Origin of the sequence: Sediminivirga luteola (assembly GCF_014639315.1) — a bacterium.
GTDB lineage: Bacteria > Actinomycetota > Actinomycetes > Actinomycetales > Brevibacteriaceae > Sediminivirga > Sediminivirga luteola.
In genome coordinates this window covers 112647-159675 of sequence record NZ_BMFY01000010.1, presented here as the reverse complement: position 1 = coordinate 159675, position 47029 = coordinate 112647, and the positions used below count along the sequence as shown (strand labels likewise).

Annotated in this window: 42 protein-coding genes and 2 tRNA genes (1 of these 44 running past the window's edge); 19 read left to right on the top strand and 25 right to left on the bottom strand. The window is 68.2% G+C overall.

Annotated features, from left to right (window positions below):
* Positions 1-36: 36 nt before the first annotated feature.
* The 3 genes from IEW13_RS12090 to IEW13_RS12080 all read right to left on the bottom strand — a co-directional run bounded on the left by IEW13_RS12090 (position 37) and on the right by IEW13_RS12080 (position 2402).
* A complete protein-coding gene (locus IEW13_RS12090) occupies positions 37-501 on the bottom strand; it encodes a hypothetical protein (protein ID WP_188551170.1) in 465 nt (154 codons plus the stop codon).
* Positions 498-854, bottom strand: coding sequence for a Cd(II)/Pb(II)-sensing metalloregulatory transcriptional regulator CmtR (gene cmtR, locus IEW13_RS12085; RefSeq protein WP_188551169.1), 357 nt, complete (start codon positions 852-854; stop codon positions 498-500). Before cmtR ends, IEW13_RS12090 begins: the two co-directional genes overlap by 4 nt.
* A 270-nt stretch (positions 855-1124) precedes the next feature.
* Positions 1125-2402 (bottom strand): DUF445 domain-containing protein, encoded by a 1278-nt coding sequence (locus IEW13_RS12080; protein ID WP_188551168.1) that lies wholly within the window; start codon positions 2400-2402, stop codon positions 1125-1127.
* 371 nt (positions 2403-2773) lie between these two features.
* Between IEW13_RS12080 and IEW13_RS12075 the strand changes: the two genes are divergently transcribed.
* On the top strand, positions 2774-2980 hold the full coding sequence (locus IEW13_RS12075) for a hypothetical protein (RefSeq protein ID WP_188551167.1): 207 nt from the start codon (positions 2774-2776) through the stop codon (positions 2978-2980).
* A gap of 88 nt (positions 2981-3068) precedes the next feature.
* Here the strand turns inward: IEW13_RS12075 and IEW13_RS12070 are convergent, their stop codons facing one another.
* Entirely contained in the window at positions 3069-3443 is a 375-nt protein-coding gene (locus tag IEW13_RS12070) for a VOC family protein (protein WP_188551166.1), read from the bottom strand.
* Positions 3444-3522: 79 nt separating this feature from the next.
* Between IEW13_RS12070 and IEW13_RS12065 the strand changes: the two genes are divergently transcribed.
* The gene (locus IEW13_RS12065) at positions 3523-3981 is read left to right on the top strand and encodes a MarR family winged helix-turn-helix transcriptional regulator (RefSeq protein WP_188551165.1); all 459 of its coding nucleotides are present in this window, start codon (positions 3523-3525) and stop codon (positions 3979-3981) included.
* 194 nt (positions 3982-4175) lie between these two features.
* Here the strand turns inward: IEW13_RS12065 and rplI are convergent, their stop codons facing one another.
* The 7 genes from rplI to IEW13_RS12030 all read right to left on the bottom strand — a co-directional run bounded on the left by rplI (position 4176) and on the right by IEW13_RS12030 (position 11929).
* On the bottom strand, positions 4176-4634 hold the full coding sequence (gene rplI, locus IEW13_RS12060) for a 50S ribosomal protein L9 (RefSeq protein ID WP_188551164.1): 459 nt from the start codon (positions 4632-4634) through the stop codon (positions 4176-4178).
* Between the two features lie 18 nt (positions 4635-4652).
* Positions 4653-4889, bottom strand: coding sequence for a 30S ribosomal protein S18 (gene rpsR / locus IEW13_RS12055; RefSeq protein WP_188551163.1), 237 nt, complete (start codon positions 4887-4889; stop codon positions 4653-4655).
* Between the two features lie 27 nt (positions 4890-4916).
* Positions 4917-5495, bottom strand: a complete 579-nt coding sequence (locus IEW13_RS12050; RefSeq protein ID WP_188551162.1) for a single-stranded DNA-binding protein — start codon at positions 5493-5495, stop codon at positions 4917-4919.
* Positions 5496-5556: 61 nt separating this feature from the next.
* Positions 5557-5847 (bottom strand): 30S ribosomal protein S6, encoded by a 291-nt coding sequence (gene rpsF, locus IEW13_RS12045; RefSeq protein WP_188551161.1) that lies wholly within the window; start codon positions 5845-5847, stop codon positions 5557-5559.
* A 124-nt stretch (positions 5848-5971) separates the two neighbouring features.
* Positions 5972-7405, bottom strand: coding sequence for a glycosyltransferase family protein (locus IEW13_RS12040; RefSeq protein WP_188551160.1), 1434 nt, complete (start codon positions 7403-7405; stop codon positions 5972-5974).
* 268 nt (positions 7406-7673) lie between these two features.
* Positions 7674-9953: a transglycosylase domain-containing protein gene (locus tag IEW13_RS12035; protein ID WP_229745128.1), complete on the bottom strand. Its 2280-nt coding sequence runs from the start codon at positions 9951-9953 to the stop codon at positions 7674-7676.
* 470 nt (positions 9954-10423) lie between these two features.
* Positions 10424-11929 (bottom strand): CCA tRNA nucleotidyltransferase, encoded by a 1506-nt coding sequence (locus IEW13_RS12030; protein ID WP_188551159.1) that lies wholly within the window; start codon positions 11927-11929, stop codon positions 10424-10426.
* 81 nt (positions 11930-12010) lie between these two features.
* Between IEW13_RS12030 and IEW13_RS12025 the strand changes: the two genes are divergently transcribed.
* The 7 genes from IEW13_RS12025 (at position 12011) to IEW13_RS12000 (ending at position 22130) form a co-directional block, all read left to right on the top strand.
* The gene (locus IEW13_RS12025) at positions 12011-12496 is read left to right on the top strand and encodes an NUDIX hydrolase (RefSeq protein WP_188551158.1); all 486 of its coding nucleotides are present in this window, start codon (positions 12011-12013) and stop codon (positions 12494-12496) included.
* Between the two features lie 3 nt (positions 12497-12499).
* Complete coding sequence (locus tag IEW13_RS17505; protein WP_229745127.1) at positions 12500-14878, top strand: DUF6049 family protein; 2379 nt, start codon at positions 12500-12502, stop codon at positions 14876-14878.
* A 2-nt stretch (positions 14879-14880) separates the two neighbouring features.
* Positions 14881-16551, top strand: coding sequence for a murein biosynthesis integral membrane protein MurJ (gene murJ / locus IEW13_RS12020; RefSeq protein WP_308420822.1), 1671 nt, complete (start codon positions 14881-14883; stop codon positions 16549-16551).
* 231 nt (positions 16552-16782) lie between these two features.
* On the top strand, positions 16783-19440 hold the full coding sequence (locus tag IEW13_RS12015; RefSeq protein ID WP_188551156.1) for a hypothetical protein: 2658 nt from the start codon (positions 16783-16785) through the stop codon (positions 19438-19440).
* Between the two features lie 169 nt (positions 19441-19609).
* Positions 19610-20587 carry a thioredoxin-disulfide reductase gene (gene trxB, locus IEW13_RS12010; protein WP_188551155.1) on the top strand — a complete coding sequence of 326 codons (978 nt, stop codon included), beginning with the start codon at positions 19610-19612 and terminating at the stop codon, positions 20585-20587.
* A gap of 22 nt (positions 20588-20609) precedes the next feature.
* Positions 20610-20930, top strand: a complete 321-nt coding sequence (gene trxA, locus IEW13_RS12005; RefSeq protein ID WP_188551154.1) for a thioredoxin — start codon at positions 20610-20612, stop codon at positions 20928-20930.
* A gap of 78 nt (positions 20931-21008) precedes the next feature.
* The gene (locus tag IEW13_RS12000; RefSeq protein WP_188551153.1) at positions 21009-22130 is read left to right on the top strand and encodes an N-acetylmuramoyl-L-alanine amidase; all 1122 of its coding nucleotides are present in this window, start codon (positions 21009-21011) and stop codon (positions 22128-22130) included.
* Between the two features lie 1296 nt (positions 22131-23426).
* On the opposite strand, the gene IEW13_RS11995 is transcribed toward IEW13_RS12000, so the two are convergent.
* The 8 genes from IEW13_RS11995 to rpmH form a co-directional block, all read right to left on the bottom strand.
* Positions 23427-24686: a ParB/RepB/Spo0J family partition protein gene (locus tag IEW13_RS11995; protein WP_188551152.1), complete on the bottom strand. Its 1260-nt coding sequence runs from the start codon at positions 24684-24686 to the stop codon at positions 23427-23429.
* Complete coding sequence (locus IEW13_RS11990) at positions 24683-25573, bottom strand: ParA family protein (protein ID WP_188551151.1); 891 nt, start codon at positions 25571-25573, stop codon at positions 24683-24685. The genes IEW13_RS11995 and IEW13_RS11990 overlap by 4 nt, the downstream gene beginning before the upstream one ends.
* A gap of 136 nt (positions 25574-25709) precedes the next feature.
* Complete coding sequence (gene rsmG / locus IEW13_RS11985) at positions 25710-26327, bottom strand: 16S rRNA (guanine(527)-N(7))-methyltransferase RsmG (protein ID WP_229745125.1); 618 nt, start codon at positions 26325-26327, stop codon at positions 25710-25712.
* A gap of 112 nt (positions 26328-26439) precedes the next feature.
* On the bottom strand, positions 26440-27006 hold the full coding sequence (locus IEW13_RS11980; RefSeq protein WP_188551149.1) for a Jag family protein: 567 nt from the start codon (positions 27004-27006) through the stop codon (positions 26440-26442).
* Positions 27007-27017: 11 nt separating this feature from the next.
* Entirely contained in the window at positions 27018-27992 is a 975-nt protein-coding gene (gene yidC, locus IEW13_RS11975; RefSeq protein WP_188551148.1) for a membrane protein insertase YidC, read from the bottom strand.
* A gap of 93 nt (positions 27993-28085) precedes the next feature.
* Positions 28086-28445, bottom strand: a complete 360-nt coding sequence (gene yidD / locus IEW13_RS11970) for a membrane protein insertion efficiency factor YidD (protein ID WP_188551147.1) — start codon at positions 28443-28445, stop codon at positions 28086-28088.
* On the bottom strand, positions 28442-28783 hold the full coding sequence (rnpA, locus tag IEW13_RS11965) for a ribonuclease P protein component (protein WP_188551146.1): 342 nt from the start codon (positions 28781-28783) through the stop codon (positions 28442-28444). The genes yidD and rnpA overlap by 4 nt, the downstream gene beginning before the upstream one ends.
* Before the next feature lie 27 nt (positions 28784-28810).
* On the bottom strand, positions 28811-28948 hold the full coding sequence (gene rpmH, locus IEW13_RS11960) for a 50S ribosomal protein L34 (protein ID WP_188551145.1): 138 nt from the start codon (positions 28946-28948) through the stop codon (positions 28811-28813).
* Between the two features lie 374 nt (positions 28949-29322).
* Here rpmH and dnaA point away from each other — a divergent pair, with 374 nt between their 5' ends.
* The 10 genes from dnaA to IEW13_RS11910 all read left to right on the top strand — a co-directional run bounded on the left by dnaA (position 29323) and on the right by IEW13_RS11910 (position 41787).
* Positions 29323-30987 (top strand): chromosomal replication initiator protein DnaA, encoded by a 1665-nt coding sequence (gene dnaA / locus IEW13_RS11955; RefSeq protein WP_188551144.1) that lies wholly within the window; start codon positions 29323-29325, stop codon positions 30985-30987.
* Positions 30988-31436: 449 nt separating this feature from the next.
* Complete coding sequence (gene dnaN, locus IEW13_RS11950; RefSeq protein WP_188551143.1) at positions 31437-32600, top strand: DNA polymerase III subunit beta; 1164 nt, start codon at positions 31437-31439, stop codon at positions 32598-32600.
* Positions 32600-33892: a DNA replication/repair protein RecF gene (locus tag IEW13_RS11945; protein WP_188551142.1), complete on the top strand. Its 1293-nt coding sequence runs from the start codon at positions 32600-32602 to the stop codon at positions 33890-33892. The genes dnaN and IEW13_RS11945 overlap by 1 nt, the downstream gene beginning before the upstream one ends.
* Positions 33893-33899: 7 nt before the next feature.
* Positions 33900-34427, top strand: a complete 528-nt coding sequence (locus tag IEW13_RS11940) for a DciA family protein (RefSeq protein ID WP_188551141.1) — start codon at positions 33900-33902, stop codon at positions 34425-34427.
* Positions 34428-34605: 178 nt separating this feature from the next.
* Entirely contained in the window at positions 34606-36612 is a 2007-nt protein-coding gene (gene gyrB / locus IEW13_RS11935) for a DNA topoisomerase (ATP-hydrolyzing) subunit B (protein ID WP_188551140.1), read from the top strand.
* A 205-nt stretch (positions 36613-36817) separates the two neighbouring features.
* Positions 36818-39436 (top strand): DNA gyrase subunit A, encoded by a 2619-nt coding sequence (gyrA, locus tag IEW13_RS11930; RefSeq protein WP_188551183.1) that lies wholly within the window; start codon positions 36818-36820, stop codon positions 39434-39436.
* Positions 39433-40080 carry a DUF3566 domain-containing protein gene (locus tag IEW13_RS11925; RefSeq protein WP_229745124.1) on the top strand — a complete coding sequence of 216 codons (648 nt, stop codon included), beginning with the start codon at positions 39433-39435 and terminating at the stop codon, positions 40078-40080. Before gyrA ends, IEW13_RS11925 begins: the two co-directional genes overlap by 4 nt.
* A gap of 74 nt (positions 40081-40154) precedes the next feature.
* A tRNA-Ile gene (locus IEW13_RS11920) sits at positions 40155-40228 on the top strand.
* Between the two features lie 171 nt (positions 40229-40399).
* Positions 40400-40472: transfer RNA gene (locus IEW13_RS11915), tRNA-Ala, on the top strand.
* 118 nt (positions 40473-40590) lie between these two features.
* The gene (locus IEW13_RS11910; RefSeq protein ID WP_229745123.1) at positions 40591-41787 is read left to right on the top strand and encodes a Fic family protein; all 1197 of its coding nucleotides are present in this window, start codon (positions 40591-40593) and stop codon (positions 41785-41787) included.
* Between the two features lie 92 nt (positions 41788-41879).
* On the opposite strand, the gene IEW13_RS17690 is transcribed toward IEW13_RS11910, so the two are convergent.
* The 6 genes from IEW13_RS17690 to kynA form a co-directional block, all read right to left on the bottom strand.
* The gene (locus IEW13_RS17690; RefSeq protein WP_188551139.1) at positions 41880-42230 is read right to left on the bottom strand and encodes a helix-turn-helix domain-containing protein; all 351 of its coding nucleotides are present in this window, start codon (positions 42228-42230) and stop codon (positions 41880-41882) included.
* A complete protein-coding gene (locus IEW13_RS11900) occupies positions 42157-43203 on the bottom strand; it encodes an ABC transporter substrate-binding protein (protein WP_229745121.1) in 1047 nt (348 codons plus the stop codon). Before IEW13_RS11900 ends, IEW13_RS17690 begins: the two co-directional genes overlap by 74 nt.
* A gap of 87 nt (positions 43204-43290) precedes the next feature.
* Positions 43291-44268, bottom strand: coding sequence for an alpha/beta hydrolase family protein (locus IEW13_RS11895; RefSeq protein ID WP_188551138.1), 978 nt, complete (start codon positions 44266-44268; stop codon positions 43291-43293).
* On the bottom strand, positions 44265-45182 hold the full coding sequence (locus IEW13_RS11890) for a PaaX family transcriptional regulator (RefSeq protein WP_188551137.1): 918 nt from the start codon (positions 45180-45182) through the stop codon (positions 44265-44267). Before IEW13_RS11890 ends, IEW13_RS11895 begins: the two co-directional genes overlap by 4 nt.
* Positions 45175-46437, bottom strand: a complete 1263-nt coding sequence (gene kynU, locus IEW13_RS11885; protein ID WP_188551136.1) for a kynureninase — start codon at positions 46435-46437, stop codon at positions 45175-45177. Before kynU ends, IEW13_RS11890 begins: the two co-directional genes overlap by 8 nt.
* 56 nt (positions 46438-46493) lie before the next feature.
* A protein-coding gene (gene kynA, locus IEW13_RS11880; protein WP_188551135.1) for a tryptophan 2,3-dioxygenase crosses the window boundary here: on the bottom strand, positions 46494-47029 show its 3' portion. Its footprint extends 346 nt past the window's final position; 536 of the gene's 882 nt are visible here — the last part of the coding sequence; its start codon lies off the right edge, out of view — the gene reads right to left on this strand; the stop codon is at positions 46494-46496.

The following is a 47029-nucleotide window of genomic DNA, read 5'->3' as shown; positions in this document are numbered from 1 at the left end:
CTACCGATCATCGAGGACCTCGACCCCTACCCACCCTCAGCTACGCCGCGAGTCCCGCTCCCCACCAGAAGTCCGAAGAGCCGGCATGACGATCAGGCTCAGGGCGGCGATGCCGATGCCGATGGGGCTGTGATCGACGTCTTCGACGCCGGTCAGGGTCAGTACGGCTTCGACCGTGATGTAGGCGGCCAAAAGGAAGAACGCCACGCCGATGGCCCGCACGGCCGGCTTCTCCCAGCGTTGCGGGTCTTTACGGGTGAACTGCCAAGCCACTGCTACTGCGGAGAGCACCTCGATCACCGAGTCCAGGCCGAATCCGATCAGCGCGGCAGAACCTGCGGCAGCCCCGGCACCAATGGCCACGACGGCTTCTATCACGTTGTAGCTGATGGTGAAGGCCACGATGAACCGCACCCGCCGGTGCAGGATTGCGCGGCGCTCAGCGGTGAGCGCCACAGCCGCATGGCTGTCCGCGGCCGGTTTGCGCTCGCCGCCGGTCACGGGGTCTGACCTGAGGTGCAGCATCCCTCGGGGCACGCCGGATCAAGGCATGCGGCGCCCTCATCGACCGCCAGCGTGGTCTCCACCAGCGCATTGAGTGCCGCCGTCAGGTGAGGGTCAGCGATCTCGTACCGGGTCTGGCGGCCTTCCGGCTCGGCCACCACGATTCCGCAGTCGCGCAGGCAGGCCAGATGGTTGGACACGTTCGTCCGGGTCAGTTCCAGTTCGCGCGCCAGTTTGGCCGGGTAGCCGGGCGCATCCAGCAGGGACAGCAGAATGCGGGACCGAGTGGGGTCGGCCATCGCCCGGCCCAGCCGGTTCATCACATCAAGACGCGAAGCAATAGTCAGCATACACTGACCATACAGTGGTGACTGACCAATCAGCAAGCACCGGCAATGCGGAAGATTACTGCAGTTACGCGATCGGTCGTCACGCGATCTTCTATCTGACTCGTGCGGATAGCGTTGATGTGGTCCGGATCCTGCGCCAGCGGACTTCGGCCACACCTGTGAGCACCCCTGTTTGAACGCCCTGGCGCATCAGCTCTCGCTTGAACACTGCGGCGCGTCAGTCCGATCCGGCCCCGCGAACGAGCAGCCCGGACCGGCGATCAGTGCGGCTCAGGGCAGCAGCAGGGTGACGGCGTGGATCGCCAGGCCCACGAGCGCGCCGATGACGGTGCCGTTGATGCGGATGTACTGCAAGTCCTTGCCGACGAACAACTCGATGCGGCGGCTCGCCTCGCGGGCGTCCCAGCGGGCGATCGTCTCGCCGATGACGCTGGCCAGCTCCGGCCCGAAGCTCTGCGCCAGATCCCCCAAGGTGCGCGCCAGCCGGTCATCCGCGCGAGCCTGGAAGTCCTCGTCGGCGCTCATCTTCTGCGCCAGATCGCCGATGATCGCCGCCAGCCGGGGCCGCAGGGCGCTGCCAGGGTCGTCCACGGCGCGGCGGAGGGAACGGCGGAAGCTCTGCCACAGCGCCAGGATTGCCTGCTCCGTCTCCGGGCGGGAGAGCAGGGTGCCCAGGAGCTCCTCCAGCTTCAGGCGCGTCGGCGTGTCCTGCTGCAGGTCCTCGGCCAGCCGCAGCAGCCAGGCGTCCAAGGCGATCCGCGCCTGATGGCGGGGGTCGTCGCGGACCTCCGCCACCCAGCGCAGCACCTCGCGGTGCAGGCGGCCGGCCAGCTGGTCGCCGAGCCAATGCGGCACCCAGGAGGGACGGCGCGACTCGACCATCTCCTCGATCACGCGGGGGTTGAGGCTCAGCCAGGTGTGCGCCTCGCCGATGATCAGGTCGACGACGCCGTGATGGGAGCCGTCCTGGACCAGGTCGCCGAGCAGGTCGCCCAGCACCGGCGACTTCTCCGCCTCGATGAGCTTGGGCACGATCACGCCAGTGGCCAGGTCCATCACGTCCCGGTCCTCGATCCGGTCCAGGGCATAGCCCAGGCCGGCGGCGATCCGGTCGGCGGCATACTCCTGGTTCTTCGTTTCGCTCAGCCAGGCCCCCGCCCGGGCGGTGACCCGGGTGCGCCGGATCTTGTCCTCCACGACATCGGCGCGCAGGAAGTTCTCCGCCACGAACGTGCTGAGCGATTCGCCCAGGGCGTCCTTGCGACGCGGGATGATCGCGGTGTGCGGGATGGGCAGGCGCAACGGGTGCCGGAACAAAGCGGTCACGGCGAACCAGTCGGCGATGGCGCCGATCATCGCCGCCTCGGAGGCACGCCCGACGAACCCCCACACGCCGGTGAGGTCCGTGAACAGGTGCGTGGCCAGGAAGACCAGCGCCGCCAGCACCAGCAGGCCCAGCGCCACCGCCCGCATCCGTCGCAGCGCGGCCCTGCGTTCGGCCTCGTCGCCCAGGGTCGGCACGGGCGTCGGCTGGAGGGTGTCGGCCATACCGCCAACTCTACGCGGCCACCGCACGACGAAGGCCGGCCCCCGGGGACCGGTCCGCGAGAGCGGCGGACGTCCAACCGAGTTGTCGGAGGCCTCGAAGACAAGGGCGTCCGATGACGGCCTATGACACAAATGGCTGCGCTATGCCGGATGAGGTCGGCGGCGAACGGGCCGATGCCGGTGACACAAGCGATTGATCGCGGGCCGTCTCCTCCGGCAGGGCGCGCAGACAGGCGTCGGTGAGGATGCCTTCGGCTGCCGCCTCGGCAGCAACCGCGAGGTACTCGGCCTTCCGTCCGGGCATCTCACGCCGCCTCGGGGACGCGAGTGCGTTGGGAGAGCACTGCCTAGCAGCCGGCGCCGTAGGGCGAATGGAATCCGCACGGCCGGAACCCGGGCAGCGCCGCCTGCGCGGCTGGGATGACCGGCTCCCGCCAGCCGGCATCAGGCCAGGCGTTCGCATTGATATTGAGGGACAGGAACAGGGCAACCTGTCCCGCGGCGGCACCCAGATCCCCTTCGCCGTTCACCTCGATCCTGGCCTGGTCGCCGTCCTGGGTGAATGGCGGCCGGAGTGAACGACTCCCCGAACTGCCTGCTCGTCTCCAGCGACCGCGGCTCGGCGACGTCGGAGAACCTGCCGATGCGACGCCATATGGATGGCTCCTACCCGGCGCCGGAGTGGATGGTGACGGTGTAGCCGTCCGGATCACGGAAAGCGAACTGGAGGCCGAAGGGGCCCTCGAACGGTTCCTGCGCGATCGGCACCCCGGCCTGGGTAAGGCGCGCGTGCAGTCCTGCCGCATCCGGGTTGTGGAACCAGACCCCGATGCCCGTGCCGAGGGGGCCGGCGTCGAGGTCGACACTGGGGAAGGGGTCGCGGACCGCGAAGGAGACTCCCCCGCCGGAGAAGACGACCGCGGCCGGGTTCGGGATGGGCAGCCGGTTCAAACCGATGAGGTCTTCGTAGAAGCGAGCGGAGACCTCGGTATTGCGGACCTGGAACGATACGAACGTCGGACCCGCAGTGGTGGTGGTCATGTGATGTTCCCTCTTTCCTATTGGGCCGCCTTGATGTCAACATACTGACACTAAAGCCGAGATGTGTCAAACTATTGACATGGACGAGATCGCACTGGCGCCCGAGCGAACCCCTGCGGAAGAGCTCGGGGTGCTGATCAAGGAAACTCAGGCGGCGCTCAACCAGCGCATGGCGGAGGTGCTGCGCCCCCTGGGACTCAGCGTCGCCCAGTACGCCTGCCTGCAAACGCTTCACGACAGCCCGGGAATCACGGGCTCTGAACTGGCCCGGCGGGTCTTCGTGTCACGGCAGTCCATGAACGTCCTTCTCCAGGGCCTGGAGAAGCGCGGCCTCATCGAGCGTGCTGAAGAGCCCGGGCCGCGACGTGAACGCAGCACGACCCTCACCCCGCACGCCGCCGTATTGCTCCAGAGCGCCCGTGCCGCCGTCGCCGAGGTCGCCGGCGCCATGACCGCTACCCTGGATCCCCACGAACGCGACCGGTTACAGGCCCTCCTCGTCGCCTGTCGCGACGCCCTGACGGACAGTCCCGGGTGACATTGACGCACGAGACCGTCCCCAGTCCGCCATGCAGGTGATGGTGGAGGCTGCTCTGGTCCGATCCGCAGCTGTCCCGGATGACGTCATGGAAGGTCTCGTCGAGACCGCCCGCCAACGGTAGCGGTACACAGAAGGCCGGCCCCCGGGACTGGGGACCGGCCTTCTTATGTCCGTGAGGTGTGCTCGCCCGATCAGCGGATGCCGACGACCTCGAACGGCGCGACGGCGGTGATGTCCTCGTGCAGGCGCACGGTGGCCTTGTATTCGCCCGGCTCCTTCACGTGCGTGGCCAGGGCCACGGCGCGGCGGTCGATCGTCACGCCGGTGGCGGCGGAGAGCGCCTCGGCCACGAGGGCCGGGGTGACCGCACCGAACAGGCGGCCGTTCGCACCGGCCTTGAGCTCCAGGCTGGTGGAGGACTCCTCCAGCTTGGCCTTGAGCGCGAGAGCCTGGTCGCGGTCGGCGATCTCGCGTGCCTTCCGCGCCTTGCGCTGCGTCTCGATCTGCTTCTGGGCGCCCGGGGTCCAGCGGGTGGCCCAGCCGCGCGGGATCAGCAGGTTACGGGCGTAACCGGCCTTCACCTCGACGATGTCGCCATCGGCGCCGAGCCCGTCGACTTCCTGGGTGAGGATGATCTTCGTGGTAGCCATGTCTCTTCCTCTCCCTGATCAGCGAGCGGAGCTCGTGTAGGGAAGCAGAGCCATCTCGCGGGCGTTCTTGACGGCCTTCGCGATCAGGCGCTGCTCCTGGACGGTGACACCGGTGACCCGGCGCGCGCGGATCTTGCCGCGGTCCGAGATGAACTTCCGCAGCAGGGCGGTGTCCTTGTAGTTGATCTTGGCGATCTCGCCGCGCTTGAGCGGGTTCGCCTTCTTCTTGGGCTTCCGGACTTCCGGCTTGGCCATGGGTTACTCCTTGCGTGATTCTGGTGTCTAGAAGGGCGGCTCATCGGAGCTGGGGTTGCCCCAGCCCCCGCCGCTCTGAGGGTTGGACGAGGCCCACGGGTCGTCCTGCGGAGGCGGGCCGCCGTAGCCGCCCTGCTGCCCGCCGGCCGGCTGCCTGCCGTAGCCTCCGGACTGCTGGCCTCCGCCTTGGTTGTAGCCGCCACCCTGCGGGCCACCGCTGAAGCCGCCGCCACCGCCGCCGCGTTCGTTCCGTGCCACCTTCGCGCTGGCGAACCGCAGCGACGGGCCGACCTCATCGACGTCGAGTTCGAACACCGTGCGCTTCTCGCCCTCCTTCGTCTCGAAGGTGCGCGAGCGCAGCCGGCCCTGGACGATCACGCGCGTGCCCCGGGTGAGGGACTCCGCGACGTTCTCGGCCATGTCCCGCCAGGCGGAGCAGCGCAGGAACAGCGTCTCGCCGTCCTTGAACTCGTTGGCCTGACGGTCGAAGGTCCGCGGAGTCGACGCCACCGTGAAGTTGGCGACGGCCGCCCCGTTCGGGGTGAACCTCAGCTCGGGATCGTTGGTGATGTTTCCGACGACGGTGATGATGGTCTCGCCTGCCATTGAGGTGCTCCTGAAGGTGATCTCGCGAAATTGGCAGTGGCCGTACGGCCCGGGCTGGCTGTCAGGCGGCCTCGGGGCGCAGGATCTTGGTGCGCAGCACGGACTCGTTGAGGCCGAGCTGGCGGTCGAGCTCCTTGGTCGTGGCGGGAGTCGCGTGGAAGTCGACGACGGCGTAGTAGCCCTCGGTCTTCTTCTGGATCTCGTAGGCGAAACGCCTGCGGCCCCAGAGATCGATGTTGTCGACCGTGCCACCCTCAGCAGGGATGACCTTGATCAGGTTCTCCACCGTGGTGCCGAGATTACGCTCGTCCACCTCCGGGTCCAGAATGAGCATCAGCTCGTAGTGACGCAAAATTCACCCACCTCCTCTGGTCTGTCGCGGCCATGGTCGGTCCATGGCAGGAGGGAATATGCGTTGCTTCCGTGGAAGGCGCGTTCCGGCATGTCCGGCACGCATCTGCCCACAGACTTCACCACTATACCGGGTTCTGTCGATCCTCCGCCACCGGGGCGGCGCCGGTATCGCTCCGATGAGCCGGCCCCTGTGCCGGGTCCGGTGCCGGCGCCCGGCCTTCGCCTTCCAGCTCTACCGGGGACGCCGATGCGGGCCGCGCGCCGCCAGGCGTCCGTGCGCCGCGCATTGCCGCCACGCCGATCACGACGATGGCGACCAGCCGCAGCACGCACACCGGCCCGTAGATATGGGGCGGCAGACCCGCCTCTTCCGTGCGGGTATCGAGCAGGTAGAGCTGCTGCCCACCGGCGAAGAGGAGTTCGGCGGCCATCCACGGCAGCTGGATTCCCCAGTGCGGCACGGTCAGTACCGCGAACGGCAGCAGCCACAGGGAGAAGGATGGCGACGCGGACGGCAGCAGCAGCGCGGCACCGGCGAGTAGCGCGGTGGCTGGCGCCAGCACCGGGGCGGTCCCGCCGCGCAGCGCCATGGACGGCAGCAGGAGGGCGATCACGATGACCAGGGCCAGGATGCCGAAGACCGCCACCACGGTGGCAGCAGCGACGGGAACCTCGACGCCCAGCTGCGCCAGGATGCCCATCGGCGATCCGTCCTCGACCCGCACCTGGAACCAGGCCGGCAGCCATTCCCCGAACCTGCTGTCCAGGCCGAGCATGACCACCGCGGGCACGGCGAACGCCACAGCGAAGAGCAGCGTGTGCGTGCGCCGGGAACTCCCGTCCGCTGGCCCCTGCGCGTTCTGTCCGAGAGCCTGCGCGTTCTGTCCCAGCGCCTGCTGGCCGGGAATCGCGGAGTGCTGCGCCCACAGGCCCAGCAGAACCCCGGCCGCCACGAGCAGGGCGAGGGGGTTGATGGCGGCCGCGAGCGCGAAAAGCACTCCGGCCAGCACGGGGTTCCGGCCCTCGATCAGGCCGATGACGCCCCATAGGGCGAAGCCGATCGCGAGGGGGTCGAAGGAATGGACCACGGTGAAGACGATGACCGGGCTGAGCGCGAATGCCAGCACCCGCCAGGGCACGGCGGTCAGCCGCAGCAGCGCGATGCCCGCCAGAGCGAATCCGATCAGGTTGATCATCGCCACCAGGCTCGCGTAGGACACCGCCGACCACGCCGAGGCGCCCGAGAGAGCGGCCACCCATCCCAGCAGCGCCGCCCAGGCGGTGCCGCCGAGGCCCGTGGCCAGGGAGGGGTCCAGGTACTGCGCGATGAGCGGCGAGTGGCACAGATGCGCGTAGGTGCCCGCCTCGTCCGACCAGGCGGTGCCCATGCACGGCGCCTGAATCAGGACGCCCAGGAGCGCCATGGCCCCAAGCAGGCCCAGGATCACACGGGCCCGGATGCGCCCGTCCCGCGGCGTCACACGGGTGTGCGCGCCGTCAGGGCCTCCCAGCAGGGGCTGCACCCACACGGCCAGCGACGAGTTGCGGTCCGGCATGACTGTAAGACTACCGGCGGTCCTGCCCGCCGGCGCGTCCGCGCCGGACCACCGGAACGGGACGGAGGGCTCGCGCCGGCCTGCATCCGTCCGCAGGAGCCGGTGACCCGTGTCAGCACGCGGGCCCGCCGGGACGGTCTGGTCCACCTTCACTGAGATCACAGCAGCGAGGCTTCCAGCCGGGCACGCCGGGGACGGTCACATGCCGAGACAACGCGCCCAGCCCTTCAGCGTGCCGCGTCGGCCTACCCGTGAGCGCGCCGGGACGTCAGTCGCCGCCGATGCCGTTGTCCGGCAGATCCGGCAGCTGCGGATTCGGAGCGGTCGGCTGGGGGTTCGGCGGCTGCGTCGGCTGCTGGGTGGGACCGCCCCCGCCGCCCTCGTTGTTGCCGTTGCCGCCGGAGTCACCGGAGCCGTCGTCCCCGCCCTCGGAGCCGTTACCGCCCTCATCGTCGCCGGAGCCCTCGCCCTCGTCATCGCCCTCGGGCTCGGGCGCCTCGGTCTCCTCCGGGCGGCTCTCCTGACCGCCGGAGCCGGAACCGGTGCGGTTCCGCTGCGGCGGCGCCGGCTGGTCCGGGTTCGCCGGACGCTCCACCTGCGGCAGCTCACCGCGGGCCGGGAACTGCTCCACCGGCTCGCCCTCGAGGACATCGGCCATGTACTGCGTCCACAGCTGGACGGGGAAGGACCCGCCGGTGATGCTGCTGCGACCGCCGTAAGCTCCGATCGGGATCGGCTGACCGGCCTCGTTCTGCCGGTACATCGACACGGCGGTGGACAGCTGCGGCGTGTATCCCACGAACCACGCGGACTGGTTGGACTGCGAGGTGCCGGTCTTTCCCGCCACCGGACGCCCCAGGTTCGAGGCGTACGAACCGGTGCCGCCCTGGACCACCTGGGACAGGGCGTAGCTGGTCTCGGCCATGACCGCCTCGTCGAACCGCTGATCGCCCTCGTGCTCAGCCTCGTGCAGGACCTCGCCCTCGGTGTCCAGGACCCGTTCCACCGAGTAGGGCTGCCGGTACGAGCCGTTGGCGGCGAAGGTGGCGTAGGCGCTGGCCATCTGAAGGTTGGTCGGGCTGGGCGTGCCCAGCACGATGCTGGGGGTCTCCCGCTGCGCCTCCATGGCTTCCTCCGGGATACCGGCCCGCGCGGCCACATCGGCGGTGGCTTCCGGGCCCACCTGAAGGCTCAGCTGCGCATACGGAGTGTTCATGGACTGCTGTGTCGCGCGCAGCAGGGTGACGGTGCCGTAGCTCTGATTGCCGTAGTTCTGCACCGGACCGCCCCAACCGGTCGGGGACATCGGGCTGCGGCCGTCGTAGTAGTCAGTCAGCCGGATGCCGTTCTCGAAGCCGGCCACCAGCGTGAACGGCTTGAACGCCGAGCCGGCCTGCGCGACGTCCTGCGTGGCGGCGTTCTGCTGCCGCTCCAGGTAGTCCTCGCCGCCGTAGAGCATCTTGACCGCGCCGGTGTCGGGGTCGATGGTGCTCATCGCCACCTGGAATCCGTCCGGCTTGGGCTCGGGCAGGTCCGCGACCGCTTCCTCGGCGGCGCGCATGGCGTCGGCGCTGAACGTGCTGGTGATCTCCAGCCCGGCGCGGTTGAGGTAGTCCTCCTCATAGCCGAGCTGGTAGATCAGATAGTCCTTGACGGTCTGCAGCAGATAGCCGTTGGGGCCTTTGTACTGGTTGGCGTCGGCGCTGCGCGGCTGCACCTCCGGCAGTTCGGCGGCGTCCGCCTCGGCCTGCGTGATGTAGCCCTCGCGGACCATTCCGGAGAGCACGTAGCGGAAACGCTCCTCGTACACCTCCGGCTCCACCGCCGGATCCGCGGCGCCGGGCCGCTGGATCATCGCCGCCATCAGCGCGCTCTCGGCGAGGTCCAGTTCCGAGGCCGGCTTGCCGAAGTAGTCCTGCGCGGCCACTTCGATGCCGTAGTTCTGCCGGCCGAGGTAGATGGTGTTGAGGTAGTTGGCGAGGATCTCGTCCTTGGTCTGCTGCTCGTCGATCTTCAGCGCGATGAACATCTCCCGGATCTTGCGCTCCAGGGAGTGGTCGTTGGTCAGGTAGAAGTTCTTCACGTACTGCTGGGTGATGGTGGAGCCGCCGCCGGCGTAGTCGTCGGTGACGACGCCCCACACGGCGCGTGAGAGCCCGGTGAAGGAGATGCCGCGGTTCTCGTAGAAGCTGCGATCCTCGGCGGCGACGGTAGCCGCGCGCATCGGCTCGGAGATGCCGTCGATGTCCACCAGCACGCGGTTCTGCTCGCTGAAGGTGCCCAGCACGGTCTCGCCGTCGTCGAAGTAGACGGTCGAGGTCTCACCGGCGGCTTCCGGGTTCGGCTCCGGGACGTCCGTGACCGCGTAGCCGATGGTGAATCCCGCCACGGCGATGAAGAGCATGCTGAGGACGCCGATCAGGACCAGGCGGACGGTGGGGACCCACCGCATGACGCCGGTCTTGCCGTGCCGGGGGTAGTTCAGCAGATTCGGCCGCTGCCGCCCGCGCTTGGCGGCGGCTCCGGCGGGCTTCTTGCTGGGTGACACTCGGTTCCTCACTGGTGATGGTCGTCAGTCGGGCGGGACGTCGTGGAGACCTCCCACGGCACGAAACGTGCGAGAAGCGCCCTCACTCCCGTAGGAGGGGCGATCATCCGCGTGCCGGGTCTGGCGCCCTGGCACAAACGGAAACGACTATCCAGCATGACACGCCGTTCTGCAAAAAACCTGGGTACCCCACGCGCCCATGCCCGCCTGGTCGCCTCCAACCTCCCGGCCGAGCTCATCGCCCCTCCAGCCACGACTGAGGCCCGCAGTCCCATCGCCAACCCCCACCAAGTCTGAGCCCCAGTCCCATCGCCAACCCCCACCAGGGCTGAGGCCCCCCGACAGCCCGCAGGCGGGGCGGGGGTGGGGGTCGCAGGCGTGGATGGGCCTGGCCGTCCCGGCGAGGCACGAGCCGGGACTGGATGCCTGCGACCCCCACCCCCGGTCCGACCCCACACGAGACACCGGCCTCAGCCCTGCACAGACTCCCACCAGGCCCGCAACCGCCGCGCAGCCTCTTCCTCGCCCAGCGGCCCGTGCTGCATCCGCTCCTCCAGCAGGAAAGCGTAGGCCTTGCCCACCAGCGGGCCCGGGGGGATGTCCAGCAGCGCCATGATCTGCTTGCCGTCGAGGTCCGGGCGGATCGCGTCGAGCCGCTCCTTCTCCTGCAGCGCGGTGATCCGGCGTTCCAGATCGTCATAGGCGTGGGCCAGCCGTTCGGCTTTGCGCCGGTTCCGGGTGGTGACATCGGAACGGGTGAGGATGTGCAGGCGGCTCAGCAGAGGCCCGGCATCCGTGACGTAGCGGCGCACGGCGGAGTCGCTCCAGCCGGCGTCGCCGTAACCGTAGAAGCGCAGATGCAGCTCCACCAGCCGCGCCACGGCCTTGGTGGTGTCCTTGTCGAAGCGCAGCGCTTTCATGCGGCGGCTCACCAGTTTGGCTCCCACCACGTCGTGGTGGTGGAACGTGACCTGGCCGCCAGGCTCGAACCGCTTGGTGTCCGGTTTGCCGCAGTCGTGCATCAGCGCGGCGAATCGCACGATGAAGTCCGGGGACTCGATGTCCGGTTCCTGCCGTTCCAGTTCGAGGTCCACTGCCTGATCGAGCACCGTGAGGCTGTGCCGGTAGACGTCTTTGTGCCGCCGGTGCTCGTCCCGCTCCTCGCGCATGCGCGACAGTTCCGGCAGCACGTGGTCCGCCAGTCCCGAGTCCACCAGGACCTCGATGCCGCGGCGCGGATGCGCGCCCTTCATCAGTTTGACCAGTTCGTCCCGGACCCGCTCGGCGGAGACGATGCCGATCCGATCGGCCATGTCCCGCATCGCCGCGAAGACATCGGCGTCCACCGTGAATCCCAGCTGCGAGGCGAAGCGAGCGGCGCGCATCATCCGCAGGGGATCGTCGGTGAAGGAGTCCGCGGGCGCGCCGGGGGTGCGCAGCCGCCTGCTGAGCAGATCGCCGAAGCCGTCGTGAGGATCGACGAAGGTGAGTTCGGGCAGCCGGATCGCCATGGCGCCGATGGTGAAGTCCCGGCGGACCAGGTCGTCTTCCAGGCTGCTGCCGAAGGCCACCTGCGGTTTCCGCGAGTCCGGGTCATAGGCCTCGGCCCGGTAGGTGGTGATCTCCACCTGCTCGCCGGCCAGCCGCAGCCCGATCGTGCCGAACTCCCGGCCGATGTCCCAGTGAGCCTCCGCCAGCGGCTTGATGACCCGCAGGATCTCGTCGGGCGTGGCGTCCGTGGTGAAGTCGAGGTCCGGCATCGGCCGTCCCAGCAGCGCGTCACGCACGGAGCCGCCGACGAGGGCCAGTTCGAACCCGGCCTCGGCGAAGGCTCGGCCCAGAACGCCGACGGTGGCGTCGAGGTCGAGCAGGCGGGCGGCCAGGCGGGCACGCAGGGCGCGTTCGTCCGCGTCCGCGCGGCCGGTCGGGTTCTCGGTAATCTCGGGCTCCTCGTGATGGTTTCTCGCGCAGCACATCCTACCGTCGCGTGCCGCGCCGGCGGTCCGCACCGGCCCGTTCTCCACCATCCTGCCAGGAGGGACACGTATCCTTGACCCATGTCCGAACCCACGCCCAAGCCGGGTCCCGCGCTGACCCGCACCGCCGTCGCCGAGGAGGTGTCCGCCGGGGGCGTGGTCGTGGATTTCGCGGACGCCGGCCGGCCCGTCGCGATCATCGCGCGGATCAACCGGGCCGGCCGGCGTGAGTGGTGCCTGCCGAAAGGGCACCTGGAGGGCGCGGAGACGCCCGCCGATGCCGCCCGGCGCGAGGTCGCCGAGGAAACCGGCGTCACGGGGGACATCCTGGCGCCGCTGGGCCGGGTGGACTACTGGTTCACGGTCTCCGGGACCCGCATCCACAAGGTGGTGCACCATTTCCTGTTGCGTGCCACCGGCGGGGAGCTCACCATCGAGAACGACCCCGACCATGAGGCGGTGGACGTCGCGTGGGTCCCCATCGCGGAGCTGAGCGGCCGGCTGTCCTTCGCCAATGAACGGCGTATGGTGGAGGCTGCCCGGGCCAAACTGGACCGATTCTCTTAAACCATGACCTTGCGCCTCCTCCTCGCCGGTGCCGCCGCCCTCCTGGCGACGCTCACGGCCCTCGCACCGATGCCCGCCACGGCGGACCGCCCGGCGCACGCACACCCCGCCACCACCCAGAGCCCGGCACAGGACACGGCGCAGAACACGGTGGCGGGCACGGTGCAGGGCACACCGGCGGGCGCGGCGCCGCAGGACACCCCCGGCGGCGCGATCCTCTCGGTGGAGCTCACGGACGTCGCCGCGCGCACCGGCCCCGAGGAGTCCTTGCGCGTGCGCGGGGTACTGCGGAACACCGGTACCGCCGCGGTGGCGGATCCAGCGCTGACCCTCGGCCTGAACCCGCGGAATCTCTCCAGCCGCACCGCGATCGCCTCCTGGACGGGCAACCCGCAGAATCTGCAGGCGGTGGCGACCTCCCGGTCCCAGGGCGATGCGAGCGGCCAGGATCCCGCCCAGGGCGGTGCCGCCGCCGATGACGACGAGGACCTGCGGGTCCCCGAGCTGCCGGACGAGCTCGGCCCCGGGGAGGACATCGCCTTCGAGTTCTCCGTCCCGGGCGGGCAGCTGGGACTTCCCTCCCAGAACGGCGGCACCAACTGGGGTCCGCGGGGGATCAACGTGAACGCCGCCGGCACCGACACCACTGCGGGAACGCGCACCTTAAGCGCGAATGCCCCGGCCTTCACCGTCTGGTATCCCGATCCCGCGCTCGAGCCAACCCGGGTGAGCCTGCTGATCCCCTTCACCGCGCAGGAAGCCACCGGGCAGGACGGCCTCGTCCCGGCCGAGGATCTCGTCGCGGCGACGGCGAGCAATGGCGGCAACGGCGCGGACGGCATCGGGCGGCTGACAGCCCTGCTAGAGACCGCGGAGGCCCACCCCGAGGCGGCCCTGGCCGTCGACCCGCTCCTGCTCGCCTCGATCAGGCACGCGCTTGGCCAGGACAGCCAGGACGAGGACTCCACGCCCCAGGCAGGCGCGGCCATGCCGGCCGAAGAGGAACCCCCGGCAGAACCCTCCCCGCAACTGGAGGCCTGGTACGAGCAGTTCGTCGAGCTCGGGGCTGAACGCACCGTCATCGCACTGCCCTGGGCCGACGCCGACCCCGCCCTGCTCGCGGCCGGGCTCACCTCCGCCGGTGAGGACTCCCAGGACGAGAACCTCCAAGGTGCCCGGGCCCTGCTGGAAACCGCCGATGAGAGTTCCGCGACGATCACCGAAGTCTTTCCCGAAGCGCGCGAGGACGTGGCCTGGCCGGTCCTGGGGCGGGTCAGCACCCACGACCTGGACACCATCGCCGGCCAGAACCGGACCGTCATCCTCTCGGACACCCAGCAGCCCAGCTACCAGCCTTACACCGCATCAGCGCTCAGCAGCCTGACCTCCAGCAGCGAGGCAGGCGCGGGCCGCCAGCTTCAGACCCTCGTCGTCGACGCCGAGCTCTACGGCCTGCTCGGAACCATCGAGCCGGAGGGCACCGGCGCCGACTGGACCGGACGCGGCGCGGCGCTGTCCGCGCTGATGGCCCAGACCGCGGCCATCACCGCGCAGCGGCCCTTCGACCAGCGCACCCTGTTCCTCCCGCTCCCCCGCGAGCACACCGCCGGTGCGGCCGGCACCGCCGCGGCCGTCGACGCCATGGCCGCTGCGCCCTGGCTGGAACTGAGCGACCTGGACGGCCTGCTCGATCGCGAACCGGTCGCTCGCAGCCCGCTGGTCGAGGCGGACCCGGCGTCCGGGGAGCTGGCGCGTGAGCTCGCCGCCATCGGCGCCCAGGCGGCGGAGTTCAACAGCTTCCTGACCGAGCCCGACGAGGCGGATCGCACCATCGGCAGGGTGCTGCTCGAATGCGCCTCGGCGGCCTGGACCCGGCCGGAGGAGCACGACGCCTGCCTGGAGCGGGCCCGCGAGCGCGTGGACGCCTGGACCTCCGCGCTCCACGTGGAGGAGGGCTCCCCCGTGCTGCTGGTTACCGGCGAGGGTACGAGCATCCCGGTGCAGGTCGCCAACCGCGGCACCCAGCCGGCACGGCTGACGGTGAGCCTGCAAGCGCAGACACCCCAGCTGCGGGCGGGCACCTCCGAGACGGTGGAGATCGCCCCGGGGACCACCAGCCGCGTCGAGGTGCCGGTGGAGGGCATCGCGAACGGCGATGTCACCGCGCGCGTGGTGCTGCGCAGCGCGGCGGGCACGGAGCTGGGAACCGAAACCGCCCAGCTGGTGCGGGTCCGTGCCGACTGGGAGGATATCGGCACCGCGATCATCGGCGCCGGACTGGTCCTGGTGCTGCTGGTGGGCCTGCTGCGGACCTTCCGCCGCGGCCGCCGGCGGCTGCCGGAGAACCAGCTGCAGGCAGCCGTCGAACGAGCCCGGCACTGACGGTGCCACGGGAAGCGCGAACAGAAGGAGGCACGGTGGGGCAGTCCGCATCCAGGCTGCGGTCGCTGGCGAGGAGCTCGGCCATCATGACGGCCGGGACCCTCGTCTCGCGGTTGCTGGGGTTCGCCAAGACGATGCTCCTGGTCACCGCTATCGGCGTGACGGTGGGCGGTGCGGCGGACGCCTTCGATGTGGCCAATAAGGTCCCCAACAACATCTACATGCTGCTGGCCGGTGGCGTCCTCAACGCCGTGCTGGTGCCCCAGCTGGTCCGCGCCGCCAAACGGGATGACGGCGGCCAGGATTTCACCGACCGGCTGCTGACCCTGGCCATCGGCCTGCTGCTGATCCTCACCGTCGCCTTCACCGCCGCGGCCGGGCTGATGGTGCGCATCTACGCCAACTCCGGGACCTGGAGCGATGAGCAGCTCGCCCTGGCGACGGCGTTCGCCTACTGGTGCCTGCCGCAGATCTTCTTCTACGGCCTGTACACCCTGCTGGGCCAGGTGCTGAACTCCCGGGAGTCCTTCGGTCCCTATATGTGGGCGCCGGTGCTCAACAACGTCGTCGCCATCGCCGGCATCATCGCGTTCATCCTGCTCTTCGGTCCGGGACCCGAGGGCGAGCACGCCGTCGGCACCTGGACCGGCGGGAAGATCGCCCTGCTCGCCGGCACCGCCACCCTGGGGGTGGTGGCGCAGGCACTCATCCTGATCTGGCCGCTGCGACGCATCGGCTTCAGCTTCCGGCCCCGGTTCGGCTGGCGGGGCGTGGGCCTGAGCATCGCCGGCCGGGTGGCGGGCTGGACGTTCGCCGCGGTGCTGGTCGGCCAGCTCGGGTACATCGCCGTCTCCCAGGTGGCCTCCACCGCGACCAGCGGCGCACAGGGCGACGTCTCGGCCTCGAATGCCGCGTACTCGGTGTCGTATCTGATCTTCATGCTCCCCCACTCCCTCATCGCGGTGTCGATCGCCACGGCGCTCTTCACCCCGATGAGCCGCAACGCCGCCGCCGGCGATGTGAGCGCGGTGCGCGGCAGCCTGACGATGGGCCTGCGCACGGTCGCGATCGTGAACTTCCTCGCCACCGCCTGCGTCCTGGTGCTGGCCCCGCAGATCGCCTACGTCGTCGCCGGCGGTTCCATCGCGCAGGCTGAGGCCATCGGCCACGTCCTGCAGGCGATGATCCTGGGCCTCGTGCCGTTCTCCAGCGCCTATCTGCTGCAGCGCGTCTACTACGCCTACGAGGACGCGCGGACGCCGTTCCTGGTGCAGCTGCCGCAGGTGGTCATCACCACGGCGCTCGTCCTGGCCTGCCTGGCGCTGCCGCGGGAGTGGACGGTGGCCGGCATTGGCGCATCCATGTCGCTGGGCTATGTCTTCGGCGCCACCGCCTCGGCGCTGCTGCTGCGCCGGCGCCTGGGCGGACTGGGACTGGCGGGCATCGCAGGCAACCACGCGCGGCTGGCGGTCGCGGCCGTCGGCGCGGCAGCCGCCGGCTGGGCGGTGAGCCTTCCGCTGGAGCCGATGCTGTTCGCCGGGCGCGCCGGTGCCCTGGGTTCCATCGCGATCATCGGCGCGGTGATGGCCCTGAGCTATCTGGTGCTGACCTGGCTGCTGCGGGTGGGCGAGCTGCGTGAGCTCGGCCGCGCCGTCGCCGCCCGTCTGCGCTGAGCGCGTTCCCGCAGGCCGGCCGCCTGAAACATCGCAGTTCCGTAGGGGTTTCGTTACCCGCCCGTGCCCCGGCTCAAAGGTTCTGCTCAGGCCCGTTCTTGTAAGGTTGGTGGTGCCGTCGACGCCGGTGAGGAGCATGGGCCGCGTACGAGGCGAGAGGCCGGTGCGGGCCGCAGCCCGGACGCCCGCGCCGACGGCGGCGTGAGGATTCCAAAGCGTTCGGAGGTTTCGGTGGGAAACAGCATCGTGCGTGGCGCAGTGATCGCCGCGCGGTATGTGGTTTCCGATCTGGAGCACCCCTGGATCCACGAGCGGCCCGAGCTGGGCACCGTGTGCACCGCCATCGACGCCATCCTGGACGAGCCCGTCACCGCGTACGTGGCTCCCACCGAGACCGCAGGGGACATGCTCGACGCCGCCCGGCGCGCAGCGCTGCTGAGCGACCCCCGGCTGCCGCGGATCCTCGATGTGGGCCGTGACGAGGCGGGCTGGGATTTCTGCGTCACCGAGAACACCGGCGGCGTGTGGCTGCGGACCATCCTGGAGCACGGGCCGCTGGAACCCGCGCAGGTGCGTGCCCTGGCCGGTGAGGTCGCCGATGTCCTGGCCGGCGCCGGCCGCCGCGGACTGCATCACCTCCGGCTCGGACCCGAATCCGTGCAGGTCGACAACGACGGCGGCGTGCACGTGCACGGGCTGGCGATCGACGCCGCGGTGGCCGACCACACGGCGACCACGCATCTGGACGCCATCAGCATGCCGCAGGCTCGCCGGGAAGACGCTCTCGCGCTGCTGGACCTGCTCTATCTGCTGAGCACGGCGCACTGGCCCGGGGAGCAAGCGCGTGAGGGCTTTCCCCCGGCGCCCCGGGCAGACGGGCGTCCGGTGCCGGTCACGGAGCTGAACGCCACGGCGGACGCGGATCTCTCCCGGCTGCTGGACGATGTGTTCGCCGGTCGTGAGCGTGGTCCGCAGTCGCCAGGTGAACTCGCGAAGTACCTCGGCGACTGGGACCGGGAGGAGCTGCGGGGCCTGGCGGGACGCACGCCACCGGCCACGAGCGCGCGCACCGCCGCGGAGGCGCCCGCGCCGCTGACCAAGCCCGGCCCGCCGGTGCCCGTCACCCCGGAGCCTCTGCCGGAGCCCCCGGCTGAGACCGCTGGGGCATCAACGGCATCGGCGACGCCGTGGCCTCCCACCGCAGGAGGCGATCGTCACCGGGCCACGCCCGCCCAGCTCCAGGCGGCAATGCGCCGCATCCGCCGCGAGCGGCCCGGCACCACGGGCCTGGCTGCCGGTTTGATGGAGTCTGATCCGGAAGACCCGCTGGCCGAGGTGCTCTCGATGCGTGCGGCGTCCACCTTCCCGGTGGATGCCGCGGCCCTGCGCGAGGCGGAGAAGCACACTCCGGCCTGGGAACCGGAGGAGCCTGCCGCGGAGTACCCGCTGGAGCCGGCACCCACCTGGGAGGACACGCAGCAGCTCACGGCGTCCGATGAGGCTGCCGGGCCGCTGGCGGACGAGTCCGAGGAGGAGGACGACAGTTCCTGGTTCCTGGGCGGCATGTTCACGACCGATGAGGAGCAGCGCCGGCAGGAGGCTGAGCGGGAACGCCGCGACGCCGAGGACCTGGCCCGGCTCCGCCGCGCGCTCGGAGAACGTTCCCGGCAGCGTGAGCACCGCGCGGGCGGGACCGGACGCGATATGTCCCCCGGCGCCCTGGCACCCTCTGCTCCGGCAGAGCCCCGCCCGCCGGCTGGGGCCGGCGACGGCCAGCAGACGGATCCGGCGCATGGCTCCGAGAGCGAGGAGTCTCCCGCCACCCAGGCACTGCCCATCATCGAGGCGCCCGCAGAGAATGCCGATGCAGCCGAGCCGGCCGGGCGGAGCGAGCTCCTCGGCGCAGCACCGCCGCCGCCCGGCGCCCCCGCATCACCAGCGCCCACGTCGCCTGCGCCCGATCCTGCCGGATCCGCTGCCGAGGACCACACCGGTGACGACGTCGCTGAGGGTGGTGGGGCCGTTCAGGCGGAGCACGGAGACGGCGAGGGCCCGTCGCCGGCGAGCGACGGCAGGGACGGCCGCACCCGCACACCGCTGAGCTTGAAAGGTGGCGAGGCTGCCCGGACGAAGCGAGCGCCCGCCCTGCGTCCCGGCCCGGAGAAGACCCCGCGCCCCGCCTCCCAGGGCGTGAAGGTCGCACCCGCGGCACCGGCGGCCACGGCTGCCACCGCCGCGGCGTCCACCGGCCCCGCCCCGGAGGATCAGGAGGAACGACGCCGCAGGATCGCCCTCATCCTTGCGGTGCTGGCGGCGGTCGTCATCGTGGCGGTCGTCGTGGGGCTGGTCCTGGTGAACCGGGACGGTGAGCAGTCCGCGCTGCCGCCGGCACCGACCGCGGAGACCGAGGAACCCCAGGGCGGCGAGGAAGAGGATGAGGAAGAGCCGGAACCCGAACTCGTGAACCCCGTGGTCATCGGCGCGGAGGACCTCGATCCGGAGGGCGACGGGGAGGAGAAGCCCGAGCTCGTGGACAATGTGCTGCCCGGCGTGAGCGGCGCGTGGATGACGGACACCTACAACTCCCCTGAGTTCGGCAATCTGAAGTCCGGTCTGGGTCTGCGCCTGGATCTGGAGGAGGAAGCCGATCTGGGTGTGGTGGAGCTCATCTCCTCCGCGGCCGGCGGAAGCTTCGAGATCCGCGCCGGCGATGACGATCCGGCACAGGCCGAGGTGCTGGCCACGGGAAGCTTCCCCTCGGGCACTGAGCGGATCGAACTCGACGAGACGGTCCGGACCGGGCACTTCTTCCTCTGGATCACCGAGCTTCCCGCCGACGGCGGGGGATATCGTGCCGTCATCGACGAGGTCTCCGCCGCAGCCGAATAGGACGGAGGAACCGCTCGTGGAGGGTATGGAGCGAGAGGCGGGTGCGAGCCGCGTACCTCCCGATCTCACGCCGCACGGTCAGGCAGACCCGGTAGCCTCAAGGAATAACGTTCCGGATCGGATGGTTCGAGAACACTGTAGACGCGGTATCGAGGAGAAGGAACGGTCCATGACAGCAAGGGAACTCGTCATCGTCGGCTCTGGGCCGGCCGGCTACACGGCGGCGATCTACGCTGCCCGTGCCAATCTCAATCCGCTCGTGATCGCCGGGTCCGTCACCGCTGGTGGCGAACTGATGAACACCACCGAGGTGGAGAACTTCCCGGGCTTCCCGGAGGGCATCCAGGGACCGGACCTGATGGAGAACATGCGCGCCCAGGCCGAACGGTTAGGGGCGGAGATCGTGTACGACGATGTCACCTCGCTTGAGCTCAGCGGCGAACTCAAGCACGTGGAGACCGCGCTGGGCACCTCGGTCGACGCCAAGGCCGTCATCCTGGCGACCGGCTCCGCGTACCGCGTGCTCGGCTTGGATAACGAGTCCACGCTCTCCGGCCGCGGCGTGAGCTGGTGCGCCACCTGCGACGGCTTCTTCTTCAAGGACCAGCACATCGCGGTGGTCGGCGGAGGCGACTCCGCCCTGGAGGAGGCCACCTTCCTGACCCGCTTCGCCGCCAAGGTCACCGTGGTGCACCGGCGCCAGGAACTCCGGGCCTCAGCTGCGCTGCAGGATCGTGCCAAGGCGGACCCGAAACTCGAGTTCCTGTTCGATCACGAGGTCGCCGCCATTCACGGCGAGGACAAGCTCAGCGGCCTCACGGTTCGCAACACCGTGACCGGGGAGCAGAGCGAGCTGCCGGTGACCGGCCTGTTCGTCGCGATCGGCTCCGATCCACGCACCTCGCTGTTCTCCGATCAGCTCGAGATGCGAGCCGATGGCTACCTCGCCGTCGATGGCCGGTCCTCCCGCACGAGCCTTCCGGGTGTCTTCGCCGCCGGCGATGTCATCGATCCCGTCTATCGCCAGGCCGTCACCGCCGCCGGTTCCGGATGCGCGGCCGCCCTGGACGCCGAGCACTACCTCGCCAGCCTCGCCACTGCGGCGAAGGCCGGCGCGCCCGGCAGCACCGTGGCCGCGCAGAGCTGAACCAACAACCCAAGGAGACACCATGTCACAGGAAGTCACCGACAGCACCTTCAAGGCGGAGGTCCTGGACTCCGAGCAGCCCGTCCTCGTGGATTTCTGGGCTCCCTGGTGCGGCCCGTGCCGCCAGGTCTCGCCCATCGTGGAGGAGATCGGCGAGGAGTACGCCGGAAAGCTCAAGGTCGTGAAGGTCAACACCGACAACAACATGGAGACGGCTGCCAGCTACGGCATCACGTCCATCCCAGCGCTGTACTTCTTCAAGGGCGGTGAGGTCGTCAAGAGCGTGATCGGGGCACGGCCCAAGCCCGCACTGGTGCAGGAGGTCGAAGAGGTTCTGGCCTGATCCGTCGTTGTGTAGGGTGGTGGTCCGGCCCCGGGCTCGTGTACCGGGGCCGGACCGCTATCCGGTAAGGCGATCACTATGACCGAGAGCTCATTCCCGCACCATCTCACGGTGGGCGACTCACACCCGCGCCTGCCCGTGCTGAAGGACCAGCTGCGGCGGGCCGGCTACGACATCCCGGCCGCCGAAGACGAGACCGTATTCGATCGTAGGTTCTATTCCGTGCTACGGCAGTTCCAGCAGCAGCGAGGACTGCTCGCCGATGGCGTGCTGGGCCCCGAGACGCTCATGCACATCGAGTACTCCCGCTACCGTCTGGGCGACCGCGTGCTGCGCTTCGATCCGGTACGCCCGCTCCGCGGGGACGATGTCGCCGAGCTGCAGGCGCGGCTCCGGCGCCTGGGCATGTATCCGCATGTCATCGACAGCGTATTCGGTGACGGGACGGATGCGGCGCTGCGCGAGTTGCAGCGCGATCTGGGGCTCCAGGCTGATGGCGTCTGTGGCCCCGCGACGCTGCGCGGCTTCGCGCAGATCAGCAAGGACGTCGGGGGCGGCAATCTTTTCGCGCTCAGTGAGAAGGCACGCGTCAGCCGCGCCGGGAGTTCCCTGGCCGGCAAACGGGTGTTCCTCGAGGCGGACATGCTCGGCACCTCGGGGCCTCGGCCTGATTCGCCGGCGCTGGACATCGCCCGTCGGCTGGATCGCAGATTCTCTGCCATCGGCACGACATGCATCCTCCGGGACGTCGGCCAGACGGACCCTCGTCTTCCCGACAAGCTCGGCGCCGATGTGGTGATCTCGATCAGCACGGATCGCAACGCATCTCCCCACGCGTCGGGCCTGGCGACGTTCTACTATGGCAGCGCCGACGACGCGCCGGACGTCAGCCCGGTGGGCGCGGCTCTTGCCGAGACGATCCACCGCGAGATCCTCGCCCGCACCGACCTGCACGACTGCTGGTCCCATGCACGCACCTGGGAGTCCCTGCGCGAGTTGTCCACCCCCAAGGTGCACGTGGTCGCGGGGTACGAGACCAGTGCGTACGACTCCCGGCGGCTCGGCAACCCCGCATTCCGCGATGTGGTGGCCGAGGCGATCCTGGTTGGCGTACAGCGGCTCTACCTTCCGGACCACGCGGAGCCGCAGACCGGTGTGATGAGCATCGACCACATCATGGCCTCCCGTCAGGTGTCCTGAAAGCCGCCTCGCGGTCCTCTCCATCCTGTCTATGCGGACCGCACCATCATGAGTCCCCTGAACGCCGCATGCTCGCGCTACCGTCGTACCACGATCGCTCACGCCCTGCGCTCGCGCCGCCTGGTCCCGGGCGCCGCTCCTTCGCCCGGGTACTGCCCCGCGCATGTGCACTTTTCGCATGACGTTTCTCGTTCCGTGCGGCCACGTGTTGCGCTCACGCACGCTTCTGGCCCGTCGTTGAGTCGTTAACCGGCCACGCTCACTCAGCCTGCGCCTGGCATGGTCGATCGTTCACGCGCGGCATTCCCGTGCCGGAGCGGGACTCCTTCAGACCACGAAAGCCGGCTGTCGTGGAGCCACAGCCATCTCTCTCGTTTCACGTGAAACAGCCCGTCCCGCCCTAAGACCCCATGCCGTGCTCCCCGTGCTCCCTGCGCCCGATGGGCACGCAGGAGCTACACAGCACTGCGGTCCTTCAGAGTCGCCACCGTCCACCATCGAGAAGCGTGGCTCCATTAGCCACCGTTTCACGTGAAACACCTCCGTCGGTAGGCGAGCATCAACGGGAGGGGCCTGCAATCCGTGCCTCTACCCTCCGCACCGGCCGGGCCCGTTGCCGCGAGCACGCATTCAGGCAGGCCAGGTACCGCGCGTCTCAGCTGAAGGCGACCATGCACGAACGGCAGACCTAGCCCCAGCATGTGAGTCCCAGGGCCCCTACCACATCATCACTGCCAGCGTCACTGAGCGCGCCCGATCGGCGCCATATAGGCGAGCGACAAAGTGCTGTGCATGCAGAGATGCGTTGTTCTGCGTGACCGGCAGGCACGTGGCACATGTTTCATGCGGCCGCAGTTCCGACCCGATCCTCCGGACGGACCCGCGATGTGAATGGAGGTTTCACGTGAAACGGGCGGGGCGTTCCTCTTGCGCCCGGTGTCTTCTTCTCAACCCGTGCCTCCCTCGCCTCGGATCCTCTCGCGCGCCCCAGCGCCCCACCCAGTCCCTGGTCTAGCCCACGGCAGTTGCATCCCCACGTCCGGCGTCCGCCTACGTCCTATATGCGTAGACCCAAGCAGCGCCAAGTCACCGCCCCATGCCAGATCATCCGCACCTACGCCCGACCGCAAACACGTTCTCGGCGACAGCGTTTCCCAGGGAGCGACGGCTTCGCACTGCCGCGGTACAGCGGTCTGCGGTCGCGGTGGCAGTGTATCGCCCGCAGCGAACGTTTCACGTGAAACGCCGGGGGACCCCGCCCATGGTGGGGTCCCCCTTCAACGCCCCGGCATGTACTTACTCCAGGCCCAGTTCTCCCAGTACCCGGCGGAGATCATCCACGCTGGCGAACTCAACGCTGAGCTTGCCTTTACGTTTACCCATGCTGATACTCACCCGTGTATCCAGCTTGTCCCCGATCTTCGTCGCAAGCGCATCCAGCTCGGGGTTCGAAACACGCTGCGTCCGCTTCCGCTCCGGCGCATCGTCATCGCGGTTAAGCAGGGCGACAGCTTCTTCCGTCGCACGAACGGACAGGCCCTCCGCCACGATGCGCTGTGCCAGCACCTCAGTCTTCGAAGCGTCCTGCAAGCCGAGCAAAGCCCGCGCATGCCCGGAGGATAGCACGCCTGCTGCAACCCGGCGCTGCACGAGCGGCGGCAACTTCAGCAACCTCAGGGTGTTGCTGATCTGCGGACGCGAACGACCGATCCTTGCTGACAGTTCCTCTTGGGTGCACTCGAAGTCATTGAGGAGCTGCTGGTATGCGGCAGCCTCCTCCAGCGGATTCAAGTCCACCCTGTGCAGGTTCTCCAGCAACGCGTCGCGAAGGAGGTCCTCCTCTTGGGTCTGCTTTACGATGGCCGGGATCGTTGCCTTCCCAGCGAGCTTGGACGCGCGGTAGCGCCGTTCGCCCATGATCAGGGCGTAGCGTGGCGAAGTCTCACGCACCGCGCGCACGACCACCGGCTGAAGAACGCCGATTTCGCGGATCGAGTGCGCCAGCTCGTCCAGAGCGTCTTCATCGAATACATCGCGGGGCTGACGCGGATTCGGCTCGATGTCACTGAGCTCGATCTCACCGAAGTAGACGCCCTCGACGCTGAGGAGCCCTTCGACTTCTGTCGTTTCACGTGAAACGGCGACTGAAGCCTCGGCCGACGACTCCTTCGGCGCACGGGGAGCGGCCGCCTTCTTTGCGACCGATCCGCCAGAGCGCCCCCCGGTTGCGCGATTGGTCCCGGAGGCCGTCCGTGAGCCCTTCCTCGCCGGAGTCTTCGATGTCGAGCTACCCGCACCGGCGTCGGCGGACTTGGCTGCAGTGCCGCCTGTGGCATCGGCACCGGGGGCTTTGCTCCGGGTCGGGGCAGCTTTGCGCTGAGTCTTTCTGTTCCGGACATTCGCGCGCATGCTCTGTGCAGGGTCTTTGGACTCCACAGAGCGGCTGCTGCCTTCTTCCTGCGCAGGGAAGAAAACATCCACAGGCCTCTGGGCCTCCACCGAGTTCGGGATCAGTGCGCCGAGGCCGCGTCCAAGCCCCTTTTTCTTCTCAGTCATCGAACCGCCCTCTCCGCGATTTCCTCAGCTGCTTCCCGGTACGACAACGCTCCACTTGAGTTCGTGTCATAAGTGATGACTGTTTGCCCGTAGCTCGGTGCCTCAGAAACACGGACCGAACGAGGGATCGTGCTCTCCAGGACCTGCTTGGGGAAGTGCGCGCGCACATCATCCGCGACCTGAGCACTCAGGTTCGTGCGCCTGTCGTACATCGTGAGCAGAATCGTCGAGATCGACAGCTCAGGATTGAGATGCTTCTGGATCAGCTGGATCGAGTTCAGCAGCTGGCTCAGACCTTCGAGCGCGTAGTACTCGCACTGGATCGGGATCAGCACCTCGCTCGCCGCGACGAAAGCATTGACGGTCAGCAGACCGAGGCTAGGCGGGCAATCGATGAAGACATAATCGACACGACGGCCGGCGGCCGCTTCCTCTTTGAGGTAAGCGTCCAAGGCGGTCTTGAGCCGCTGCTCGCGTGCCACCAGGGAGACAAGTTCGATCTCCGCGCCGGCGAGGTCGATCGTGGCCGGCGCGCAGCGCAGGTTCTCGATATCCGGGCACTCCTGCACGATGGACGAGAACGGCTCTCCGCCGATCACCACGTCATAAACGGAATTGACATCCTGTGTATGCGGGATCGACAGCGCCGTACTGGCGTTTCCCTGCGGGTCGATATCCACCACTAGAACGCTCAGTCCCTGGAACGCCATCGCCGCTGCCAGGTTCACCGTCGTCGTGGTCTTACCGACGCCGCCCTTCTGGTTCGCCACCGTGAAGACCCTGGTCTGCGGGGGCTTGGGGAAGGTACGTCCGCGAAGACGTGCCGCTCGGGTCTGATCGCGGGCGAGCTCGGCGCCCAGGGGCGTCGAGTCATCCATCAGGGGCATACTGGTCTCCGATGAGAGGGGAATCTACTACCCCACTAGCTTAGCGCTTGGAGCCCGCACGGGGACCGCCGTAAGCCGGTGACGCACATGCATGTTTCACGTGAAACGCAGTCAGATAATCTTCCGTCGAGAATTCTCAGCGCCGCGTCGCCACGACGACGCGGCTTGGCTCTGCCAGGACGGCAGCGCCCACTGTGACGACTCTTGCACCGTCCAGCCGCAGCCTTCGCAGTGTCTTCCCGGCCTTCTCGATCTCGTCCTCCGCACTGCGGCCCTTCATCGCGAGCATCCGCCCGCCGGGGCTCAGCAGCGGCGCCGTCCACGGCACCAGGCCGGAAAGCGCCTTCACCGCGCGTGAGGTGACGGCGGAGAAGATCTCCTCGTCCACAAGATCTTCAGCGCGTGCGCGCACCACGCGAACGTTGTCGACGCCGAGATCATCGCAGACCATCTCCAGCCACTCGACCCGCCGCTCCAGCGGCTCGATCAGGGTGATGGACACATCCGGACGAGCGATGGCAAGCACCAGGCCGGGAAGGCCGGCCCCGCTGCCCAGGTCCGCGACCGGCCCCTGCTCACCCTCCGGGTCGAAGAGTTCACCCACGGCCGCGCAGTTCAGCACGTGCCTGGTCCAGATCCGGGGCAGCTCCCTGGGGCCGATTAGGCCCCAGCTCACGCCCGTAGTGCTCAGGTGCCCGACGTACTGCTCGATACGAGCCCGCCGGCTTCCGGCAGCACCGAAATAAGCGGCCACGGCACGCTCCGGAGCCGGCTCTCGCTGCACCGTCGTATCAGCGGAGGCGCCTGTCTCATATTCCGATACGCCTGTCTCGGAATATGGTCGCCCAGGAGTTGTCATGGGCGTATCAGTCGTCCTTCGGCCGGATCACCACGTGACGATCCCCGCCAGCGCCCTCGGACTCGCTGTACAGGCCAGCCGCAGAGACCTCGTCGTGCACGACCTTGCGCTCGAAGGAGTTCATCGGCGGCAGTGCGATCTGCTCGCCTGTCTCCTTCACCTCGTCGATCGCGGCGAGCGCCTGCTTCTTCAGCGAATCGCGGCGCTGCTCCCGGTGCCCGGCGATGTCCAGCATCAGCAAAGACCGTTCGCCCGTGGAACTCTGAACGGCCAGCCGGGTCAGATCCTGCAGTGCCGAGAGCACCTCGCCATCGCGTCCGATCAGGCGCCGCAGGCGCGAGTCCGCGTCCTCGGCGACGATCGCCACATGAGGCCGCCCGCCGACCACGTCGATGTCGATATCGCCGTCGAGATCGGCGATGTCCAGGAACTCCTCCAGGTAGTCGGCAGCGATCTCCCCCTCGTCCTCGAGGGTCGGGGCCGACTCCGCCGGCTCCGTCGAGTCGGCGGTCACCGTGTCGACCGTGTCCGGCTGGGACTCCTCGGGAGCCTGGGTGTCCACGTTCTCGCTCATATCCACTTCCTCTAAGACTTCTTCTTGCCCGACTGCTTCTTCGCCTGCTTCTTCGCGCGATCCTTGCTCACGGGCTGCTGGCGCTGTCCCTTCGGCGTTTCCTCGGGCTTCTCCTCATCCAGCGGCTTGGCGCCGGGAAGCGGGGGCTTGCCCTTCTTCGCGCGGCGCTCCATGAGCGCCTTCTCCGCGGGGCTACCGGGAGCGGGCATCTGCCGGATGACGTAGAACTGCTGGACCATCGTCCACAGATTCGAGACCAACCAGTACAGCAGCAGGGAGACGGGGAAGAACACGCCGCCCACGGCGAACACCACCGGCATCAGGTACAGCAGCATCTTCTGCTGTTGCATGAACGGGTTGTTCATGGCCGCCTCGGACATGTTCTTGGCCATGATCTGCTTCTGCGTGATGAACATGGTGGCGCCCATCAGCACGATCAGGACGGCCGTGAACACCTTCACCCACATATCGCCTTCGAGGAAGGTGATGTGCAGCGGGATGCCGAAGATCTCCGAGTTGATCAGCTGACCGGCCAGTTCTGCGTTGTACCCGCCGATGGGTTCCCGCACGCCGCGGGCCACATCCTCGGAGTTGAACAGCACGCGGTACAGCGAGAAGAAGATCGGCAGCTGCACCAGCATGGGCAGACAGGAGGACAGCGGGTTCGTGCCATGCTTCTTGAACAGCGCCTGCTGCTCCTCCGCCATCGCCTGGCGGGAGAACTGGTCCTTCTTGCCCTTGTACTTGGCCTGCAAGCGCTGCAGATCCGGCTGGATGAGCTGCATCTTCCGCTGTGAACGGATCTGCTTGACGAAGAGCGGGATCAGCGCGGTGCGGACCACCATGGTCAGGCACGTGATCGCCAGTACCCAGGTCCAACCGCTGACGGGATCCATGCCGAGCCACTCGAACAGCTGGTGGAAGAGCACGAGGATCCAGGCCACCACCCATTTGATGGGCGTGAGGATCGTGTCTATCCAGTCCATCTGGTGTCTTCTCCTTCGTCAGCCTGCGGCGATCTGCGCCCAAGACACTGTTTCACATTCTGCCATTCCGGTGAGGACCCTTCTCAGCTGCCCTCAGTCGTCCCCGGGCCCTGGAGCGCCGCGAAGCATCTTCGAGCGCTGGTCCAGCACCGAGCCGGGCACATAGTCCACTCCGCCGCTGCTCCACGGATTGCATCGCAGCAAGCGCCATGCGGTGCGCATCGTCCCGCGGAGGAGACCTTCATGCTCGAACGCATCGAGCGCGTACTGCGAACAGCTCGGGTAGTACTTGCACACCGGGCCGTAAGTTCTCGAGACCGTCGCCCGGTACGCCCGCATGAACCAGACCGCGGGCATCCGGGGCCCGATCCGCAGCAGGTACCCGAGCCGGGTCATCGTCCCGGCCGAGGGCCCCGGCGCCGGTGGCAGCGAGCTGGGCAGGCGGTCGCTCATCGTTCCGTCCGTCTCAGCGCTTTCTCGATGCTTCGCTGCAGATCCCGGAAGTCCGCCGAGGCGCTGGCGGGCAACGCGCGGACGACGATGTCGGTGCCCTCCGGAAGCCGGCGAAGCTCCTGGTGCATGATGGCCCGCAACCGGCGCTTGACGCGATTGCGGGTCACCGCGTTGCCGACAGCTCTGGAAACGACGAATCCCACACGAGGCGCGTGGGATTCATCGACCGGGCGTTCCGCGCGGTACAGCACCAGGAAGCGTCCACCGGAACGGCGACCCGTGCGGGTCGTCCGGCTGAAATCCGCCGGACGGCGCAATCTGTGCTCCCGCGCGAGCACGCCTCTCCTTTGCCGGGAACCGTCAGATCAGGCGGAGAGGGCCGAGCGGCCCTTGCGGCGGCGCGCAGCCAGGATGGCACGGCCGGAACGGGTGCGCATACGCAGCCGGAAGCCATGGGTCTTGGCGCGCTTCCGGGTGTTCGGCTGGAAAGTGTGCTTGCTCACGTGTCAACTCCACTCTTGCGGGATCTAAGGCAACATCTCTTGAGCCTGTGTCCGAAGGACCCCTTGATACAGCAGGGCTGATACAACAGAGCCAACGTAAGCGCAGCGGTGAGCACTCATGAAGGGAAGACCCTGACGCCTTGAGAGCGTTCTTCGCCCCATCGTCCTTTGCACAGACCCATCCAATTTACGGGTCTCCACAGGGGCCGGTCAAATGCATGCGAAGCACGGCCGGAGTGTGCACAATGGACATCCACATAGTTTTCCACAACGGTGGATAGCGCGCTTCCCCGGCTGTGCCGCTGTCCACGGGTGTGGAAAACTCTGTAGACAGTGCCCGCGCACCTGCCCGCGATCCACATGAAGGAAGTCACGTGCCCCTAGAGTCACCCACCCCGCCGGGAGACGACACCTCGAAGCTCGACGGCGCATGGCGCCAGGTCATCGCGAACCTCTTCGCAGACTCGAGCATCAGCCCACGTCAGAAGGGAACTCTGCGCCTCGCTGCGCCGCGTGCCCTGGTGGGCTCGGAGATGGTCGTCATGGTGACCAAGGACGACGTCACGAAGCGGCAGCTCGAGGGCCCCCTGCGGGACCGCCTGGCAGCCGAGTTCTCGGAAGCGCTGGGCTTTCCCGTGGCTTTCGCCTTCGCTGTGGATCCCGCCCTGGAGGTGGAGCTTCCCGAAGAGCCCGCCGCCTCTGCCGCGCCGCCGTCGCCCACAGGCAGCAGCCAGGTTTCCTCAGCTTCTGCACAGGCACACCCACAGCCCAGCCCATACGGACCCGAGGAGCACGCCCCCGAAACGCCCGCCGATCTGCCGGTCTCGCGGATCTCGCCGCCAGAGGGCCTGCCTCAGCAGTCCGAGGACGCTGCTTTCGCCGCGGCTCCGCCGGACACCAGCGGCCTGATGGGCCGGCAGGGCGCGTCCTCCGCCGGGCAGCAGGTGTCCCACCGGATGCCGGCCAAGGAGGCTCAGGACGGCGATCCGCTCGCCGAGCTCAATCCGAAGTACACCTTCGAGACATTCGTCATCGGCGCATCCAACCGGTTCCCGAACGCTGCCGCGGTCGCAGTCGCCGAGGCACCGGCGAAGGCCTACAACCCGCTGTTCATCTACGGCGAATCAGGACTCGGCAAGACCCACCTGCTGCACGCCATCGGGCACTACGCCAGCGTGCTCTACCCGGGCATCCGGGTGAAGTACGTCTCCAGCGAGGAGTTCGTCAACGACTTCATCAACTCGATCGGCAACAGCACCACCTCCAATCAGCTGCGCCCCTCGTTCCAGCGGCGGTACCGGGAGGTCGACATCCTGCTGATCGACGACATCCAGTTCCTGCAGGGCAAGGACGCGACCGTCGAGGAGTTCTTCCACACCTTCAACGCGCTGCACAACGAGCAGAAGCAAGTGGTCATCACCTCGGATCTGCCGCCCAAGCAGCTGCAGGGGTTCGAGGAGCGGCTGAGGTCACGATTCGAGTGGGGCCTGCTCGCCGATGTCCAGCCGCCGGACCTCGAGACGCGCATCGCCATCCTCCGGCGCAAAGCGCAGGCGGAGCAGCTGGATGTGCCCGGCGACGTCCTGGAATACATCGCCAGCCGCATCTCCTCGAACATCCGCGAGCTGGAAGGGGCCCTCATCCGGGTGACGGCGTTCGCCAATCTGAACCGGCAGCCGGTCGACCTGACCATCGCCCAGACCGTGCTCAAGGACTTCATCACGGAGGAAGAGGCGCCGGAGATCACGGCGAGCACGATCATCATGATGACCGCGAACTACTTCAATCTCTCCTACGACGACCTGTGCGGAACCTCGCGGTCCCGGACGCTGACGACAGCGCGGCAGATCGCCATGTACCTGTGCCGCGAACTCACGGACCTCTCCCTGCCGAAGATCGGCCAGGAGTTCGGCGGCCGGGACCACACCACCGTCATGCACGCCAATAAGAAGATCCGCACGCAGATGGCCGAGCGGCGAACCACCTACACGCAGGTCACTGAGCTCACAAACCGCATCAAACAGCAGCACAAGATATGAAACGGCACATTCACAGCTGTGGAAAACTCTGTGGGAATGTCAGTCCAGGCTGGGTATCCGACCGTGGACAGCCTGCGAGCAGTCGTGGACCGCTGTGCACTCCCTGACCCGGCGCCCACAGCCGTCCACCGGTGATGCGGACGCTCTCCACATAGTTCCCCCATCCTGGCGAGAGCCGCTCGAGCGCGTCCGGACTGGCATCGGCGGGGTTCGTCCACACCATCCACAGCGCCTACTAAGACTGCGAGATCCATCTAGATGTAAGAGGGCCGGCGAACAGTCAGGGCGTGCGGGAAGCAAGGGTCCGGCGGAGGTTCCGAGAAGCTCTATGACAGCCCCGGAGGACGCCAATACCACTTCCCGGCACGAACTTGGAGCAGCGACACTCGCGCGGTAGTGTCATTCGGTAACCGTCCACCGCATCGGCTCGAGCCCCATGGAGGAAGAGCGTGACGTCGTCAGAACAAGAAGCCTCCCAGTCCCTCGGCGACTCGCTCCGGGTCAAGGTGGACCGCGACGTGCTGGCCGAGGCTGTCTCCTGGGTCGCCCGGTCCCTGCCACAGCGGCCGGCCACCCCGGTCCTGACCGGCATCCTGCTGGAAGCCCATGCCAACGGTGAACTCAAGCTCGCGGCCTTCGACTATGAGGTCTCCGCGCGGGTGACCGTGAGCGCAGAGGTCGAGCAGGCCGGGCGCATCCTGGTCTCCGGCAAGCTGCTGGCCGATATCACCAAGGCGATGCCTGCCAAGCCTGTGCTGCTGGCCACCGAGGCGCAGAAGCTCGATGTCTCCGGCGGCTCGAGCCGTTTCTCCCTGGCGACGATGCCAGTGGACACGTACCCTGAACTTCCGCAGCTGCCCGAGACCGTCGGCGTTGCCGCCGGCAGCAGCTTCCAGGAAGCCGTTTCCCAGGTCACCATTGCCACCAGCAAAGACGACACGCTGCCCATCCTCTCCGGCGTGCGAGTGGAGATCGAGGGCGAGAACATCACGCTGCTGGCCACCGACCGGTACCGGCTCGCGGTCCGCGAGTTCACCTGGCGTCCCAGCCGGCCGGATTTCTCCGCCGTGGCCCTGGTGCGGGGCCGGACCCTCTCGGAGGTGTCCAAGACGCTCGGCGGTGAGGTCGAGGTCTCCCTGAGCTCTCACGAGCAGAAGGGCCTGATCGCGTTCTCCTCCGGCGGGCGGGTGTCGACCTCGCTGCTGGTCGAGGGCGAGTACCCCAAGGTCCGCTCGCTGTTCCCCCAGCAGGTGCCCATCACTGCCGTGGTGGACCGCGCCTCGCTGCTGGAAGCCGTGCGACGGGTAGCACTCGTGGCGGAGCGGAACACGCCGATCCGGTTCATCTTCACCGAGGGCGATCTGACCCTGCAGGCCGGCACCGGCGACGACGCCCAGGCCTCCGAGGCCCTGCCGGCGGACCTGCGCGGCGAGGCCATCACCGTCGGATTCAACCCCGGCTACATCATCGAAGGCCTCTCGGCGATCGACAAGCCGTTCGTGCGGTTCTCCTTCACCCAGCAGATGAAGCCGGTGGTCATCGGCGGGCAGCCGGAGCAGACGGGCGATGAAGACCTCTCCTACCGCTACCTGCTGATGCCTATCCGCATCTGATGTACGTCGGCCGTCTGTCCCTGCAGTCGTTCCGCTCCTATCCGAACCTGGACATGGCGCTCGAGCCGGGGATCACCACCCTGGTGGCCCCCAACGGGGTCGGCAAGACGAATCTGATCGAAGCGATCGGCTACCTCTCGGTCTTAGGCTCCCACCGGGTCTCCTCGGATGCCCCGCTCATCACGGTAGGCAAGGAGACCGCGCTGGTACGCGCCCAGGTGCTCCGGGCTTCGCGGCAAGCGGTCCTTGAGGTGTCCATCAATGCCAAGGGCGCCAACAAGGCACGGATCAACCGGGTCGAAGCCCGGCCGCGGGAGCTGCTGGGCCTGTTGAGCACCGTGATCTTCGCGCCCGAGGACCTGAGCATCGTCAAGGGCGACCCCGGCGAGCGGCGTCGGTTCCTGGACGGCCTGCTGGTCAGCCGCCGACCGCGGCTGGCCGGGGTGATGCGGGACTACGAGAAGGCCCTCAGGCAGCGCAATGCGCTGCTGAAGTCCGCCCGGGGACAGCGCTGGACGGACACGCACGAAACCACGCTCTCGGTCTGGGACGACACCCTGGCCAGGGCCGGAGGGCAGATCATCGCGTCCCGGCTGGCGCTCATCGAGGAACTGACCGCACCGTTGCGCGAAGCTTACGGACAGATCTCCGGCGCCTCCCAGGAACATCGGCGGGGCATCGCGATGTCCTACTCCTCACCGGTTGCCGATGCCGCCGGCGGTGTGTCCGCCCGAGGTACCGGACTCCCGGACGTCACTGCCGGAGCCGGTGCGGGTCCCGCGACCGGATCCGCCGCGGAAGCGCCCAGTGAGCAGCCCGCCGTGCCGGATACCGCGCAGGCCGCGGAGGCGCGCACCTCACCGGGCGGCGCCCGTAATGCCGCACAGGAACTGGCTGAGGCACTCAAAGCGGAGTATGCGAGGCTGCGCCGGGCCGAGCGCGAACGCGGGCTCACGCTGGCCGGGCCGCACCGGGACGACGTCGACCTGCGCGTGGGCGAGACGCCGGTGAAGGGGTTCGCCTCACACGGTGAATCCTGGTCCTTCGCGCTCGGACTGAAACTCGCCGCCTGGGAACTGCACAAGGCCGACTCGCCCGACCCGCATGACTGGCCGGTGCTGATCCTCGACGACGTCTTCGCCGAGCTGGACCGGCATCGGCGCGCCCGCTTGGCGGCCCTGGTCGCCGATGCCGAGCAGCTCCTGATCACCGCGGCCGTGGAGGAGGATCTGCCGGAGGAACTGGGCGGCCGGCGGGTGCAGGTGATTCCCGGCGGGGTCGCCGATGCCTGAGGACGCCATGGAAGGGACGGAAAGATCCTGGTCACCGGAGGACTCGGTGCTTCCGGCGCTGGCGCTCGAGCGCGCCCGACGGATGGCGGCGCAGTTCGGGGAGCCCGACACCCGCAGTTACCGGCGAACCACCCGCAAGCCGCCGGTCGCGGTGCACTCCTCCGCCGGCGCGCACAGCCGGGACCCGGCGCTGCTGGGCGGTGTGCTGAACGGCATCGTGCGCAGATCCGGGTGGAAGACCTCCCTGACGGTGGGTGCGCTGATGGGACGGTGGGGTGAGATCGTCGGGCCGCAGATTGCCGATCACTGCACACCGGAGACGTTCGACCGCCCGACGCTCGTGCTGCGTGCCTCCTCCACCGCCTGGGCCAAGGAGCTCGAGACGTTCGTGCCTCAGATCAAGCAGCGGCTGGCCGAGGAACTGGGTCCCGGTGTGGTGGACCACATCCGGGTGCTGGGACCGCATCAGCGGAGCTGGCGGAAGGGCCGGCTGCGCGCACCGGGGATGCGAGGCCCCCGGGACACCTATGGGTGAATCGTCCAGACGGCGCTGAGATCGATTCGACCCCGGGTTCGTGCATCCCCTCATGGCCGCGACCCGGAAATCTCGCCCTGGGCGCTCACACGGCCTCTCATGGCGGTTCGCGGGCCACCAGAACCCGCGCGAGAAGGTAAGATGGTGGAGAACAAGGAGAACTGCTCAAGGAGACTCGATGGCCACCGATGGCAATGCCAACTACGAAGCGAGTGACATCACCGTCCTCGAGGGACTCGAAGCGGTTCGCAAGCGCCCTGGCATGTACATCGGTTCCACCAGTGAACGCGGCCTCCACCATCTCGTCTACGAGATCGTGGACAACTCCGTCGACGAGGCGCTGGCCGGCTACTGCGACACGATCGAGGTGACGCTGCTGGCCGACGGCGGCGTCCGCGTGATCGACAACGGCCGCGGCATCCCGGTGGCTATTCACCCCACCGAAGGCCTGCCCACGGTGCAGGTGGTCCTGACCATCCTGCATGCCGGCGGAAAGTTCGGCGGCGGCGGGTACGCCGTGTCCGGCGGCCTGCACGGCGTGGGCTCGTCCGTAGTGAACGCGCTCTCGCGCGCCCTCGACGTCGAGGTGCACCGCGAGGGGCACGTGTGGCGGCAGAGCTACCGGCAAGGCGCCCCCACCGGGGAGCTGGAGAAGGGCGAGACCACCGAGCGCACCGGCACCACGGTGACGTTCTGGCCGGACCCGGAGATCTTCGAGACGATCGTCTTCGACTTCGAGACGCTGCGCGCTCGCTTCCAGCAGATGGCGTTCCTGAACAAGGGCCTCACGCTCTCCCTCACCGACGAGCGGGTCTCCGAGTCCGCCGACATCGACACCGAACTGGTGACCGACATCGCCGACGAGGCCGATCCGAGCAAGCCGCGGTCCGTCACCTACCGCTACGACCAGGGTCTGCTGGACTACGTGGCGTACTTGAACTCCACGCGCAAGGCGACGCACATCCACGAGGACATCATCGCCTTCGAGTCCGAGGACACCGAGCAGCAGATCGCGCTCGAGGTGGCCATGCAGTGGACCGAGTCGTACGCCGAGTCGGTGCACACCTATGCGAACACCATCAACACGCATGAGGGCGGCACGCACGAGGAGGGCTTCCGCACCGCGCTGACCAATCTCATCAACGGGTACGCCCGCGAGCAGAAGCTGCTCAAGGACAAGGACCCCAACCTCACCGGCGAGGACATCCGCGAGGGCCTCACCGCGGTGATCAGCGTGAAGCTCGGCGAACCGCAGTTCGAGGGACAGACCAAGACCAAGCTGGGCAACTCCGAGGCGCGCGGGTTCGTCCAGCGCATCGTCCGTGATGAGCTCGGGCACTGGATGGAGGCCAACCCGAACCAGGCCAAGGACGTCGTCCGCAAGGCGATCCAGGCCTCCCAGGCGCGACTCGCCGCCCGTAAGGCCCGTGAGGCGACGCGCCGTAAGGGCCTGCTGGAGAGCTCGGGCATGCCGGGCAAGCTGCGCGACTGCCAGTCGAAGGATCCGGCGCTCAGCGAGATCTTCATCGTCGAGGGCGACTCCGCCGGCGGTTCGGCGATGGCAGGCCGCGACGCGATCACCCAGGCCATCATGCCGATCCGCGGCAAGATCCTGAACGTGGAGAAGGCCCGCCTGGACCGTGCCCTGGCGAACCAGGAGGTCCAGGCGCTCATCACGGCGTTCGGCACCGGCATCGGCGACGAATTCGACCTGAGCAGGCTGCGGTACCACAAGATCGTGCTGATGGCCGACGCCGATGTGGACGGCCAGCACATCGCGACCCTGCTGCTGACGCTGATCTTCCGCTATATGCGGCCGCTGATCGAGCACGGCTACGTCTACCTGGCGACGCCGCCGCTGTACCGGATCAAGTGGACGAACGAACCGCACGAGTTCGCCTACTCCGACCGTGAGCGGGACGCACTGCTCAAGGCCGGCCGCGAGGCGGGCAAGCGGCTGCCCAAGGAGCTGGCGATCCAGCGCTACAAGGGCCTGGGCGAGATGAACTACCAGGAGCTCTGGGACACCACCATGGATCCGGAGAAGCGCCTGTTCAAGCAGGTGACGCTGGAGGACGCCATCCAGGCGGATGAGATCTTCAGCGTGCTGATGGGCGAGGATGTCGAGTCCCGCCGCAAGTTCATCCAGGAGAACGCCAAGGACGTCCGGTTCCTGGACATCTGACCTCTCACGGGCACCCGTTCGCCGCTCTGCGGCGGTCTATCGCCCGCGCAGCGCCCGCACCGGCGCCGCATCCGAACTGACTCGCATATGACGACTGGAGTAGAGAGTGGCCGAGGAGAACAACACCCCCGCGTCCGATGACGCCGCCGAGAACAGCGCCCCGGTGGTGGCCGGCCGCGTGGAGCAGGTCGACCTGAAGCTGGAGATGCAGCGGTCGTACCTGGATTACGCGATGAGCGTCATCGTCGGCCGTGCGCTGCCGGACGTGAGGGACGGTCTCAAGCCGGTCCACCGGCGCGTGCTCTACGCCATGTACGACGGCGGGTACCGGCCGGACCGCTCCTTCAACAAGTGCTCCCGCGTCGTCGGCGATGTGATGGGCCAGTACCACCCGCACGGTGACTCCGCCATCTACGACGCCCTGGTCCGCCTGGTCCAGCCCTGGGCGATGCGCTACCCGCTCATCCAGGGTCAGGGCAACTTCGGCTCGGCCGGCAACGACGGCGCCGCAGCGCCCCGGTACACCGAGTGCCGGATGGCGCCGCTGTCCATGGAGATGGTCCGGGACATCGAAGAGGACACCGTCGACTTCCAGGACAACTACGACGGCAAGAGCAAGGAGCCGGTCTACCTTCCCAGCCGGTTCCCCAACCTGCTGGTGAACGGTTCGGCGGGCATCGCCGTCGGCATGGCCACCAACATCCCGCCGCACAATCTGCGCGAGGTCGCCGCCGGCGCCCAGTGGCTGCTGCAGCATCCGGAAGCGTCCAAGGAAGAGGCGCTGGAGGCGCTGCTGGGCATCATCAAGGGCCCCGACTTCCCCAACGGCGCCACCGTGCTCGGCCGCAAGGGCATCGAGGAGGCGTACCGCACCGGCCGCGGCTCCATCACCCAGCGTGCCGTGGTGGAGGTCGAGGAGATCCAGGGCCGCACCTGCCTGGTCGTCACCGAGCTGCCCTACCAGGTCAACCCCGATGCCCTGGCCGCCAAGATCGCCTCGTACACGAAGGACGGCAAAGTCGCGGGCATCGCGGATCTGCGCGACGAATCCTCCGGCCGTACCGGCCAGCGCCTGGTGATCGTGCTCAAGCGCGACGCCGTGCCCAAGGTCGTGCTGAACAACCTGTACAAACACACCCAGCTGCAGGAGAACTTCTCCGCGAACATGCTCGCGCTGGTGGACAACGTCCCGCGCACGCTCAGCATCGACGCCTTCCTGCGGCTGTGGGTGCAGCACCAGATCGACGTCATCATCCGCCGGACCCGTTTCCGGCTGCGCAAGGCGGAGGAACGCGCCCACATCCTGCGCGGTTACCTGCGTGCCCTGGACGCCCTGGACGAGGTCATCGCGCTGATCCGCCGTTCCCCGAGCTCCGAGGAAGCCCGCTCGGGCCTGATGGAGCTGCTGGACGTCGACGAGGTCCAGGCCAACGCGATCCTCGATCTGCAGCTGCGCCGCCTGGCGGCCCTGGAGCGGTTGAAGATCCAGGAAGAGGCCAACCGGATCGAGGAGATGATCAAGGAGTACCACCATATCCTCGAGACGCCCGCACGGCAGCGGGAGATCGTCTCGGAGGAACTGGACGAGGTCGTCACGCGGTACGGGGACGAGCGCCGCACCAGGATCCTGGCCGGTTTCGACGGGGACGTGTCGATGGAGGACCTCATCCCAGAGGAAGAGGTCGTCATCACGATCACGCGCGGCGGTTACGCCAAGCGGACCCGCACCGATGCGTACCGCGCGCAGCATCGCGGCGGCAAGGGCGTGCGCGGGGCGACTCTGCGGGGCGACGACGTCGTGGACCACTTCTTCGTCACCTCCACCCACAACTGGCTGCTGTTCTTCACCAATATGGGCCGGGTCTACCGCACCAAGGCCTACGATCTGCCCGAGGGAGGCCGCGACTCGAAGGGCCAGCACGTGGCGAACCTGCTGGCGTTCCAGCCGGGCGAGACCATCGCGCAGGTACTGTCCATCTCCGATTACGAGGAGCAGCCGTTCCTGGTGCTGGCCACGAAGGCCGGTCTGGTGAAGAAGACCCGCCTGGCTGAGTACGACTCCAACCGCACCGGCGGCGTCATCGCGATCAACCTGCGAGAGACGGCGGAGGGCACTCCGGATGAGCTGGTGTCTGCGCGGCTGGTCTCCGGCGAGGACGACCTGCTGCTGATCTCCCGTCACGGTCAGTCCGTGCGGTTCACCGCCAGCGACGAGGCGCTTCGCCCGATGGGCCGAGCCACGTCCGGCGTCACCGGCATGAAGTTCCGTGAGGACGACACCCTGCTGGCCATGGACGTGGTGCGGCCGGACAGCTACGTGTTCGTCGTCACCGCGGGTGGCTACGCCAAGCGCACGCCCGTCGAGGAGTACCGGGTGCAGGGCCGCGGAGGCCTGGGCATCAAGGTCGCCAAGGTGACCGAGGAGCGCGGCGATCTGGCCGGCGGGCTCATCGTCACGGAGGACGAAGAGGTGCTCGTGGTGATGGAGTCCGGCATGGTGGTGCGCTCACGGGCCAGTGAGGTGCCGGCCAAGGGCCGCAACACGATGGGAGTGGTCTTCGCCAAGCCCGGCAAGAAGGACCGCATCATCGAGGTCACCCGCGGCCCGGCAGCGGTCGAGGACCAGATCGAGGCCGAAGAGGACGCCGCGGAGGGCGGTGCGACGGGCGATCCGGTGGGCGGTGAGCTGACCGGCGAGCAGGGGGAGGCTACGCACGCCGACGGTCCGGGTGCTAGCGTCGACGAAGTTGTAGAATCGTCGTCACCGGCCGCCATGGACAATTCCGACGTTCCTGAGGCGGATGCGGACGAAGGAGAACAGTGAGTTCACACTCTGAGCCGAGCACCGATCTTCCCAAGCCGACCAAGACGCTCCGTGCGTCCAGTGGCTCCACCCGCCTGACGGCAGGCGGGAGTGCTCCGGCAACCGAGGAGAACCCGAGCGATTATGCGGGTGCTCCGGAGACCCCGGCACGGCCGCCGAGCCAGCCCCCGGCGCCGGCCAGCGGCTCCGCCCAGATGACCGATGCGTTCGACCGGGCTGAGGCCAGCCAGGTCAAGACCAGCTCGGCGGGCGTGAAGATGTCCGGCTCGGCCAAACGCAAGGGCCCCAGGACGGTGCGCCTCACGGTGGCCAAGATCGACTCCTGGTCGGTCATGAAGATGTCGTTCCTGATGTCCGTGGCGCTCGGCATCGCCACGGTGGTGGCGTTCTTCGTGCTGTGGCTCGTGCTGCAGATGACCGGCGTGATGGACTCCATGGAAGCCACCCTGCGGGAACTCGCCGGAACCGAGTCCGCCGAGCGGGTCATCGGCTTGTTCAGCCTCGGCCGGGTGCTGTCGGTCGGGGTGATCCTGGCGGTGGTGAACGTCATCCTGATGACCGCCCTGTCCACGCTGCTGTCCATCCTCTACAATATCGGATCGTCGATGGTGAACGGCTTCAGCCTCACGCTGAAGGACGAGTAACGGCGGCCTTGTCCCGGGTTGGCGTTCCTGCAGGACCTTGGGTATATTGGTTCCTCGGGTCAGCCCCGGAACACGGGCGTATAGCTCAGGCGGTTAGAGCGTCACACTGATAATGTGAAGGTCCCAGGTTCAAGTCCTGGTACGCCCACGCGGGACCATCGTCGGAAGGGAGCTTCCATGAAACGATGGCTGGCAGCTGTCACGCTGACGGGAATCGGAGTGGCCGTGTTCCTCAAGGCCCGCCGCGACACGAAGGCGGTCCAGGAGCGCTGGGCGCAAGCCACGGATCAGATCTGATCCGCTGTCCGGCGGGACCCACGGGGGTATGGCGCAATTGGTAGCGCACCTGCTTTGCAAGCAGGGGGTTACGGGTTCGAGTCCCGTTACCTCCACGTAGAAAGTCGTCAGAGATGAGGGATCTGCTCTCGAGCAGGTCCCCTTTTCTTTCCCATAAGGAAGACTCTCAATATTATGAGATAAGTGCCTATCTCATAATATTTCTGAGGAGTGATGATGCGTGGCAACCCGTGGCCCCGGGTCGGCTTTGCGGAGCGGCGATGGGTTCCCACTGCCTCCGCACAGTGGGGCGTGCGGGCCGAAGAGACTGCCTACGGTGTGCCCTACCGCTGGGCGATCGTCCCACACATCGCGGAGCTGACTCCTTCCCCGAGCCCGGATGTGGTGGCAAAGGCGGAGGAGGCAGAGCGGGAGCTGACTCGTTTCGACGCTGAGCTGGGTGCTCGCGTCTCGGGATTCGCTCCGGTGCTGCTGCGGTCAGAGGCCGTCTCATCCTCGCAGATCGAGAACCTCACGGCATCGGCCCGCGCGATCTTCAGCGCAGAGCTTGGGGCGAAGAGCAGCCGTAATGCCGGAGATGTGGCGGCGAACGCCGCCGCCATGAGGGCTGCTCTTGACTTGGCGAGTGATCCTTCGTCGGAGTCCATCCGACAGATGCATACCGTGCTGATGGAGAAGCAGCCGCGTCATACCCCGGGGCAGTGGCGGAAGGAGCCGGTATGGATCGGGACCCGTTCGGATTCGCCCGTGGGTGCGCAGTTCGTCGGCCCGGACGAGGCGGATGTCCCAGGATTGGTGGACGATCTGGCCACTTTCGTCCGACGCGAGGACATTCCGGCGCTGATCGCCGTCGCCGTCGCCCATGCACAGTTCGAGACCATTCATCCCTTCACTGACGGGAACGGGAGGACAGGGAGGGCCTTGGCGCAATCTATGTTGCGTCACAGGGGAGTGACGAGGAACGTGGCGGTGCCGGTCTCTGCCGGTCTCCTTGCAGATGTGGAGGGGTACCACGCTGCGCTGACCGCATACCGTGCAGGCGAGATAGATCCGATCGTCAGTGCATTCGCCGACGCTTCATTGCGGGCGGTCAGCAATGCCCGGCAGCTGGCGCGGGAGATCGAGGAGATCCGGGTCGCCTGGGAACAGCGGCTGACCGTGCGCAGGAGCTCTAACGCGTGGAGGCTTCTGGACATCCTGACACGACGGCCGGTGCTTAACAGCGCGGCAGCGGCTGAAGAACTCGGGGTCAAACAGCCCAACGTCTACCCGCCGTTGAATGCTCTGGTGAACGCAGGGATTCTCAAGTCCAAGGGAGAACATGGGCTTGGGCCGTTCTGGCGCAGCGATGAGATTCTGGCGGCGATCGATGCCTTCGCCGCGCGTGCTGGCAGGCGTTCTCAGTCGTGAGGGACTGAGGGGCCGGTGATGGCGAAGCGGCACCCGCGCTCGCGTGCGGGGCATGTGTGTGTCTGAGCGTTTTCCAGCCAGCGCGCGATCTTTTACTTCCTTGTTCGGGCCGCCGCCCGAAGGGATTCCAGCCTGGGTTCGATCGGCTCGGCCATCATCGCGATCTCCCCTTCCAGGACGCCGGGGGCGCGGAGCACTTGCGCGACGTTGCCGAACCCGACGCTGCGGTCTCCCTTCTCGATCCGGCGCAGGGTGTCGCGCGTGATGCCGGTTCGTTCAGCCACTTGCTGTGCGGTCAGCTCCAGCACTATACGCCAGCCGTGCACATGCTCGCCGAACTCAGTGAGCTCCCGGTCGGCCGGACCGGGATCAGGCGAGTTCTTCCTGCAGCACCGATAGGACGCCCCGGGCCGCGGTCGGGCCGACGTTGAGGTAGAACACATCGTCGTCGACGGACACCGCCTGGCCCTTCTCCACCGCGCCGAGCGAGGGCCACAAGCCCAGCGAGGTCAGTTCGGTGTCGTCGCCGCCCTGGACGCCGTAGAAGATCCAGTCGCCATCGGCCTGGCCCAGGAGTTCGGCGCTGATGTCGACGGAGGTCTCGTCCGTGAACGACTGGGCCTCGGGACGCGACAGGCCGGCATCCTCGGCGACGGAGCCGCTGAAGGACGCGATCCCGAACACGCGGGTGCGATCCCCGTTCTTGCGCAGGAAGGACACCGTGGGGGCGCCCTCCACCCGCGCACCGAAGGCGGCCGCGTCGGCGTGGTAGTCATCGAGCCAGCCCTGTGCCTGCTCGGTCTTGCCCACCGCGTCCGCGAGCAGCAGGAAATCCTGTTTCCAGTACAGCCCGGTGCCCTGCGTGGCCACCGTCGGCGCGATCTCGCTCGCATCGGCGTAGAAGACGTCCGCATCGTCCTTGCCGGCGAGGTTCAGCACGATCAGGTCAGGGTCCAGGTTCGCTATCGACTCCAGTTCAGGCTCGACCCTGCTCCCGACATGCGTGACGGAGTCCAGTTCGTCCTTCAGCTGGGGATAGGTCTCATAGAGATACTGCGGGATCATCTCGGCCCCGTCACCGGCCGTCGAGCCGACGGGCACGATGCCGAGCGAGAGCATGGCGTCGGCCTGACCGGTGGAGATCACCACCACGCGTTCGGGTTCGTCCTCAAGGGTGGTCTCCCCCGCGAAGTGGGTGACGGTGCGGGGGAACACGCCGTCGCGCTCTCCGCTGCCCTTGCCCTCGGGCATCGTGCGCGGGGTCGTGTACTCGGTGCTCTCCACCGGATCCGGAGCAGAGGAGACGTTCTCGGTGGTGCTCTCGGCGGTGCAACCGGCCAGGATCAATGTGGAGGTGATCACAGCAGCGATGCCGTGGGACATGGTGCGGTGAGACGCGGGAAGAAGAATGGTCATACATGAAGCTTAGACTTACCTAAGATGCTTCGGGCGGCTGCTCACCGAGATGTGATGCGTCTTACGCCCTGCCGCCGGTTCTCCGTCTCACGGGCCGAGGAGCGCCCCGGCCACGGTGCCGAAGTGCGGGGAACGCGGGTCGATCACGTCGAAGTGATCGGCGCCGATGAGTTCCTGACGCGGCGCGGGAAACCCGCGGGAGAACGCGATGTCGACCGTCTGGTCCGCGGTGCCGTGAAGGATCCTCACATCACACCGTTCCGGGATGAGCGCCGCTCGCGAACGCGGATCCTCGGACAGGTATCGCTCGCGATCCTCCTCCGGGTGCGCGCCCATGTACTCCAGGACGGCGCCGTCACCGAGCCCGTCCCGCACCTCCGCGACGAGATCGGTGACGGGCGCCAGCGGCCGCACGCGGATCTCCGGCCCCGCTGCCGGTTGCCGGCTCGCCCATGACAGGGCGAGGCTGCCCCCGGCGGAATGACCGGCGACGACGAACCGGACCGCGCTCCCGGGCGTTGACGTCTCCTCACCGGACCCGCCGAGCCCACCGGGCAGGTCGCTTCCGCCCGACTCACCGGACTGACCAGACTCACTCGACTCACCGAACCCGCTCGACTCACCGAACCCGCTGGGCCCACCTGACTCACCGGTGATCGTCGCGATGGCCGCCTCGATGTCCGCAAGGGTACGCGGGTGGCCGCCTTCACCCCCGGCTCGCCGGTACTCGATCAATGCCACGGCCACTCCGGCAGCACCCGTAGCCCGATCCCCCTCCGGCCCGGCGGTCGAGGAAGACGAAGGATCGACACGTTCCGGGACGCTGCCGCGGGCCACGAGAGCGCGAGCCAGGGGCCGCGCATGTGCCAGCGTCGTCTGCTGCCGGAAATACCCGCCATGGATGAAGGCGATCACCGTGCCGGCGGTCGCCGGTTCCCCGAACCACTCGACATGCTGGTCCGGCCGGTCACCATAGGCGACGCGATGCCCCGGCTCTCCCGCGGAGGCGAGGAGGGCGGCAAAGCGGGCGTCCTCTGCGGCCGCCGGAGTGTCATCGGTGGTCATGGGCGTGCCCTCCCGATCTGAGATCGCGTGGTGTGGACGACGTGCTGGGCTGCAGGCGGTCCGAGGCGCTCGTGGAGTTCACGGAACAGCGCGGCGGATTCGTCTCCCGGCCAGTCCGCCGGGAGGGCCTCCCGGGACAGTCCGGGATCCCGGTAGGGAATGGGACGCCAGTCGTCGACGATCCGCAGATGGGCGGCGAAGGCCTCCTGGGGACTGATGACCGGTGAGCCGGTCACGGAGCGCCCCCCGCTCGCCAATCGCTCGGCGAGCCCGCGATGGCGGGCGATGAAGGCACGGTGGAGGCCCGCGGTCATGTCCAGATCCCACCAGCGCGCACATGCTGCGGCGAGACTCCCATCGGGCCGGAGCGCCGCCTGCTCGAAGACGGTGACCCACTCGCCCAGCCCCGCCTCGCGCAGATGCGTCTGCAGTCCGCCCGCCAGAGGCTGCGGTGCGACGGCCAGGCCGTCGGCGACGGTGCCGCATCCGAGCTGCGCCAGAAGGCGGCGCAGCCGGTACCGCTCGGCCCGCCGGTCCTCCGGCACCGAGAACGAGATGAGGCACCACCCGTCGGATACGGGGTGCCGGCGGTAGGAGTAGATCGTCGCGTCGCCCCGCTCGAGCATCGCCACGACGCCTGGTGACAGCGCGTAACCCGCAACGTCTTCGCGTCGTTGCGGGCGGAGGAGGCCCTTCGCTTTCGCCCGGGAGACCGCCGAGCGCACGGTGGTCGCCGGTGCGCCGGTCTGCTCAAGGAGGGCGACCAGGTGAGCCACGGCGATCCAGCCACCGAGGTCGCGCATGTGCAGGCCGACGAAGGTCCGCAGCAGCGACATGATGCTGCCGGGACGCGCATCGAAGTCATCGAGGCCGGGAACCGCCGGCTGAGGGGCCCGGCCGGTGGCCTCAGGCACCGGCCGCCACCAGGGCATTGCGGATGCCCTGGACGCCGGCGCGGACCTCGTCGTAACTGCTTGATAGCGGCGACGGGCCCAGCCGCAGCCCGTCCGGCGTGCGGAAGTCCGGGATGATGCCCTGTTCCCATAGGACCGGGAGCACCTGCCGGCAGAGCTCGTGGTGAACGGTCAGATGCCCGCCGCGGACCGCGGCCTCGCGCGGGGAGCCCAGGCGGACCCCGAGCGGAGCGAGCCAGGCGTCGTAGAGCTCGAGGGCGAAGCTGGTCAGGGCGACCGACTTGGCCCGCACGGCAGCCAGGCCCGCTTCCTCGATGAGGCAGAGCATCGCTTCCAGCGGCACCATCGCCAGGACGGAGGGGGTCCCGCTGACGAACCGGCGGATGCCCGCGTGCGGGCGGTACGCCGGCCCCATCTCGAAGGCGTCCGCGACGCCCATCCACCCCTGGATGGGTTGCGTCACCGCCGCGATGTGGCGGGCGGCGACATAGCCGAAGGCGGGAGATCCGGGCCCGCCGTTGAGATACTTGTAGGTGCAGCCGGCCGCGAAATCGACGCCCCACTCGTCGAGCTCGACCGGCACGGCGCCCACGGAATGGCAGAGGTCCCAGAGGACGAGAGCGCCGGCCCGGTGCGCGATCCCGGTGATCGCCCCGGCATCGGCGATGCGTCCGGTCCGGTAGTCGATGTGACTGAGCAAGACGAGCGCGGTGTCCTCGCCTGCCGCCTCGGCCACCTGCGCGGGAGTCACCCCGGCCTCCTGCTCGGGGACGATCCATCTGACCTCGCGGCCCGTGGCCCGGGCGATGCCGTCGACGAGGTACCGATCGGTGGGGAAATTGTGGGTGTCGGCGACGATCACCCGGCGGTCCGGCCGCGCGCCGAGCGCGGCGTGGATCAGCTTGTAGAGCACCACGGTAGTCGACTCGCCGATGAACGTCTGCCCCGGTGCCGCGCCGAGGGTGACGGCGCCGAGCCGGTCGCCCAGGGTGAGAGGCTTCTCGAACCAGCCCTCGTCCCAGCCGCGGATGAGCCGGCCCGCCCACTGGTCTGCCGCGAAGGACCGCAAGGCATCGACCGCGGCCCGGGTGGGTCTGCCCAGCGAGTTCCCGTCGAGGTACGACACCAGCCCCGGCGAGGGCTCGAAAGCGTCGCGGAAGCGCCCCAGCGGGTCTGCCTCGTCGAGCGCGCGGGCGCGATCGGCGTATGCGGCGTCGGAACCGGGTGAGTCGTCGGCGGAGGGAACGGCGGTCATAACCTCAAGCTCCTTCGGTCGTATCACGGCGGGGTCGCGGGACGGGGAGGCCGCCTTCAGCGTGCTCCGATCTCCGTCCGGACGGAGAACAGCTCGGGGAAGAACGTGAGCTCAAGTGCCTTCTGCAGGAAGCCGACGCCGCTGGAGCCGCCGGTGCCGCGTTTCCAGCCGATGATGCGCTGGACCGTCCGCAGATGGCGGAACCGCCAGATCTGAAAGTTCTCCTCCAGATCGACCAGTTCCTCGCATGTCTCGTAGACCGTCCAGTCGGCGTGCGGATCCTCGTAGATTCCGGCGAAGACGGCCACCAGGTCGTCGTCGAAGGTATGGGAGACGGTGACGTCCCGGTCAAGAAGACGCGGTGGCACCGGGTAGCCGCGGCGGGCGAGCAGACGCAGGAACTCGTCATAGAGGCTCGGTGCGGCGAGCTTGTCCGCCAGGACGGCGCGAGCCTGGGGGTCCGCGTCGAAGACGTCGAGCATGCCGCGGTTCTTGTTCCCCAGCACGAACTCCACCGCGCGGTACTGCCATGACTGGAAGCCAGAGGCGTTGCCGAGGAAGTCCCGGAACTCGACGTATTCGGACGGCGTCA

What these genes read in the sequence shown, in the direction of transcription:
- gyrA (WP_188551183.1), top strand. Translation starts at nt 36,818, where the DNA reads ATGCAGCGGTCGTACCTGGATTACGCGATGAGCGTCATCGTCGGCCGT.
- IEW13_RS12080 (WP_188551168.1), bottom strand. Translation starts at nt 2,402, where the DNA reads ATGGCCGACACCCTCCAGCCGACGCCCGTGCCGACCCTGGGCGACGAG.
- IEW13_RS12025 (WP_188551158.1), top strand. Translation starts at nt 12,011, where the DNA reads ATGTCCGAACCCACGCCCAAGCCGGGTCCCGCGCTGACCCGCACCGCC.
- IEW13_RS11910 (WP_229745123.1), top strand. Translation starts at nt 40,591, where the DNA reads ATGATGCGTGGCAACCCGTGGCCCCGGGTCGGCTTTGCGGAGCGGCGA.
- yidC (WP_188551148.1), bottom strand. Translation starts at nt 27,992, where the DNA reads ATGGACTGGATAGACACGATCCTCACGCCCATCAAATGGGTGGTGGCC.
- IEW13_RS12050 (WP_188551162.1), bottom strand. Translation starts at nt 5,495, where the DNA reads ATGGCAGGCGAGACCATCATCACCGTCGTCGGAAACATCACCAACGAT.
- IEW13_RS12000 (WP_188551153.1), top strand. Translation starts at nt 21,009, where the DNA reads ATGACCGAGAGCTCATTCCCGCACCATCTCACGGTGGGCGACTCACAC.
- rplI (WP_188551164.1), bottom strand. Translation starts at nt 4,634, where the DNA reads ATGGCTACCACGAAGATCATCCTCACCCAGGAAGTCGACGGGCTCGGC.
- gyrB (WP_188551140.1), top strand. Translation starts at nt 34,606, where the DNA reads ATGGCCACCGATGGCAATGCCAACTACGAAGCGAGTGACATCACCGTC.
- IEW13_RS11940 (WP_188551141.1), top strand. Translation starts at nt 33,900, where the DNA reads ATGGAAGGGACGGAAAGATCCTGGTCACCGGAGGACTCGGTGCTTCCG.
- IEW13_RS12030 (WP_188551159.1), bottom strand. Translation starts at nt 11,929, where the DNA reads ATGTGCTGCGCGAGAAACCATCACGAGGAGCCCGAGATTACCGAGAAC.
- IEW13_RS11945 (WP_188551142.1), top strand. Translation starts at nt 32,600, where the DNA reads ATGTACGTCGGCCGTCTGTCCCTGCAGTCGTTCCGCTCCTATCCGAAC.
- yidD (WP_188551147.1), bottom strand. Translation starts at nt 28,445, where the DNA reads ATGAGCGACCGCCTGCCCAGCTCGCTGCCACCGGCGCCGGGGCCCTCG.
- IEW13_RS12070 (WP_188551166.1), bottom strand. Translation starts at nt 3,443, where the DNA reads ATGACCACCACCACTGCGGGTCCGACGTTCGTATCGTTCCAGGTCCGC.
- IEW13_RS11995 (WP_188551152.1), bottom strand. Translation starts at nt 24,686, where the DNA reads ATGACTGAGAAGAAAAAGGGGCTTGGACGCGGCCTCGGCGCACTGATC.
- IEW13_RS11895 (WP_188551138.1), bottom strand. Translation starts at nt 44,268, where the DNA reads ATGACCACCGATGACACTCCGGCGGCCGCAGAGGACGCCCGCTTTGCC.
- kynU (WP_188551136.1), bottom strand. Translation starts at nt 46,437, where the DNA reads ATGACCGCCGTTCCCTCCGCCGACGACTCACCCGGTTCCGACGCCGCA.
- cmtR (WP_188551169.1), bottom strand. Translation starts at nt 854, where the DNA reads ATGCTGACTATTGCTTCGCGTCTTGATGTGATGAACCGGCTGGGCCGG.
- IEW13_RS11990 (WP_188551151.1), bottom strand. Translation starts at nt 25,573, where the DNA reads ATGCCCCTGATGGATGACTCGACGCCCCTGGGCGCCGAGCTCGCCCGC.
- IEW13_RS12040 (WP_188551160.1), bottom strand. Translation starts at nt 7,405, where the DNA reads ATGCCGGACCGCAACTCGTCGCTGGCCGTGTGGGTGCAGCCCCTGCTG.
- IEW13_RS17690 (WP_188551139.1), bottom strand. Translation starts at nt 42,230, where the DNA reads ATGTGTTCTACCTCAACGTCGGCCCGACCGCGGCCCGGGGCGTCCTAT.
- IEW13_RS17505 (WP_229745127.1), top strand. Translation starts at nt 12,500, where the DNA reads ATGACCTTGCGCCTCCTCCTCGCCGGTGCCGCCGCCCTCCTGGCGACG.
- IEW13_RS11980 (WP_188551149.1), bottom strand. Translation starts at nt 27,006, where the DNA reads ATGAGCGAGAACGTGGACACCCAGGCTCCCGAGGAGTCCCAGCCGGAC.
- IEW13_RS12065 (WP_188551165.1), top strand. Translation starts at nt 3,523, where the DNA reads ATGGACGAGATCGCACTGGCGCCCGAGCGAACCCCTGCGGAAGAGCTC.
- IEW13_RS11900 (WP_229745121.1), bottom strand. Translation starts at nt 43,203, where the DNA reads ATGACCATTCTTCTTCCCGCGTCTCACCGCACCATGTCCCACGGCATC.
- trxA (WP_188551154.1), top strand. Translation starts at nt 20,610, where the DNA reads ATGTCACAGGAAGTCACCGACAGCACCTTCAAGGCGGAGGTCCTGGAC.
- rpsR (WP_188551163.1), bottom strand. Translation starts at nt 4,889, where the DNA reads ATGGCCAAGCCGGAAGTCCGGAAGCCCAAGAAGAAGGCGAACCCGCTC.
- IEW13_RS12075 (WP_188551167.1), top strand. Translation starts at nt 2,774, where the DNA reads ATGGAATCCGCACGGCCGGAACCCGGGCAGCGCCGCCTGCGCGGCTGG.
- trxB (WP_188551155.1), top strand. Translation starts at nt 19,610, where the DNA reads ATGACAGCAAGGGAACTCGTCATCGTCGGCTCTGGGCCGGCCGGCTAC.